Source organism: Motiliproteus sediminis, from assembly GCF_017912535.1.
GTDB classification, from domain to species: domain Bacteria; phylum Pseudomonadota; class Gammaproteobacteria; order Pseudomonadales; family Balneatricaceae; genus Motiliproteus; species Motiliproteus sediminis.
Genome location: NZ_JAERQK010000006.1, coordinates 1 through 57,671 on the forward strand (window position 1 = coordinate 1; position 57,671 = coordinate 57,671).

Below are 57,671 nucleotides of genomic sequence, written 5' to 3' on the forward strand. Positions count from 1 at the left end.
ACTCACCCGTCCGCCGCTCGTCAGCAACTAGCAAGCTAGTCCTGTTACCGCTCGACTTGCATGTGTTAGGCCTGCCGCCAGCGTTCAATCTGAGCCATGATCAAACTCTTCAGTTCAAATTTTGTGACCGTCCGAAAACAGCCAAATCTGACTCAAAGTAACTACTGTAAAAAACCTAACTAAACGTAAACGTTGTAGTTAAATGAATTCACGAGTCGTTTACCTTGATAATGCATTACTGCTTCATCTCAGCAAACGCCCACACGAATTGCATGGTCGATTTGTTAAAGAGCGTGCCTGAGCGAGATGTCTTTCGTCTCAAGCGAGGTGCGCATTATAGAGACCTGCTTTTCGCTGTCAACGACTGTTTTTCACTTTTTCAAATTTCTTCTGCCGCACTGATCACTCCTCATAAAAGCAACACCATGGGCTGAGAGTTAAAGCATGCATGAGCGGCAAATTGCGACCTTTGTCGCACGTATAGCTATAGCCCCGCATAGCACAGAAAGATAAAATTCCAACTGTTGTTGTGCGGGTTTTGCCGAACCGCTGTTGAACTCTCCAGTCACGCGCATTTCGCCCTCCCCTCATCAGCCGAACATTGGGCTCTGAACGGCTTGCCTTTTCGCAACCCGACCCGGGTCTTTATGGTAATTTTCGTGCCGCGCCAAAGGTGGCGGCAATCCAACAGTGATGATCTGATACAGCTAGGGTACTTAGCGTTGAAACCGACAGACACATCCGCCCCCGAGTACTACCACCGCGTCGTCAACTGCCAGTATGCCTGTCCCGCGCATACGCCGGTGCCGGAGTATATCCGCCTGATTGCAGAACGCCGTTACACCGACGCCTACATGGTTAACTGGGAGTCCAACGTCTTTCCCGGCATTCTTGGCCGGGTTTGCGATCGCCCGTGCGAACCCGCTTGCCGACGAGTTCGGGTTGAAGAAAACCCAGTTGCCATCTGCCGTCTCAAACGCGTCGCCGCCGACAACAAAACCTCTATCGATGACCGGCTGCCGGAAGTCCCAACCGCCAAGAACGGTAAACGGATCGCCCTTATCGGTGCGGGGCCTGCATCGCTGACCGTAGCGCGTGATCTGCTTCCACTCGGCTATCAGGTGACGCTGTTTGATCGTGAACAGAAAGCCGGCGGCATGGTTCGCAGTCAGATTCCGAGCTTCCGCCTGCCTGAGTCGGTACTTGACGAAGAGGTCGACCGAATTCTCAATATGGGCGTCGAAACCCGCTTCGGTACCGACATTACCAGCTTGAAAGCGGTCATTGACGAAGGTTTTGACGCACTGTTTATCGGCACCGGTGCCCCGTCGGGCCGAGACCTAAAGCTGCCGGGCCGAGATCAAGCCGGAGATAAAGCGCAAGTCGGTATCAACTGGCTGGCGGGCGTGGCCTTTGAACATATAAAGACTGTCGGCAAGAAGGTGATCGTTCTGGGCGGCGGTAACACCGCCATGGACTGTTGCCGGACCGCGCTGCGACTCGGCGCTGATGAAGTCAAGGTAGTCGTGCGTTCCAGCTATGAGGATATGAAAGCCTCTCCCTGGGAAAAGGAAGACGCCGCCGCCGAAGGCATCGACATTATCAACCATCATGTACCGCACTCTTACGTAGTAGAGAACGGCAAGCTGATCGGTATGCGCTTTGAAGTGGTGGAATCGGTCTACGACGAAAATGGCCGCCGCTCGCTGGTACCCACTGGCGGCGAGCCGGTGCTGATCGAATGTGACGAGGTCCTAGTCGCCATCGGCCAGGACGCTACTTTCCCCTGGATAGAGCGTGATCTCGGGATCGAATTCGACAAGTGGGGCATGCCGGTGCTGAACAAGAGCAGCCTGCAGTCCTCATTGCCGACCGTATTCTTTGGCGGCGACGCAGCCTTTGGCCCTGAAAACATCATCACCGCTGTTGCCCACGGTCATCAGGCGGCGATTTCGATCGACCTGTTCTGCGAAGGCAAGGACGTCTGCGACGAACGTCCGGCTGATCAGCACACCCTGATCAGCCAGAAGATGGGTGTGCATGAATGGAGCTACCAGAACGCCGTTTCCAACGACGTCCGTCAGGCCGTGCCCCATATGGATCTGCAAAAAGCGATCAAGGATCTGCAGGCAGAAGTTGAGCTGGGTTTTGATGAGAAACTGGCGCTGGCCGAAGCCCACCGCTGCCTGAGCTGCGACGTGCAAACGGTGTTTACCGCCGAGCGCTGCATTGAATGCGGTGCCTGTGAAGACATCTGCCCGATGGACTGCATCAACTTCACCCAGAACGGAGACGAAGCGGACCTGCGCAACCGGCTGCGAGTCCCCGCCACGAACACCGAGCATGCGGTGTACGTCTCCAAGGACCTGAAAACCGGCCAGGTGATGGCGAAGGACGAGGACGTCTGCCTGCACTGCGGTCTCTGCGCCGAGCGCTGCCCTACCGGCGCCTGGGATATGCAGAAGTTTATTCTAAACCCCGCTTAGGTAACCGAACGATGCATAGTATTAAATCTGTTAACGAGTTCGTGATTCGGTTCGCCAACGTCAATGGTACCGGGTCGGCCAGTGCCAACCTACTGTTCGCCAAATCACTGTTTCGCATGGGCATCCCCGTCAGCCCACGCAACGTATTCCCATCCAACATTCAAGGGATGCCGACCTGGTACGAAGTTCGCGTAAGCGAAAAAGGCTACCTGGGTCGTCGTGGCGGCGGCGCCGACATCGTCGTAGCGATGAACGCCCAGAGCCTCGCGCAAGACATGCGCAACGTGCTGCCCGGCGGTTACTTTCTTTATGACAGCACCAAGCCGCTGGATCCCGCGCTGGTGCGCAGCGACGTCAACATTCTTGGCATGCCGATTTCCGAAATCTGCCTGCGCGAATACACCGACCCGCGTCAACGCCAGCTGTTCAAGAACGTTATCTACGTGGGCGCCCTGGCCGCGCTGCTGGATATCGAGTTCGAAGTGATCAAGGGGCTGATCGCCGACCAGTTCAAGGGCAAGGAAAAGCTGATCATTCCCAACATCTACGCGCTGGAGCTGGGTCACCAGTATGCGTCCACCAACTTCAAGTGCCCGCTGGATGTGCGCGTCAAGCGCAGCGATCAGGTGGGCGACAAGATCATGCTGGATGGCAACACCGCCACCGGCCTCGGCGCCATTTATGGTGGCGCATCGGTCGTCGGCTGGTACCCGATTACCCCATCCACCTCGGTGGTCGAGAAATTCATGCAGTATGCCAAGCGGCTGCGGATCGATCCGGCTACCGGCCAGGCCAACTATGCCGCAGTGCAGATGGAAGACGAACTGGCCGCCATTGGCTGTGTCATCGGCGCGGCCTGGAACGGTGCCCGCGCCTTCACCGCCACCAGCGGCCCCGGCGTATCACTGATGACCGAGTTTCTGGGACTGGCTTACTTCGCCGAGGTCCCGGTGGTGCTGGTCAACGTCCAGCGTGCCGGTCCGTCCACCGGAATGCCGACCCGCACCCAGCAGCCGGACATCACCGCCTGCGCCTACGCATCCCACGGCGATACCAAGCATGTACTGCTGTTCCCCTCGTCGCCGAAAGAGTGCTTTGACATGACCGCCGACGCGTTCGATCTGGCCGAGCGCCTGCAGACTCCGGTGATCGTGATGAGTGACCTCGAACTGGGCATGAACGACCACCTTAGCGAGCCGATGCAGTGGGACGACGAGCGTCGTTATGACCGCGGCAAGGTGCTCAACGAAGAGCAGCTCGATGAAATCGAGCGTTTCGGCCGCTATCTGGACGTGGATGGTGACGGCATCTGCTACCGCACCCTGCCCGGCACCCACGCCGAGAAGGGCTCCTTCTTTACCCGCGGCACCTCGCGCGACCGCTACGCGGTCTACAGCGAGCAGGGCGATGTCTACGTCGACAACGTCGATCGCCTGACCCACAAGTTCAAGACTGCAGCGACACTGGTTCCGCCGGCCAAGATCACCCGGCAGGGCAAGGGCCAGAAGATCGGTCTGATTTACTACGGCACCACCGCAGCAGCGATCAGCGAAACTGTTGATACGCTTACCGAAAAAGGAATCAAGGTCGACAGCCTGCGCGTTCGCGCCTTCCCCTTCGGTCAGGAAGTGGCCGATTTCATCGATAGCCACGATCAGGTCTTCGTGATCGAGCAAAACCGCGACGGCCAACTGCGCAGCCTGTTGATCAACGAACTGGAGATCAACCCGCGTGACCTGAAAGCCGTATTGCACTACGACGGTCTGCCGATCACCGCACGCTTTATCAGCGGTCGTATCGAAGAGCTGTTGCTGGACGCCGGCAACAAGAAATCCACCCGTAACGTGGCAAGCAGGTAACCCATGAGCTATCAGAAATCATCTTTCCGCCACCCCAATCTGGCGGTAAACGACCTTGGCCTGACTCACCGCGACTACGAGGGCTCACTCTCGACCCTGTGCTCTGGCTGTGGCCACGACTCCATCGGCGCATCCATCGTGCAGGCCTGTCACGAACTGTCGCTACCGCCGCACAAGATCGCCAAGCTATCGGGCATCGGCTGCTCCTCCAAGGCGCCGACCTACTTCCTCGGCAAGGCGCATGGTTTCAACTCGGTCCATGGACGGATGCCGTCGATTGTTACCGGTGCCAACATGGCCAACCGCGATCTGACCTACATCGGCATGTCCGGTGACGGTGATACGGCAGCCATCGGCATGGGGCAGTTCGCCCACGTGGTGCGGCGTCGACTGAACATGCTCTACGTGGTCGCCAACAACGGCGTCTACGGTCTGACCAAAGGCCAGACCTCGGCAACGTCGGATCGAGGCTCCAAGAGCAAGGGGGGTGAAGAAAACCTGCTGGAAGGGATCGACCTGCCAACGCTGGCGATACAGCTGGGGGCCACCTTTGTGGCGCGCAGCTTCTCCGGTGACAAGAACCAACTGGTGCCGCTGCTGAAGGCGGCCCTGAGTCACCGCGGTTTCGCCTTTATCGACGTGCTGTCACCCTGTGTGACCTTCAACAATCACAACGGCTCGACCAAAAGTTACGACTATGTTCGTGACCATATCCAGACCGCGTCGGTGACCGATTACGTGCCGGTTAAGGAAGAGATCACCACCGCCTGCCCGCCGGGCGTATGCCGGGATATCTGTCTGCATGATGGTTCGATTTTGCGTCTGAATAGCGTTGCGGAGAATTACGACCCCCAGGACCGTGCTGAAGCGATCGCAGCGATCGAACGCCACAAGGCCAAGGGCGAGATCCTCACCGGTCTGCTCTACGTCGACCCGGCAGCCGAAGACCTGCATGAAGTGATGCAAACCTCCCACCGCCCGCTCAACACCCTGAGCGAAAGCTGCCTCTGCCCCGGCAACGACCGCCTGCAGATGATTAACGACAGTTTCCGCTAGGTGCCGCACCATTACAAAAGGGGGCCTCAGCCCCCTTTTTTGTTGCGCCGAAACCGACCTCAGGCGATCCAGGGTGTCATTACGGTTCCCCAGAGAACAGCCGTGACAGCCAGCATACCGACCAGCACCACCAAGCCCACAGTCAGGATCGAGGATGAGAAGAAGAACGCCCTATCCTCCGGGATCTTCATGATCACCGGTACTCCGGTGTAGAGCAGATGGACGGTATACGCCACCGCCGCCATACCAATCAGCACATCGAACCACAGCACCGGTATCAGCGCCGCCAGTCCCGCGAGAAACAGCGGCGTTGCAGTAAAGGTAGTCAGCACCATGCAATCATCGAAGCTTGACTGCGAGCCATAGGTTTTTTCCATCCAGTGGATGAACCATGCCATCACTCCCGCCCCCACCAGCAGGGCAAAATAGAAGGCGATGGCAATAGGCAGCGCGCTGGCTGCGGTAAGTTTAACGAAATCCCCCCCGGTGACGCTCCAGCCAATCTGGGTCGTACCGATAAAGGCCGCCAACGGCGGAATTGCTGCCAGATAAACCACATGCGAGGTGTAACAGCGCAGCGTACTGTAGTGTTCCTCACGTATCAGTTTCCACTCTTCCTTGGGGTGGTATAGAACTCCCATCATATGTTGAAAGAACATTGCTCTATCCTCCCGACCACTTACCGGGCAACCGCAGCCCGAGGATCGTTCTGGTTACAAAAGTTCACAGCAGGACTGCGCCTATCCGTGAATCTTACCGATAATCGCGCAGTGCCCGACTATCAGAATAGCTTAACCACCAGCAGTGGCATGTAATGATCGATAAGCAACACCACGAACAGCGCCATGATGTAATTGATACTGTGTAAGAACATGGACAGCGGCGCGGAGCGATCTACTCCCCGGTAAACGCGCCACGCCCACTGCATAAAACGTAGATTCAATAACGACACGCCGACCAGATAGGTCCAGCCACTCATTCCCGTCATGAACGGAAACAGCGTCGTCACCACCATCAACAAGGTATAGAGCAGGATCTGCAGGCGGGTGTAGGGCTCACCATGGGTTACCGGCAGCATCGGCACGCCTGCCTCGGCGTATTCCGCTTTTTTATGAATGCAGAGAGACCAAAAGTGAGGCGGCGTCCAGGCAAAAATAATCAGCACCAACAGCAGCGCATTCGGCTCCAGTGATCCGGTCACCGCTACCCAGCCCAGCATCGGCGGCGCCGCGCCGGCGATGCCACCGATGACGATATTCTGTGGCGTGGAGCGCTTTAGAAACACCGTGTAGATCAGCGCATAACCGATCAGCGATGCCAGCGTCAGCCAGCCGGTCAGTGGGTTGACCCAGACCACCAGCAAGGCAATCCCCGCACCACCCAAAACGGCCGCGAACACTAACGCCTGTGCCGGCGCTACCCGCCCTTGCGGGAGCGGGCGTCGGTGGGTACGCGCCATGCGCGCGTCGATATGCCGATCCAGAACCTGATTGACCGCCGCCGCCGATCCTGACGCCATCGCGATACCCAGAGTGCCGAGTAGAACAGCATCCAGAGGAGGCAGCCCCGGCACAGCCAGAAACATGCCGACGACAGCGGTCAGCAACATCACCGCCACCACCCGGGGTTTGCACAGCTCGTAATAATCACGCCAACTGGCGGCAACGGCAGATATCATTACCCGAGACTCAGCCATGGCGCACCTCCCGTCTGAAACCGATCTGGCCGTAGATCCACACCAGCAACACCAGCAACAGCACCGCACCGGCGTGGTGAGCCATTGCCAGCCCCAACGGCAACCCATGCATTACGTTAAGAACACCCAGTAGAACCTGACCGGCCAACGCGGCTAACAGCACCAGTGCTTTAAAGTGCTGCCGTCGCCAGAACAACAACAATGCCAGCCCCAGAAGATAAGCCCCCAACAATGCGCCAATACCACGATGACTCATCTGGATCGCAGCACGCGCCTCCCGCTGCAAGTGACCACCCAGGTAACTGCCACCATGGGCCTCGGGCAGCTCAAACGCCTGCTTAAAGTCCAGCTCAACCTGCTGATCCCGTTCGCATTGCCACCAGTGACTGCAAGACCAGCCCGCATAGTTGGCACTGGTCCACCCCCCCAGCGCAATCTGCACAAACAGTAACAGTAGCCCGCCGGCCAATGCCGAACGAATTCCCAGTGGCCGTACCTGAATGTTTGCAGTCCAGGCTCCCAACCGTTGCCGTAGCCGCAGCAACAGAGCGAGTGTCAGCAGCCCCCCCAACAGGTGCAGCGTGACCACCTGAGGCAACAGCTTCAGGGTCACCGTCCACATTCCAAACAAAGCCTGCAGCAGCACCAACCCCAACAATCCGATACCCAATCCAAAGGGGTAGCCCGGCTGCTGGCGGTGAGCCCAGCCACCCAGTGCCAGCGCCGCAATCATTAACCCCAAGCTGCCGGCCAGATAGCGATGGGTCATTTCGATCCAACCGCGTCCGGGGTGCAGCGGCTGATCCGGAAAGCGCAGCTGTGCCTGCGCACGGGCCTCTGTAGAGCCGGGTATAATCAGCTCGCCATAACAACCAGGCCAGTCCGGGCAGGACAGCCCGGCATCGTTGAGCCGCGTCCAGCCGCCCATCAGCACCACCAGCAAGGCCAGCAGGATGGCGAGTTCGCTGATCCGCAGTAACCATGCCGTCTTCATCAGCCGACCTTAGACACTTTCAGTAACCGTTTCAGATCCAGCAACACCCCCTTGGGCGACTGGTCAAAGCGGTAGTAGAGCACCAGATTTCCCAGGGGGTCCGCCAGCCAGATTCCCGGCTTCAGCAGTTCCGATGCCGGCTGAGTCAGAACCAGCGGCGCTTGGTCATCGGCAGCATCAGGAGGTGCCGCCACGCCGACCCATTGTGGCTCGACCCTGCCACGCTCACGCCCCAGCGCCTTGTGCAGCTGTAATAGATTATGACGCCAGCGATTGCATGCTTGATCACAGTGATCAGCCACTTGAAGTAGCTGCCATTTACCCCGTCCCTGCCATGGCTTGCCAGCAGCGGTCTGCAGCATGTCTGCGGACAGTAGCGTTGGATCCGGGACCAGCTGGCCGTGGTTGACCCGGCCTTCCGGCAACGCGATGCGGCCAAAATACATCACCATCGCCGCAACCAGGGGTAGCAGCGCCACCAAAAGCAACAACCACAGGGTACGATAGGAGTGCGCCCTAACCATTTGAGTCACCTCGCCATGTGGCTCGCGGTGCCTCTTTGCGCACCCACCACAGCAACCATACGGCCGTCATCAGCGCCAATCCAAACCATTGCAGGGCGTAGGCATAATGCTTGGCGGGGGGCATATTGATGGGCTGCCATTCGATCTCCGCGCCGGCCAAATAGGGCTGTTCCACGCGCAACATGCCCGGATAAAGCGCTACACCAAGACGCGCGGAAAGGTTTCGCCAGTCCGGCTGCTGTATTCGTTGTGGCCATGCAGATGTGCTCTCGACCACCGGCTCATCCAAACGGAAGCCGGGCTCTGCAGCGGTCAGCCAGCCACGAAAGGATGCGGTAGTCACGGGCAGCGTCAGCGGGGGTAGCTGGGTGCGATCAACGGGGGCCGGCACCCAGCCCAAATTCAGCAGCAACTGCAGCGGCTCACCGGCGAGCTGCAGCACCGCCAACACCTCGTACCCAACCCGCCCCTGACGCGTACGGTTATCGAGCAAAAAATAGCGCTCAGGCAACAAGCTTCCGGTAAGCTCAACCCGCAACGGCTGAACCGGGCTCTCCACGGGCAACTGGTAGCGCACCTCGGACGACTGCAGCGCAGCCAGCAACCTGGCCTTTTCACCACCTCTCATCACTTGCCAGCCACCCAAGGCACTCAGCAGCGGCACCAGCATCACGCCAGCAATCAACGCCACCCGCTTGATCCGGCGCGGTGCGCGGTCTTTACTGACGCCATCACTGGAGGAAACACCATCATGGGATTCAAGCTGTTGGTTCTGGTTCTGTTTGCAGCGGTGGTCATCAGCCTGTTCGCGGCGCTCTACTTTCTGATTACCGACAGTTCCCGACGCCAGCGCACGGTCAACGCGCTGGCACTGCGGGTGCTGTTCAGCCTGTTGCTGATCGCGACCCTGCTGATCGGGTTCTATACCGGCCACCTGCAGCCCCACGGTTGGTAACCTCCCTCAAAGAATGTAAACAAACAAAAACAGCCCGACCCACACCACATCGACGAAGTGCCAGTACCAGCTCACGGCCTCAAAACCAAAGTGCTGTTCGGCATCAAAGTGCCCCTTCAGCACCCGCAGCAGGATCACAATCAACATCACCGTGCCCAAAGTCACGTGAAGGCCATGAAAACCGGTGAGAATAAAAAAGGTGGCTCCGTAAATTCCGGACTTGAGGGTCAGGTCAAGTTCGGTGTACGCAACGATGTACTCTTCGGCCTGAAAGCCAAGAAACACGATGCCCAGCAAAATGGTGAGCGCCAGCCAGAGCTTGACCGTCGCTCGACTGCCGGTTTTCAGGCCTTTGTGGGCGATGGTCAGGGTGACACTGGAGGTCAGGAGCAGCAGCGTATTAATCAAGGGCACACCCCAGGGGCTGATGACCGCAGAAGGCCCCGGAAACAGCTCGCTGTCCGGATTCTGCAGCAGTGGCCATTCGGCGGTGAAGCCTTGCCACAACAGGTTGCTGGAGCCTCGGTCGCCTTCACCCCCCAACCAGGGAACGGCAAATACCCGGATATAAAACAGCGCCCCGAAGAACGCGGCAAAAAACATCACCTCGGAAAAAATAAACCAGCTCATCCCCCAGCGAAATGAGCGGTCCATCTGCGCACTGTAGAGGCCAGCGCGACTTTCTCGCACCACATTGCGGAACCAGGCAAACACAATGCAGGCCATCAGCGCCGCGCCGGTCAGCAGCAGCCACTTGCCGTGATTGCTGCCATCTTGCTGCAGACCGTTGATCAGGGTTCCGGCACCCAGCGCCATCAGAAACAGTCCGATCGATGCAAGGATCGGCCAGTAACTGCGCTCCGGCACGTAGTATTGGGTGGTCATAAGCTTACCCTCCGTGCCGACGGTTGCTGTGGCGCCGACTGGTGCCCGACCTGGTCCGCGGTGATGTCGAACAGGGTGTAGGACAGAGTGATGGTTTCGATATGTGCCGGCAGTTGCGGATCGATCATCAGCACCAGCGGCATCCGCTGCGATGCCGAGCCGGCCAGCGTCTGGGCCTCAAAGCAGAAACAGTTGACCTTCTGCACATAGCTGGCGGCCTCGGCCGGTGCAACACTGGGCACCGCTCTGGCCACCATCTCAACCGCCGTCGGGTTATGGGCCACATAGTGAATCAGAGTCTGCTCCCCCGGATGAACCGACAGCTGGTGCTGCTCCGGCCGGAACCCCCAGGGCATCCCCTCGTTGTTGACGGCGATCAGTTGCACCCGCACCTGACGGGCAGCGTCTACCTGCACCGCTTCGGTCACGGCTCCGGTACGGGTCACCTTGCCGTTGATCCCGGTGACCCGACAAAATACGTCGTACAACGGTGACAACAGAAACCCGAAGCCGAACATCAGCACCGCTGCCAGCGCGAGTCGCAGCGCCAGGCGCCGGTTGGCAGTCGTCGCTGACATCAGTGCTCCCCTCCCTGTTCTCTAAGATCGGGCGGGGTGGTGAAGCTGTGATAGGGCGCGGGCGATGGCAGGGTCCACTCCAGCCCCTCGGCGCCTTCCCAGACGCGGCTGTCAGCACCGTAACCACCGCGCACGCACTGAATGATGTTGTAGACGAACAGCAACTGCGACAGGCCGAACAGGAACGCGCCGATCGAGGCGACCATGTTGAAGTCGGCAAACTGCAGGGCGTAGTCGGGGATCCGCCGCGGCATTCCGGCAAGACCAATAAAGTGCATGGGGAAGAAGGTGATGTTGACGCCGACAAAGGACAGCCAGAAGTGCCATTTGCCGAGGTACTCATTGTAGTAGTTACCGGTCCATTTCGGCAGCCAGTAGTAGGTTGCCGCCATGATCGAAAAGATCGCTCCCGGCACCAGCACGTAATGAAAGTGCGCCACCACAAAATAGGTGTCGTGATACTGGAAATCCACCGGCGCTATTGCCAGCATCAACCCGGAAAAACCGCCGATGGTAAACAGCACCACGAACGCCAGTGCAAACAGCATCGGGGTTTCGAAGGTCATCGAGCCGCGATACATGGTCGCCACCCAGTTAAACACTTTCACCCCGGTAGGCACCGCGATCAGCATGGTGCTGAACATGAAAAACAGCTCGCCAGCCAGCGGCATCCCCACGGTGAACATGTGGTGAGCCCAGACAATAAACGACAGAAAGGCGATTGACGCGGTGGCGTAAACCATCGAGGGATACCCAAACAGGCGCTTACGGGCGAAGGTGGGAATAATGTGTGAGATGATCCCGAACGCCGGCAGGATCATGATGTATACCTCCGGATGACCAAAGAACCAGAAAATATGCTGGAACAGCACCGGATCGCCGCCTCCGGCCGCGTTAAAAAAGCTGGTGCCGAAGTGGATGTCCATCAGCATCATGGTCACCACCCCCGCCAGCACCGGCATCACCGCGATCAGCAAGAAGGCGGTGATCAGCCAGGTCCAGGCAAACAGCGGCAGCTTCATCATGGTCATGCCCGGAGCGCGCAAATTGAGAATGGTGGCAATGATATTGATCGCGCCCATGATCGAACTGATGCCCATCATGTGCACCGCGAAGATAAAAAAGGTGACACTAGGCGGCGCGTAGGTGGTCGATAGCGGCGCATAGAAGGTCCAGCCGAAGTTGGGCGCCCCACCCTCCATAAACAGGGTCGCAAGCATCATCGCGAAGGCGAACGGCAGAATCCAGAAACTCCAGTTGTTCATCCGTGGCAGCGCCATGTCCGGTGCGCCGACCATCATCGGAATCATCCAGTTGGCCAGCCCAACAAAGGCCGGCATCACCGCACCAAACACCATGATCAGACCGTGCATGGTGGTCATCTGGTTAAAGAACTCCGGTTGCACCAACTGCAACCCCGGCTGGAACAGCTCGGCCCGGATCACCAGCGCCATGCAGCCACCGGTGAGGAACATCACCAAGCTGAAGACCAGGTAGAGGGTACCGATATCCTTATGGTTGGTAGTCAGCACCCAGCGCATCAACCCCGGAGGGGGGCCATGATGGTGTTCGTGCGCTACAGCTTGTGTCAGCATCGTCGCCCTCCTAGGGTTGGAGCGCCTTTATTTCTCGGGGCTGCACGCTATCGCCGAGGTCATTGCCCCAGGCGTTGCGTTCATAGGTGATTACCGCCGCCAGATCGACAGCATTCAGTTGTTTTCCGAACGCCTGCATGGCGGTACCAGGCTTACCGTTAATAACAATGTCCAGATGCGCTGCTCGGTTATCCACGATCAACGGGCTACCGGCCAGCGCAGGGAACGCGCCCGGGATACCGCTACCGTTAGCCTGATGACAGGCTGCGCACTGGCTGTTATAGACCGCCTCACCCCGGCTCATCAGCTGCTCCAGACTCAGCTCCTGATCAGCCGCGGCGGCATCTGCAGCCTTCGCTGCTTTGGCATCCGCCAGCCACTGCTGGTACTGATCCGCGGGCAGCGCCTCGACCACGATCGGCATAAAGCCGTGGTCCTTGCCGCAGAGTTCGGCGCACTGGCCGCGGTAGGTGCCGGGGTCACTGACCTCAGCCCAGGCCTCATTGATAAATCCAGGGATGGCGTCTTTTTTCACCGCCAGCGCGGGCACCCACCAAGAATGGATCACGTCGTTAGCGGTCAGCAGAAACCGCACTTTGGTGCCTGTGGGGATGACTAACGGATTGTCGACTTCCAGCAGGTAATGCTCGCCCTTGTCCTCCTCGTTGTTAATCTGGGCTCTCGGCGTCGACAGTGAGCTGAAGAAATCGATATCCTCGTTGAGGTACTGATAACGCCATTTCCACTGGTAACCGGTAATCTGAATCGTGACTTCGCCATCGCGCTTGTCATACATCTCGATCAGGGTTTTGCTGGCAGGCAGGGCCATGGCGATCAAAATGGCGAAAGGGATCAGCGTCCAGATGATCTCGACCAGGGTGTTCTCGTGAAAATGAGCGGCTTGGGCGCCTTTGGATTTGCGGTGATGCACGATCGACCACAGCATAATCCCGAACACCACCACGCCGATGGCCACACAGATGTAAAAGATCAGCATGTGCAGGTCGTAAATCGACCGGCTGATCTCGGTTGCGCCTGGCGCTAGATTGAGCTGCCATTCGGCGGCGGCCCCCTGACTGATACAAACCCCGGCAACGAGGAATGCAGCGGTGCTCAGTCTCATGGATCAATCTCCTGCATCCAATGAGTTCGCAGTACTGCTTGTTATTATCCGACCAGAGAAGTCGGTTACATGGAGTATAGACAGTTGCAGGAAAAGTCCAGCGCAGTTGGTCAGCTGTACCGGTCCAGCACTTGCTGAACCAGCCACCACACGCCGAGCACAAACAACGCGGTGCCGATCAGTCCCCCGATGACAAAGGGCCAGGGGCTGCGCTGGTTGAAATCCTGTCGTAGCCTTTCACTCGACTGGACACCAAAAGCGGCTCCCAGCAGACTGACCAGCAGCGCCCACTTCGAGCGTGTAGCGCCAGGTTGAGTGCCAGATTTGTCGGGTGAAGAGCGGTTGGGGGGCACAATTCAGCTCCGGAAACGCCTCCGCAGCAGCCATCTGCTGCAGAAGGTAGAACTGAAGCATAGCAGGCGGGTGGGCAAAGCCCGCAGATCAGTGCTTGCGCTTGTTACGGCGAAGTAGCGCCTGAACAGGGCCTGAGGCCGCGTAAACCAGAAACGTCAGCCAGAGTAGCGTCGCCGGGTCGATAGAGACAACGGCAAACACCATCACTACCGCCAGCAACGAGACGAAAGGCACCTTCCCTTTCAGGTCTATCTCTTTGAAACTGTGGTAATAGACGTTGCTGACCATCAACAGGCCACTGCCGGCAACCAACACCGCCGCCAGAATGGCGTAATTGTGGGTCACCACTTCCATTTCGGTGCCAACCCACACCATCCCCGCCAGCGTTGCGGCCGCCGCAGGACTAGGCAAACCCACAAAGAAGCGCTTGTCGACGCTGCCGATCTGGGTATTAAACCGGGCGAGCCGCAAGGCGGCGCCGGCAACGTAAATAAACGCGGCGACCCAGCCCACTTTGCCCAGCGTTCCCAGCGCCCAGGAGAAGGTCACCAACGCCGGCGCCACGCCGAAGGAAACCATATCGGCCAAGCTGTCGTACTGGGCGCCGAATTCGCTCTGGGTATTGGTCATCCGGGCCACACGGCCATCGAGACCATCCAGCACCATGGACACAAAGATCGCCACCGCCGCCTTCTCAAAGCTGCCGTTCATCGCTGCGATGATGGCATAGAACCCGGAAAACAGCGCGGCGGTGGTAAACAGATTGGGCAGCAGGTAGATGCCCCGGCTACGGCGAGGCTTATCGGCCTGAGACTGAGGATGTTCCTCGGTTGGCTGCGTATCGTCGTGGGGTTGCTTATCCACCATAGGTCACAGAGTTCCTGCCAGAAAAAGTGCGGCTATGATAGAACGATTGCCGGGGTAGCGCCAATGGCCGGATCAGGAACGGCTTTCGAGCATCACCTGACGCGACATTCGCTGTGCAGCATTCACTCCTTCGGTCAGGTTGTCGCACTGCATGCCGCCGAGGGCAGCGGCATAGATACGCTGGCGCATTGCCGGGTCAACATTGCGGCTGACGTCGTCAAAAATACTCAGAAACATATAGATAGGCTGCTGACGCAGGGATTCTCGGCTGGGCACCGACTCACAGCGCGAGCTGAGTTCCCCGTGAATGTCATCAAGCACCTGCTGACACTGAGGGCAAACGGGTTGCGGGTCAGCGTGTACTGCAGAAGTACACGCCAAGAAAAAAAATGCCACAAAAGCGGGAAGCGTCGATTTCATAGTGCCTGCCGTCAGATCCTTGATGGAATAACACCCCCGAACCTTACCGCAATCCCCCTTCAGATCAAAAGGGCAAGTCGCCGTTTTAATGACCTACGCCAAATCAACGTGCTTCCTGGGGATGTTTGCGGCTCCAACAGGCCGGAAAGGGCAGCTGGCGGAGCAACCAACCTCAAGCGCGTCGATACCCATACCCTGTGACGCCTTTGAGCAGACGCCAGCGTTACACCAGCCCAAAGCCACAAAAAAGGCGACCCGAAGGTCGCCCTTTTGAACGAAGTTCGAATCAGAATTCCAGCTCGCTAGCGGGAACCGCCTCTGCCTTAGGCTTAACCACGGTTAGCAGCTGCTCGCGGATCTGCGCTTCAATCTCTTGCGCCATCTCCGGATTCTCTTCCAGGAACTGAGCCGCGTTGGCCTTACCTTGACCAATCTTGTTGCCCTGGTAGGCATACCAGGCACCGGACTTATCGACGATGCCCTGCTTCACTCCAAGGTCGATCACTTCACCCATGTGGTAAATACCTTTACCGTACATGATCTGGAACTCAGCCTGTCTGAACGGCGGCGACACCTTGTTTTTTACCACCTTCACCCGGGTCTCGTTACCGACCACTTCGTCACCTTGCTTCACTGCACCGGTACGACGAATATCCAAACGTACCGAGGCATAGAACTTCAGCGCATTACCACCGGTGGTGGTTTCTGGCGAGCCAAACATTACTCCGATCTTCATCCGGATCTGGTTAATAAAGATCACCAAACAATTGGCGTTCTTAACGTTACCGGTGATTTTACGCAGCGCCTGTGACATCAGACGCGCCTGCAACCCCACGTGGGAATCGCCCATCTCACCTTCGATCTCCGCCCGCGGGGTCAACGCCGCAACCGAGTCAACCACCAGCACATCCACTGCGTTAGAGCGCACCAGCATGTCGGTGATCTCCAGCGCCTGTTCGCCGGTATCCGGTTGCGAAACCAGCATATCGTCGATGTTGACCCCGAGTTTTTCGGCATAGATGGGATCGAGTGCGTGCTCAGCATCGACGAAAGCGCAGGTTTTACCCAAGCGTTGTGCTTCGGCGATCACCTGCAGGGTCAGAGTGGTTTTACCGGATGATTCCGGCCCGTAAATCTCAACAATCCGACCGAATGGCAAACCGCCGATACCGAGGGCGATATCCAGCCCCAACGAGCCGGTAGAAACAGAAGGGATCGCTTCGCGCGGTTGGTCACCCATCCGCATCACCGCACCCTTGCCAAACTGACGCTCAATCTGACTCAAGGCCGCCGAAAGCGCCTTCTTCTTGTTATCATCCATTACCCTTGCCCTCGATGCTTAGTTCTGACTCGTACAGGAAAACAACTGTATATATGTTCAGTATTATTTCACAGAATTTCTGAGATGCAAGCCGCTGGCCGCAGTTATTTTTCAGCCAGCCCCAACAGCGCACTAACTGCTTGAATAACCGCCTGTTGCCTTATCTGCTGACGATCACCCTGAAACTGGAAACAGCTCGAATGGGGGCGATGATCCCGCTCGCCCCAGCTCAGCCATACCGTTCCCACCGGCTTTTCAGGGGTGCCGCCCCCCGGCCCGGCAACACCGCTAACGGCGACACCGAACGCGGCGCCGCTGACCCTGAGCGCACCGTGCAGCATCGCCTCAACGCAAGCCTGGCTGACCGCACCGTGTTGCTCAAAAATAGCCTCCTCCACGCCCAGCAAAGCATGTTTGGCCGCGTTCGAATAGGTCACAAAACCGTATTCGAACCAGACAGAACTGCCCGAGCGTTCGGTCAAAGCACTAGCGATGGCACCACCGGTGCAGGACTCCGCGGTAGTCACCTGGACGCCCCGACGCTCAAGTTGCTCAGCCAGTTGAGCCACCAGCGAGGTGACAGTTGCGGTCGGCGAAATAGGCACGAAATACTCCTTCCAAATTGCGCTTATCCTATCGTGTCAGTCGGGATCACTCCAGCATCCGACCATTTCGTCTGCGGGTAGATTTTCCAGTACAATTGCCGACTCATTTTTGGCAAGGCGTAGGATCGATGGCAAAGGCTGACAAGGGCTCTCAGCATACTCCAATGATGCAGCAGTACCTGCGGATCAAAGCGGAACACCCCCATGAACTGGTGTTCTACCGCATGGGCGACTTTTACGAGCTGTTTTACGACGATGCCCGCCATGCCGCCGAGCTGCTGGATATCTCCCTGACCGCGCGCGGCCAGTCCGCCGGCGAGCCGATACCCATGGCCGGCGTGCCCTACCATGCCGCCGAAAACTATATCGCCAAGATTGTCCGCGCTGGACAATCGGTGGCCATCGCCGAACAGATTGGTGATCCGGCCACCAGTAAAGGCCCGGTGGAGCGAAAAGTGGTACGGGTGGTCACCCCCGGCACCCTGACCGACGAAGCGCTGCTCGAAGAGGGCCGTGACAACCTGCTGGTCGCCGTGACCGCTCAGACTGACTGCTACGGCCTTGCCAGCCTCGACCTCAGCAGCGGTCGCTTCGTGGTGTGTGAAACCGAAGGCGAAGAAGGTCTGCGTAGCGAGTTGGCCCGACTGCGCCCCGCCGAGCTGCTCTATAACGAAGAGTGTGGCCTGGACGAATTGCTGGAGGGCTATCGGGGCCTTCGCCGCCAGCCCCCCTGGCACTTCGAACCGGATACCTGCTTCAAACTGCTGACTCAACAGTTTGGCACCCGCGACCTCAACGGTTTCGGCTGCGCCGAACTGACTCTGGCACTCTGCGCTGCTGGCTGCCTGATCCAGTACGCCCGCGATACCCAGCGCAGCGCCCTGCCCCATATTCGTACCATCGCCACCGAGCAACGCGAAGGCAGCGTGGTGCTGGATGCGGCCACTCGCCGCAACCTAGAGCTGGATCTCAACCTCGCTGGCAGCAGCGACAACACCCTGATCTCGGTGATCGATCGCACAGCCACCCCTATGGGCGGTCGTTTGCTGCGCCGCTGGTTGCATCGACCGGTGCGTGACCCCGCGCTGATTCGCCAGCGCCAGTTCGCCATCCAGACCCTGATCGACGACTACCGCTTTGAGCAGCTGCAACCGGTGCTGAAAGAGATCGGTGATATCGAGCGAATTCTCGCCCGGGTGGCGCTGCGCTCGGCCCGTCCGCGTGACCTAGAACGACTCAAGCGGGCACTCAGCGCGCTACCTCAACTGCAGCAACTGCTGGCCCCGCTGGATGCACCGCTATTGAAGCAACTGGCCGACGACGCGGCCGAATTTCCCGACCTGCAACAACTGCTGGCCAATGCGGTGATCGATAATCCCCCAGTAGTAATCCGCGACGGGGGCGTTATTGCCGAGGGTTACGATCAGGAACTCGATGAACTGCGCGCGCTTAGCGAGAACGCCGGTGATTACCTGATCAAACTCGAGCTGCAGGAGCGCGAACGTACCGGTATAAGCACGCTCAAAGTGGGGTACAACCGCGTACACGGCTACTACATCGAGATCAGTCGGGCGCAGTCGACCCTGGCACCAGCTGATTATATCCGCCGCCAGACCCTGAAAAACGCCGAACGTTATATCACCCCGGAATTGAAAGAGTTCGAAGACAAGGCGCTGAGCAGCAAGAGTCGCGCCCTGGCCCGCGAGAAGCTGCTTTACGACGCGCTGCTGGAAACCCTGGCGGCGGCGCTCGCCGAACTACAACGCAGCGCTGCGGGACTGGCGGAGCTGGACGTACTCAACAACCTCGCAGAGCGCGCCGACCGCCTCAACTACAGCGCCCCGGAGATCTGCGAAGAACCGGGCCTTGCGATCAACGAGGGTCGCCATCCGGTGGTGGAGCAGGTTTCCGACGATCCTTTCGTTGCCAACGACCTTTGCATGGACGGCGAACGGCGAATGTTGATCATCACCGGCCCCAATATGGGCGGTAAATCCACCTATATGCGCCAGACCGCCCTGATCGTGCTGCTGGCTCATATCGGTAGTTACGTACCCGCACGAAGCGCCCGTATCGGCCTGGTAGATCGCATTTTCACCCGCATGGGCTCTTCGGATGACCTGGCCGGCGGTCGTTCCACCTTCATGGTCGAGATGACCGAAACCGCCAATATCCTCCACAACGCCAGCCGCCAGAGTCTGGTTTTGATGGATGAGGTCGGCCGCGGCACCAGCACCTTTGACGGCCTGTCACTGGCCTGGGCCTGCGCCAGTCACTTGGCCGGCGCCACCGGTGCCTTTACCCTGTTTGCGACCCACTATTTCGAACTGACCGCGCTGCCGGAACTCTATCCGACCATTGCCAACGTGCATCTGACCGCCACCGAGCACAACGACCACATCATCTTTATGCACAGCGTGCACGATGGTCCGGCCAGCCAGAGCTACGGCTTACAGGTGGCCCAGCTCGCCGGCGTGCCACCCGAGGTAATCCAGCAGGCACGACAGAAGCTGCACCAGTTGGAGCAACTGGCACCGAACGAGGTCCAGCCGGTCGCCGCCATCGAGCCAACGGCGTCACCTCGGCAGGCCGACCTGTTCAGCCAAGGGCCTCACCCGCTGGAGCGCGCGCTGGCAGCGATCGACCCCGACAACCTGACGCCGCGCCAGGCGCTGGAGCTGTTATATACACTCAAGCGGCAGACCCGCTGAGCAGTTGGCCGGCTAATCACCGTGACGCTGTCTATACTCAGCGGGTCTGCGCTGCGGCGCATCTGTAACGAGGAGTATTCGATGGCGTTCGTGGTGACCGAAAACTGTATCAAGTGTAAATACACCGATTGTGTCGATGTCTGTCCGGTGGATTGCTTCTACGAAGGTCCCAACTTTCTGGTAATCCACCCCGATGAGTGCATCGATTGCGCCCTGTGCGAACCGGAATGCCCGGCCAACGCCATCTTCGAAGAGGACGACGTTCCTGTCGATCAACGCGAATTTATCCAGCTGAACGCAGAGCTTGCCGAAATTTGGCCCAACATCAGCGAAATGAAAGCGGCACCGGCCGACGCCGATGACTGGAACGGCAAAGCGGACAAAAAAAAGCTGCTGGAGCGCTAAGCGCTGCAGCAGCCTGATCTAACCTGCGGCCCCTATTCCAGCAGATCGGGTCCGCTGAGGCCGTTGTTCTCCACGATCTCACGCAAACGCCGCAGCGCCTCGACCTGGATCTGCCGCACCCGCTCGCGAGTCAGGCCGATCTCTCGCCCAACCTCTTCAAGGGTGCTCATCTCATGGCCATGCAGACCGAAGCGCCGGGCCAGCACTTCGGCGTGCTTCTCCGGCAGCGTTTCCAGCCAGTCGTCAAGGCGGCCGATCAGGTTGGTATTCTGCAGCCAGGTTTCCGGATCCGCCGCCTCGGTATCGGGAATGGTTTCCAGCAGCGATTTGTCCGAGTCTGCCCCCACGGGCACATCGACGGAGCTGACGCGCTCGTTGAGGCCCATCATCCGCTTGACGTTCTCGACCGGCTTGTCGAGCATGTCGGCGATCTCTTCGCAGGTGGGCTCATGGTCGAGTTTCTGCGCCAGCTCACGAGCCGCACGCAGATAGACATTGAGCTCCTTCACCACATGGATCGGCAAGCGGATGGTACGGGTCTGGTTCATGATCGCACGTTCGATGGTCTGCCGGATCCACCAGGTCGCATAGGTCGAGAAACGGAACCCGCGCTCCGGATCGAACTTTTCAACCGCGCGAATCAGCCCCAGGTTACCCTCTTCGATCAGATCAAGCAGCGTCAGGCCACGATTGATGTAGCGACGTGAAATTTTAACGACCAGACGCAGGTTGCTTTCGATCATGCGCTTACGCGATGCATCACAGCCACGTAGTGCTTTGCGAGAGAAGTAGACCTCCTCTTCGGCGGTCAACAACGGAGAAAAGCCGATCTCATTGAGATACAGCTGGGTCGCATCTAAATGCTTTGCATTGATCAGATCATCATGCACCTCACTGCGAGCGCGGCTCATGATCTGATCATCTGCAGATTCCAACTCGTCCATGTTGTCCTCTGTGGTGTTTTGCTCCGGTTCCGTGTCGGCTCCAGACTTGCGCTTTTTACCTGTCATGGTCGCTCTCTGCTTGTTTCCTTTCGACTCAAGCACCTGCATGGCTCGTACCTCCGGCCTGGCCCTTTTATCCGCTCAAAGGGTTCTTATCATTATCTTTTCGGCAGGTAGTGCAGCGGATTTACCGGTTTTCCATCCTTGCGAATCTCGAAATGTAACATGGTGCGGGTGGCACCGCTATTACCGATCTCGGCAATCTTTTGCCCGGTTTTAACCCTTTGGTTTTCCTTAACCAACAGACGGTTATTATGCGCATAGGCGCTTAGAAACTGTTCGTTATGATTTATGATTATCAGATTTCCGTAGCCCAGTAAACCGCTACCGGCATAGACCACCCGGCCAGAAGCGGCCGCAAACACCGGATCTCCGCGGCTGCCGTCGATATCGATACCTTTGTTAATTTGTCCGCGGGACTGAAAATTTCGCAGAATGCGGCCACTCGCTGGCCAACGCCAGCTGATACTGGTATTGGCCACAGCGCGCTGGCGCTGGTCGGCGGCGCGCTCGGCCGGCGGCTTCTGCGGTTTGGCAGAGGCAGAGGCCGGGGCCGCCGCAGTGACCGACGACCGGGGCCGGCTGACATTGCGGGCGGTAGACGAGGCGGATACCTCACTCAGGCGGAGGCGCTGTCCCGGGTAGATACGGTAGTTGCGGTCGATGCCGTTGGCGCGGGCCATGTTGCGAAAGTTCAGCCCATAGCGAAAGGCGATCGAATAGAGCGTATCACCGGGCTGGACGGTGTAATAACCGCCCACGGGGCGCGAACTTTTGACCGCCACCGGTTTGCGGGCGCCGTCCAGGGAACGCTCGCTGACCGGCGCATAGCCAGGACCCGAGCATCCCCCGAGCAGCCACAGCACCGCCAGCAGTGCAATCAGATTCAGCGGTTGGAAAGGTGCCGCTGCTGTCGTCCTTGGATTGGAAATCCGTTCACCTCTTATCGCCGGCTGAAGGGGTTTTCGCTTCCAGAATATACACTAACACCGCGCCCAGCAGCATCAGCCCAACGGCGGCCCACAGCAGCGCGTCCTGCCCCGTCAGCGCCTCATAGTTCGACGGTAGCACGTTGTCCTGCTGCAGCGGCACCGGTTCACCATGGCGGTCGATGCGGTAGCTGCTGGTATATTTCCACGGCCATACCCGGTTCAGCGAACCGATCATAAAGCCGGTCAACAGCGCCAGTGTGACTTGGCGGTAATGGCGGAACATCCAGGACAGCAGATGCGAAAAACTGAGCAAACCGATCGCGCAGCCGCTGACAAACAATCCCAGCACCGCCAACTCCAGCCCCTTAATCGCGCCCATGATCGGTGCGTACATGCCCAGCAACAGCAGAATAAAACTGCCGGAAATGCCGGGCAGGATCATGGCGCAGATCGCGATGGCACCGGCAAGAAACACGGTCAAACTGGTGATCTCGGCCTGTGCCGGCGTTATCAGTGTCAGTTTGAACGCTACCATCACCCCCACCAGCATCGCCAGCAGCAAGCGCGGGTTCCAACCTTCAATCTGGCGGATCATCCACACTGACGACGCCAGGATAAGGCCAAAAAAGAACGCCCACAGCAGCGCCGGATGGTGCTCCAACAGATACACCGCCAGCCGGGCAAAACTGACCAGACTGAGCAGAATCCCGCTTAACAGCACCAGCAGGAAACTTCCGTTTATCTGCTGCCAGAAAGCGCCAGGTCCCTGCCGGACCAAGGTCAGCAACGCACCGGGAGTGATGGCTCGAATCGAGTTCAGCAGCTCTTCGTAGATGCCGGTGATAAACGCCACCGTGCCGCCGGAAACACCGGGGACCGCGTCAGCTGCCCCCATGGTCAGCCCCTTGAGAAACAATACTACCCAGTCACGGAGAGTGCGAGTCATCAACAGCGCTCCTTTTAGCGAATCGATCCAGCCAACATCGGCACGAACCGTACCCCTTGCAGCGTTTGTTGTTGACAGCTCTCTTCGGAGATCCGTTCCACCAGGCGCAACTGCTGCTCCTCACCACCGACGGGAATGACCATCCGCCCACCGATAGCAAGCTGAGCCAGCAACTCCGGCGGCACTTGCTCGGGCGCCGCGGCACAGATAATGGCATCAAAGGGGCCTTTTTCCGGCCAGCCGAAGCTACCATCTGAATGTTTGAAGTGGACATTGCGCAGTTTCAGCTCACGCATCCGCCCACGCGCTTTGTCCTGCAGCGGTTTAATCCGCTCCACACTGTAAACCGTGCCCACCAGACAGGCGAGCACGGCGGTCTGGTAACCGGAGCCGGTGCCAATTTCCAGCACCCGTTGCGGCACACCGCCGTTCAGCAGGGCTTCGGTCATCCGGGCAACAATGTAGGGCTGGGAAATGGTCTGGTTGTAGCCGATCGGGAGCGCGGTGTCTTCATACGCACGATGCGACAGCGCCTCATCGATAAACAGATGACGCGGCAGCATTCGCATCACTTCAAGTACGCGTTGATCGGCGATGCCGGCATCGGCCAGACGCTGGATCAGACGATCCCGGGTTCGTTGCGAGGTCATGCCGATACCGGCAAAAAGGTTGGTACTCACTCCAGCTCCTCTAGCCAGCTTTCGACGGCATCAAAGCCGGAGTATTGGGACATATCAGCGTGCAGCGGGGTAATCGACACATAGCCCTGGGCAACCGCATGGAAATCAGTACCGGGACCATCGTCGGCGGCGTTACCAGCTGCCGCAATCCAGTAGCGAGTCTTGCCACGGGGGTCGGTCGCCGCCACCGGTTGCCCGGCCAGATCCCGATGACCCAGGCGAGTAACCCGAATCCCTTTGATCTGCTCCATTGGCAGATCCGGGATATTGACGTTGAGCACCGTGCGCGGGGCGAGATCAACCCGGCTGATGCGCTCTACCAGATGACGCGCAATCGCTGCTCCGGTGGCAAAATGACGGGGAGTTCCGGCCGCCATCGACAACGCCAGCGCCGGCCGTTCCAGATAGCGTCCTTCCATGGCAGCGGCGACCGTGCCGGAGTACAGCACGTCGTCACCCAGATTGGCCCCCGCGTTGATGCCAGCGACCACCATCTCCGGGCGCTCACCAAACAGTTCGGACACCCCCAGATGAACCGCGTCAGTGGGCGTACCATTGACACCGACAAAGCCATTGGCGTGGCGCAGGGTTTCCAGAGGTCGATCGAGGGTTAACGAGTTGCTGGCGCCACTGCGATCACGGTCAGGTGCGACCACCTGGAGGGTTGCAATAGTGGCCAGCGCCTCAGCCAGGGCGGCGAGGCCCGGCGCGTGAACGCCGTCATCGTTGGATAGCAGTAGTTTCATCGTTGTTCCGTTCGGCTACGCGATAGGCGCAGCACTCCCTCAATACGCTGGTGGCGAAGGTACCCGGCGGCAGGCAGAAGCTGATCTCCAGCACCCCGGGCTCGGGCCAATGCCAGCGCATCGCCTCGGGAAGCAACCCCAAAGCCCGCCGTTCACGGCTGAGCCCTGCGCGCTCCAGCCCTTCACACCAGCGGCTAAATGGCGCCAGTATATCAGTTTCCAGCGCCAGAGCTGCGCCCTCTGCCAGCGCTCGTCCGCGTCCCCAGAGAGGCGCTGTCGGATGCAGCCCGGCGGCACCGACATCGGCCTCACGCGCACGCGAATCCTCCAGCGACAGCAGATTACTGCTGCCCGCTACCATCAGCCGGTCGCCATCCAGATAGGTATTCCAGTTGCCCCGCCGCACCCGTTCAGCCACAAGCTGATTAAACAGATAACTGCGCGCGGCGGACAGCAACAAGCCGCGCCGGTTGCGATCCTTGACCCGCCTCTCGCCACTAAGTAACTGCTCGGCGGCCGGCAGGTTGCCGCCGTCAATACCGAAGCGCTGCTCGCCGTAGTAGTTGGGTACCCCCCGATCACGCACCTGACGCAGGCGCACCTCGAGGGCATCGTCCGCCGCAACCTCACGCAGGCGTAACACAAAACGGTTACCTAAGTGGCCGCCACGTTTGAGTTTGCGGTCATGACGACTCTGCTGCAATACGCGTACACCGCTAATATCCAGCCCCTGCAGGTCCGGGCTCTCTTTACCGGGCAACCACAGACTGAACCACTGCCGGGTGATGGCATGACGATCTTTCAGCCCGGCATAGCCAACATCCATGGGGCGCACGCCTGCGGCACGCGCCAACTGGCCCGCCAGCCACTGGGTATTCTGGCCCTGCTTCTCAATCTGCAGATACAGGTGTTCCCCCTCACCCTTGAGTTCTACGCCGAGCAACTCATCTACCTGAAAGTCAGCATCACAGCTGCGCAACATACCGGTGCAGACAGGGTCGCCATGGGCCCGGGGGAAGTCCAGATCAAAGGGTGGGAGTGCGGTCATCGACGCTCGTCGTCCGGTAACAGAAAGAATGTTTCGCCGCGGCGGATCATCCCCAGCTCACTGCGGGCTCGCTCCTCCATGGCAGACAGCCCCTGCTTGAGGTCTTTCACCTCCGCCTTGAGGGCCTGATTGCGCGCTTCAAGCTCGGCATTGACCGCCTTCTGGGCGCGAATATCCTCCTGCAAGCTCCACACGGCCGGCAGGTTGCCTTCGCCCAACCACAGCCGATACTGCAGCCCGAGCAGCAATACCAGCAACAGCATCAACAACCAGCGCATCCGTCCTCCGCAGGGTGGCATAACCGCCCTTCGGGGCGGCATCGCCGACGATCACAACAGCCGCAACAGCGGATCATCGCCGCACCTGCACCCCCTTGCTCTCTTGGCATAGCGTACCCCACGAACATGAAAGGGGAGCCTCAGCTCCCCTTCTCAGCTTACCCCTGGCCTTTGATTTCGGACAGGCCATTGTAAGGAGCTTTGCCGTCCAGCTCGCCCTCGATCCGCAGCAGACGGTTGTACTTGGCGACGCGGTCGGAGCGACAGAGCGAGCCGGTCTTGATCTGCCCCGCGCAGGTGGCCACCGCCAGATCGGCGATGGTGGTGTCTTCGGTTTCACCGGAACGGTGCGAGATCACCGCGGTAAAACCGGCGTCCTGCGCCATCTTGATCGCATCCAGAGTTTCGGACAACGAACCGATCTGGTTGAACTTGATCAGAATGGAGTTGCCGATCCCCTGCTCGATACCGCGCGACAGGATCTTGGTGTTGGTGACGAACAGGTCGTCACCCACCAGCTGTACCTTGTCTCCGATCTTGTTGGTCAGCGCCGCCCAGCCGTCCCAGTCGCTTTCGTCCATGCCATCTTCGATGGAAACGATCGGGTACTTGCGGGTCAGCTCGGCCAGATACTCGGCGAAACCTTCAGCGTCGAACACCTTGCCCTCACCGGACAGGTCGTACTTGCCATTCTTGTAGAATTCAGACGAGGCACAATCCAGCGCCAGAGTGATGTCCTTGCCCAGCTCGTAGCCGGCATTGGCGATCGCTTCGTTGATCACCACCAGTGCCTCTTCGTTGGAGGCCAGGTTCGGTGCGAACCCGCCTTCATCGCCAACGGCGGTGTTGAGGCCACGGGCAGAGAGTACTTTCTTCAGGCTGTGGAAGATCTCGGCGCCCATGCGCAGCGCTTCGGCAAAGCTCGGTGCGGAGACTGGCTGCACCATGAACTCCTGAATATCAACGTTATTATCGGCGTGCTCGCCACCGTTAAGGATGTTCATCATCGGTACCGGCATGGAGAATCGGCCGGAGGTGCCGTTGATGTCAGCGATATGAGCGTACAAGGGTACGCCCTTCTCGACGGCTGCCGCTTTGGCAACCGCCAGAGATACCGCCAAAATGGCGTTGGCGCCAAACTTGGCCTTGTTCTCGGTACCATCGAGGTCGATCATCGCCTGGTCGATAGCGCGCTGTTCCAGCGCATCTTTGCCCAACAGCAGGTCACGAATCGGGCCGTTAACCGCGGCAACCGCTTTCAGCACACCTTTGCCCAGATAGCGACTCTTGTCGCCGTCGCGCAGCTCCAGCGCCTCGCGCGAGCCGGTAGACGCACCGGACGGGGCGCAGGCGCTACCAAAGGCGCCGGACTCCAGAATCACATCCGCTTCAACGGTAGGATTGCCACGTGAATCAAGCACTTCCCGCGCCTTGATATCGATAATTTTGGCCATGTCGACTTTCACTCCAAAGGGTCTTAAAAAAATCGGTTCCCGGGTCGGGCGCTGCTGCGCCCCGAAAAAAGAGCAGCCCTGAAGGCTGCTCTCGATAAGGTTCTACTTTGCTGCGTCCTTGCCGGCACGGTTCAGCGCGGCCTTAACGAAACCGCTGAACAGGCCGTGGCCGTCACGCGGCGTCGAAGTGAATTCCGGGTGGAACTGACAAGCGACGAACCAGGGATGATCGGGCACTTCCACCACTTCAACCAGCGCACCGTCCATGGAACGGCCGGCGATCCGCAGGCCAGCAGCTTCCAGCTGTTCGACGTAGTTGCTGTTCACTTCATAGCGGTGACGATGGCGTTCGACGATCACCTCTTTGCCATAGCAGGCGTGAGCCGTGGTATCGACCGCGAGGCGGCACTCCTGCCCGCCCAGTCGCATGGTACCGCCAAGATCGGTGTCTTCACTGCGGGTTTCCACATCACCGTCACTGGTGGTCCATTCAGTAATCAGGCCGACCACCGGATGCTCGAAATCAGGACCGAACTCACTGCTGTTAGCACCAGCCAAACCGGCGACGTTGCGGGCAAACTCGATCACCGCCACCTGCATACCGAGACAGATCCCCAGATAGGGGACTTTGTTCTCGCGGGCATAACGCACGGTTTCGATCTTGCCTTCGACACCGCGCTCACCGAAGCCGCCCGGCACCAGAATGGCATCCACATCAGCCAGACGGTCAGTACCGTGGCGCTCAATATCTTCGGAATCGATGTAGCGCAGGTTCACCTTGGTGCGGTTCTTGATGCCGGCGTGAGTCATCGCTTCGATCAGCGACTTGTAGGCGTCCAACAGCTCCATGTACTTGCCGACCATGGCGATGGTGACCTCTTTGTGCGGGTTCAGCTTGGCGTCCACCACACTGTCCCACTCGGTCAGGTCCGCCGGCTGGCAGTCCAGTCGGAACTTGTCGACAATAATTTCGTCCAGCCCCTCTTCGTGCAGCATGCGCGGAATCCGATAGATGGTACTCGCATCCTGCAGCGGAATAACCGCGCGCTCTTCAACGTTAGTAAACAACGACAGCTTGCGACGATGCGAGGCGTCGATCTCATGGTCGGAGCGGCACACCAGAATGTCCGGCTGAATACCGATGGAGCGCAGCTCTTTGACCGAGTGCTGCGCCGGTTTGGTCTTGGTTTCACCAGCGGTGGCGATATAGGGCACCAACACGAGGTGCATAAACAGCGCGCGCGACGAGCCCAGCTCAGCGCGCAGCTGGCGCACCGCTTCCATAAACGGCAGCGATTCGATGTCACCCACGGTACCGCCGATCTCCACCAGGGCGATATCAGCGTCACCGGCGCCTTCGATCACCCGGCGCTTGATCTCGTCAGTGATGTGTGGAATCACCTGCACGGTGCCACCGAGGTAATCACCACGGCGTTCTTTGCGCAGCACCTCTTCGTACACCCGACCGGTGGTGAAGTTGTTGCGCTTGGTCATGGTGGTACGAATGAAACGCTCGTAGTGACCAAGGTCGAGGTCGGTTTCGGCGCCATCTTCGGTCACGAACACTTCGCCGTGCTGGAAGGGGCTCATGGTGCCCGGATCCACGTTGATGTAAGGATCCAGTTTAAGCATGGTCACTTTGAGGCCGCGGGCCTCGAGAATAGCGGCCAGCGATGCGGAAGCGATGCCCTTACCCAAAGAGGACACAACGCCGCCCGTGACGAAGATAAAGTGCGTCATTCGAAACCTGTCAGCAGATGTTAAAAACGTGCAAATCGGAGAGAAGCGAGAACCGCCTCAAGATGGGGCTACAGAGTACCAGAGAAGCCCTCTGGCGACAATCGAAAAACAGGGCGGGCACGACTCAGTGCCAGCACCACTCAAGCTGCCAACCCCGCTCCCCGGAGCGCGCCTCAAACTGCTCGCAGACCCACAGATCGGCCACCGCCGCCAGCTCGCCATCGACGTAGATGAGCGGCAACAGAGAGCGTCGCCAAGGCGGCACCGCGGCCTCCTGCAGCAACTTCTTCAGTGAGCGACTGCCGTCGCGCCCGGCCAGCACCAGCCGCTCTCCACCGCGGCGCGGCATCAAGGTCACCACATCACCAGCCGCAACCCTCAAGCCACGCCCCGTAGCCGCCGTTGCCGTCAGGGTTCCCGCCGGCAAGACCAGCGATTCGCCCGGCACCCAGTAGCAAGACTGGAACGGCACAGCCTCCGGCGCGGAGGAGCGTAGGTACAGCTCGCCACGATAGCGCTCCATGATCCAGCCCCCCCAGCTCAACCGTGGCTGCCGATCGTCACCCGCCTGGAAAAGGGAAGCCAGAAACACCACCAACTGGCGCTCCGCCGGCACTTCCGCTCCTTGCCGCAGTAACCAGCGGCGCAGCAGGTTGCGCTGCCGCGGCGGTGACAACCGCCCCAGCGCCGGCACACTGAGCGCACCACGATGGCAAACCGAGGCCAGATCCTGATCCGCATACTCAGCCAGCAGCTCCGCCGATTCACGCTGCAAGCGCGCCGCCCGGGCCAGCACGCGGTTGAGCCCCGGCCAGCGACGATGCAGCAGCGGCATCACCTGATGACGCAGGTAATTACGGTCGAAACGGGCCTCCGTGTTACTGCCGTCTTCGAGCCAGCGCAAATCCTCGGCACCAGCATAGGCGGCCAACTGGCTGCGCGAGCAGGCAAGCAGCGGCCGCCGCAATTCGCCCTCGCCCAGGGGGCGCACGGCGGCCATCGCAGACAGCCCGCGTACGCCTGCACCGCGAAACAGACGCAACAACAGGGTTTCGGACTGATCATCGGCATGATGGCCCAATAGCAGCGTGTCGCCGGTGCGCAACAGGGATTCGAACACGGCGTAACGCGCTGCACGTGCTCCGGCCTCAACACCCTGCTCCGCCGCCACGGTCACCCGCTCGACCCGGCAAGGTACGGACCACTCGGCACACAGGCGAATACAGTGCGCCGCCCAGTCATCAGCGCTCGACTGCAACCCATGATGCACGTGAACCGCGTGCAGACGCCCCTGACGGCCAAGTCCGGCCGCAACAGCCAAGTGCAACAGTACGGTGGAATCAAGGCCGCCACTAAGGCCGACCCAAACCTGCCCGGACTCCGCGAGGGAGTCCAGCAGAGCAGGCGACAGAGGGTTAGACGAGGTCATGACAAGGGGCAGTCGAGCGACCGCCCTGAATGATTACTGAATTCCGTAGGACATCAGGCGCTGATAGCGCTGTTCCAGCAGTTCGTCGGTGGACAGGGCTTGCAGACGATCGAGCTCGGTTAACAGCTCCAGCTTCAACGACGCTCCCATCTGCGCCGGATCACGGTGAGCTCCTCCCAGCGGCTCAGCAACCACTTTATCCACCAGACCCAACTCATGCAGACGCTGGGAGGTGATTCCCATCGCTTTGGCGGCGTCAGACGCACGCTCAGCGCTCTTCCACAAAATAGACGCGCATCCCTCCGGCGAGATCACCGAATAGGTCGCGTATTGCAGCATCATCAGGCGGTCACACACACCGATAGCCAGCGCGCCACCGGAACCGCCCTCGCCCACCACGGTGGAGATAATCGGCGTTTTCAGGCGTGACATAACCGCCAGATTGAAAGCAATTGCCTCACTCTGGCCGCGCTCTTCGGCATCGATGCCGGGATAGGCGCCGGGAGTGTCGATAAAGGTCATGATCGGCATCTTGAAGCGCTCGGCCATCTCCATCAGACGCAGCGCCTTGCGATAACCTTCCGGACGCGGCATACCAAAGTTGCGTTTGACCTTCTCACGCACGTCACGCCCTTTCTGATGACCGATCACCATCACCGGCCGCTCGTCAATGCGGGCCACACCGCCGACAATGGCCGCGTCGTCGGCGAAATGACGGTCGCCGTGCAGCTCCTCGAACTCGTCAAAAATCAGCTCGGCGTAATCCAGGGTGTAAGGGCGACGCGGGTGACGCGCAATCTGGGCCACCTGCCAGGCGCTCAGATCAGCAAATACCTGCTCGGTCAGAGTAACGCTTTTCTCCTGCAGGCGTCCGATCTCGTCACCAATATTCACATCGCTGTTCTGGCCCACCAGACGCAGCTCTTCGATCTTGGCTTCCAGCTCGGCGATCGGTTGTTCAAAGTCCAGATAATTCGGGTTCATGGGGTGTCTCTCGAATCCGCAGCTTGCGCTGAAACCCTGCACCGATAATCGCTTTCACAAAAAGGCGCAAGGACAAAATAGGGCAAATTCTAACTGCCAGTGTCAGCGGATGCCAGCCCAACGCTATGCAAAGGGCAACAAATCCGCTATACATTAGATATGCCTAATAAGGAGCCAAGCATGAACAGCCCGCTCTGGTTTATCGACTTGTTGCGCGAACACCCTCTGGCAGGGTTTGCCATCGGCCTGCTATTCGCAGCGCTGATGTTTGGCAGCAAGAATCTGGTGATCTACCTTTATGACCGCCATCGCCAAGGGCGCCGGCAACCGCCCCCCACTCAGCGACCATAGTCGAGCAGCACCGCCTGCTTGCCGTAACGGCGGCGTAGCTCCAGCAACAGCTCGTCACTAACGACCACCTGCCACTGGTCACCCAAACGTAAACAGGCCTCCGCATCGCCCCGCTGATAGTGCAGCTGCACCGGCACTCCTTGCTCACCGCGGTGGGCAGAAAGCCAGTGCTCAAGCCCATCAACCAGCTGTTGCTCGTCAGCTCCCACGCCCACTCGCAGATGGCTGGCAAAGCTGACCCGCGCCGTGGCCATATCCAGCAGCCGACTGGCGCGCACCTTGAGCTGGCCGGAGTAGTCATCGAACGCGACCTCGCCTTCAACCACAATCACCCTGTCTTTGGCGACCAGATCCCGATGGCTTTCATAGGTGTCGCCAAATAGCGTAACCTCCATCCGCGCACTGCGGTCATCCAGCATCACAAAGGCCATGGTGTCCCCGCGCTTGGTCTTGCGTAGCCGGATATCCACCACCAGCCCCGCCATTTTTTGGGTCCGGCCGCGCTCACCCTTGAGGTCTACCAGCCGGTTGGGCACGAACTCTCGCAGCTCTGTTTCGTACTCATCGATGGGGTGGCCGGTCACGTAGAGCCCCAGGGTATCCTTCTCACCGGTCAGGCGCTCTTTGTCACTCCACTCCTCAAGACCCCGATAGGGTTCGTAGACATCACCCGCCGCTACGTCAGCCACCGCCACGTCGCCGAACAGGTCGACCATGCCGCTGTCCTGGTTACGCGCATTCTGATCAGCCGCTTTGAGTGCATCGGCAATGGCCGCCCACAACACCACCCGACTGGGGCCGATCTTGTCCAGCGCCCCGCAGCGCACCAGCGCCTCCATCACCCGCTTGTTGATATTTTTGCCACCCACCCGCTGGCAGAAATCAAAGATATCGGTGAACGCCCCACCCTCGGCGCGCGCCTTGACGATGGCATCGATAGGGCCTTCACCAACCCCCTTGACGGCACCCAGACCATAGACAATCTCGCCGGCGTCGTTGACGGTGAACATATACTCGCCGCTGTTGACGTCAGGCAGCACCAGCGGCAGTTTCATGGTGCGGCACTCTTCGATGAAGATCACCACCTTGTCGGTGTTCTGCATGTCCGAGGACATCACCGCCGCCATAAAGGGTGCGGGATAGTAGTGCTTAAGCCAGGCGGTCTGGTAGGAGACCAGCGCATAGGCGGCCGAGTGCGACTTGTTGAAACCGTAACCGGCAAACTTTTCCACCAGATCGAAGATATTACCCGCCAGATCCGGGTCGATCCCCTGCCCTTTGCACCCCTCCAGGAAGATCGCCCGCTGCTTAGCCATCTCTTCCGGCTTTTTCTTACCCATGGCCCGGCGCAGCATGTCAGCACCACCAAGGGTATAGCCCGCCATCACCTGGGCGATCTGCATCACCTGCTCCTGGTAAAGCACCACCCCGTAGGTGGGTTCCAGCACCGGCTGCAGCGGCATGTATTCGTAATCGGGGTGAGGATAGGAGAGCGGAGCACGACCGTGCTTACGGTTGATAAAGTCGTCCACCATGCCCGACTGCAGCGGGCCAGGCCGAAACAGCGCCACCAGAGCGACGATATCTTCAAAGCGGCTTGGCAGCAGTCGCTTCATCAGGTCTTTCATACCGCTGGATTCGAGCTGGAACACCGCGGTGGTGTCGCCGCGCTTGAGCATCTCGTAAACCGGCGCTTCTTCCAGATCAATCGCCGCAATATCGAGTGGCGCCTCGCCGCGCTTGGCCTGCTGGCGATGAATGGTTTTCAATGCCCAGTCGATAATGGTGAGGGTTCGCAGGCCGAGAAAGTCGAACTTCACCAGCCCGGCCGCCTCGACATCGTTTTTGTCATACTGGGTCACCAAACCACCGCCGAACTCGTCACAATAGAGCGGTGCAAAGTCGGTCAGCCGGGTCGGGGCAATCACCACCCCCCCTGCGTGTTTGCCCACGCCCCGGGTCACGCCCTCAAGCTGCAGCGCCATCTCCCAGATCTCCTGGGCTTCTTCACTGGTGGCCAGAAACTCCTTCAGCGCCGGCTCCTGTTCGATCGCCTTGCCGAGGGTCATCCCCACTTCAAAGGGGATCAGTTTGGACAACTTGTCCGCCAGGCCGAACGGCTTGCCCTGTACCCGCGCTACGTCACGGACCACGGCCTTGGCGGCCATGGTGCCGAAGGTGATGATCTGGGACACCGCGTCGCGGCCATAGGTTTCGGCCACGTAGTCGATTACGCGGTCACGGTTATCCATGCAGAAGTCGATATCGAAGTCAGGCATCGACACCCGTTCCGGATTCAGGAATCGCTCGAACAGCAGGTCATACTCCAGCGGATCGAGGTCGGTAATCTTCTGCGCGTAAGCCACCAGCGAGCCGGCACCGGAACCCCGCCCAGGCCCCACCGGTACGCCGTTGTCCTTGCCCCACTGGATAAAGTCCATCACGATCAGAAAGTAGCCGGGGAAGCCCATCTCGATGATAATCTTGAGCTCGAACTCAAGCCGTTCGTCGTAGGGTCGGCGTTTCTCGGCGTAGTCGGGATCGTTTTTGTCGAGAATTTTCTCCAGTCGCTCTTCGAGCCCTTTCTTCGAGATCTCGATAAAGTACTCATCCATGGTCATCCCCTCGGGGATGGGATAGTTGGGCAAATAGTACTTGCCGATCTCTACATCGATACTACAGCGGCGGGCAATCTCAACCGTGTTGGTCAGCGCCTGGGGAATATCGGCAAACAACTCGGCCATCTCCTCAGCCGAACGAAAATACTGCTGTTCACTATATTCTTTGGGCCGACGCGGGTCGTCCAGCACCCGCCCCTGGTTGATGCAGACCCGAGCTTCGTGGGCGTCGAATTCATCGGTTGCGATAAAGCGCACATCGTTGGTGGCGACCACCGGACAGCCACTCTCCGCAGCCAGAGCCAACGAACCGTGAACACACTCCTCATCGTTCACCCGGCCGGTACGCTGCAGCTCCAGATAAAAGCTGTCTCCAAAGCTGGCTCGCCACTCGGCCAGCAGTTCCCGTGCGTCGTCCCCTTTGTCTGCCAGCAGCGCCTGGCCAATTTCACCCTCCTTGGCACAGGACAGGGCGATCAGCCCCTCGGGCTTTTCATGGATCCACTCCGGCCGCACCAGAGCCTTCTCCGGCACAATGCCCTGCCCTTCCTGATGGGCGCGGGCGATGATCTCGGTAAGATTGCGGTAGCCAACACGATCTTTAACCAACAAGCAGATACGAGTCGGCGGTTCACGCTCATCGGCGCGGTTGGCCAACCACAGATCGGCGCCGCAGATCGGCTTAACACCCGCCCCTATCGCCGCCTGGTAAAACTTGATCAGGGCATAGAAATTGCTCTGATCGGTCAGTGCCACCGCCGGCATCTGTTTGGCAGCCGCCTCGGCCACCAGCGTCTTAACCCGCACCAGACCGTCAACAACGGAGTATTCGGAATGCACGCGCAGATGAACAAAGGGCGGTGTCGACATGACGATCAGCTCGATTTACACAAAAGGAAGAGGCGCATTATAGCCTCAGAAGACGGGCGGACTTAAGCGCTTAACCCATGGACTCGATCAGATTGCGCACCGGCGCAAACGAGCGTCGGTGGAGCGGTGTCGGCCCCAGCCGTTGCAGCGCCTCCAGATGCACTTTGGTGGGGTAACCTTTATGACCGGCCAGGCCATAGCCCGGATAGTGCGCATCCAGCGCGATGATTTCGCGATCCCGGCTAACTTTGGCGAGGATTGATGCGGCACTGATCGCCGCCACCGTGCTGTCGCCTTTGACCACCGACTCGCAGGGACAGGGCAGCGCCGGGCAACGGTTGCCATCGATCAGGGCATAATCAGGCGGGGTATGCAGCCCTGCCACAGCACGCTGCATCGCCAGCATGGTGGCATGAAGGATATTGAGGCGATCAATCTCCTCGACCTCGGCACGGGCAATACTCCAGGCCAACGCTTTCTCACGGATCTCGTCAAACAGGGCGTCGCGCCGCTTTTCGGTCAGCTTTTTAGAGTCTGCCAGGCCGGCGATGGGGCGCGCCGGGTCAAGAATCACCGCAGCGGTAACGACGGCACCAAACAGCGGGCCACGACCGACTTCATCGACACCCGCAATCAGTTGCCCCTTGGCGGGGCCAAAATCAAATCCCTGCAGTTCCATCAGCCCTCTCCCGACGCCTGGCCAGCAGCTGCAGTATGGCAGCAGCGGATTGCGCGCTGGCGTCCTGCTTCAGCTGCCGATGCAGCTCGGTGAAACGGGTGACCAACTGCTGACGCCGCTCGCCCTGATTGAGCTGTTCCAGCAGAGTCCGGGCAAGATTATCCGGCGTTGCGGCATCTTGCAGCAGCTCCGGCACCAGCTCTTCGTCCGCCAGCAGATTGGGCAGCGCGACATACTTTACCTTGACCATGCACGAGATGATCGCCCAGCTGAGCGCCGCAAAACGGTAGGCCACCACCATCGGCTTTTTCAACAGCATCCCTTCCAGAGCCGCAGTACCTGAGGCCAGTAGCACCGCGTCGCTGGCGGTCATGACTTCGCGAGAACGGCCATCCACCAGCGTCAGCGGCAACGCGCGCCCTTCCAGTTGCTGTTCGATCTGGGCGCGGCGGGCGGGGGTGGCGGCCGGCAGCAGAAACTGAAGATCAGGACGCCGCTGCAAACAGCGCTCGGCGGCATCGAGAAACAGCGGCCCCAGCCGCTCCACCTCGCCGCCACGACTGCCGGGCAGCAGCGCCAGATAGGTGGCGTCCGGTTCCAGACCCAGAGTCTGTCGGGCTGCGCTCACATCCGGCTCCAGCGGTAGATCATCGGCCAGGGTATGGCCGACAAAGCGCGCATCAACTTGATGCCGGGCGTAAAAGGGGACTTCGAAAGGCAACAGGCAGAGCATAAGGTCGACCGCTTTGGCGATCTTCTTCACCCGCCCCTGGCGCCAGGCCCAGACCGACGGGCTGACGTAGTGAATGGTCGGCACGCCAGCATCACGCAAGCGCTTCTCCAGCCCCAGGTTGAAATCGGGGGCGTCGATGCCGATAAAGGCATCAGGCGGATTGGCGAGCCAGTGATCGCCCAGCTCGCGGCGGATCCGCAGCAGCTCGCGCAGGCGACCCAACACCTCCACCAGCCCCATCACCGACAAGCGCTCCATCGGCACCCGGCTCTGCAGGCCTTCGGCTTCCATCAACGGGCCGCCGATACCTTCGAACTGGATAGCGGAATGCTGTTGTTTGAGCGCACGCATCAGGCCGGCACCGAGAATATCCCCCGATGCCTCACCTGCAACCAGGCCGATTCGCATCAGCCTTAGCGGATAATGCCGCGGCTGGCCTGCTGCAACGAGGTCACCAGCGGTGTCAGCGCGTCACAATCGGCCTGCATGGCGACGATCTGAGCCAGCGCCTCGTCGAGTTTCAGGCCTTTGCGGTAGATCAGCTTGTAAGCCTGGCGCAAGGCACGAATCTCATCGCTGCCGAAACCGCGACGCTTCAGACCTTCACTATTGATGCCGTGGGGGGTGGCAGTATTGCCGTTGGCCATCACGTAGGCCGGCACATCCTGCAGCACAACGGTGCCGGCACCACACATGACGTGAGCACCGATCTGGCAAAACTGATGGACCGCGGTAAAGCCGCCCAGAATAGCGAAGTCACCCACTTTGACATGGCCGGCCAGGGCGACATTATTGGCCAGAATACAGTTATCGCCAACGATGCAATCATGGGCGACATGCACATAGGCCATCAGCAGATTGCCGCTACCGATCTGGGTCAGGCTGTGGTCCTGAATGGTACCGCGATGCAGGGTGCAGCCTTCACGAATGACGTTATTGTCACCGATCACCAGTCGGGTCGGCTCACCCGCGTATTTCTTGTCCTGGCACTCTTCACCGACGGTGGCGAACTGGAAAATGCGGTTGTTGCGGCCGATCTGGGTCGGGCCTTTAACAACCACATGAGAAGCGATCTGCGTCCCCTCTCCGATCACCACATCAGGGCCGATCAGCGTCCAGGGGCCGATCTCGACGTTGTCGGCGATCTGGGCCGACGGATCAATAATGGCGCTTGGATGAATCAAACTCATACCTTGCGGTGGGCACAAAGGATGGTAGCAGAGCTGACCAGTTCACCGTCAACGCTGGCCTTGCAATCAAACTTCCACAGCCCGCGCCGCTCGGAGATCACTTTGGCTTCCAGTTGCAGTCGGTCACCCGGCACGACCGGGCGTTTGAAACGCAAATTATCAGCGCCAACCAGATAATAGATGGAGCCATCTTCGGCCTGCTTATTCATGGTGCGAAAGCCCAGCACGCCGGCCGCCTGGGCCATCGCCTCGACCACCAGCACTCCCGGCATGACCGGATGCCCCGGGAAGTGGCCATTGAAAAAGGGTTCGTTGATGGTGACGTTCTTGTACGCGACGATCGATTCGCCCAGCGTCAGCTCGACCACCCGGTCAACCAGCAGGAAAGGATAGCGGTGCGGCAGGTCCTGCGAAATTTCATTTACATCCATCATTCAGATTAACCTTTCTGCTTCTTTTCGGCGCTGGCTTCCAGCGCAGCAACGCGCCCCGCCAGCTTATCCAACTGGCGGAAGCGAACGACATTACGTTTCCACTGTTGATAGGGAAGGATCCCGGTACCGGAGGAGTATATCCCTTTTTCATTCAGGGAGTTGGTTACCATCGCCATACCACTGACGTGTACGTCGTCGGCGATTTCGAGATGTCCCGCGATACCCGCGGCACCGGCAATGGTACAGCGCTGGCCTATTTTAGTGCTTCCGGCGATTCCGGCACAACCAGCGATCGCACTGTTATCGCCGATCTCGCAGTTATGGGCGATCTGTACTTGATTATCGATCTTGACCCCGTTGCCGATTCGGGTCGGTTCCAGCGCACCGCGGTCGATGGTTGTGTTGGCACCGATCTCCACATCGTCACCGGTCACCACCCCGCCCAACTGGGCGATTTTCTGCCACCCCTCGGGGCTTGGCGCAAAACCGAAACCGTCGGCGCCAATCACCACACCGCTATGGATCAGGTTGCGCCGGCCCAGCGTGATGGCGTGATACAGGGTCACGCGCGCCGCCAGACGGGTCTGTTCACCGATCACCGAGTGGTCACCGATCACACAACCGGGTCCGATCTCGACCCCGGCTGCGATGGAGACCCCGGCGCCGATCACGACACCCGGCCCTATGCTGGCATCGGCTGCCACCTCGGCACTGGGATCAACCGTTGCTGTGGGATGAACACCCTTGGCGACGGCGGGACGTTGTTCAAAACGGTGGGTCAGACGCGCGTAGGCAAGATAAGGAGTATCCGTAACCAACGCCGCCACCGGGCATTCGTCGACAAATGCCGGCTCTATAAGCACCGCCGCCGCTGCCGTAGTTGCCAGTTCGGCGCGGTAACGCTTGTTGGCCAGGAAGGACACATCGCTGCCACCCGCCGCGGCCAGCGTCTGCAGGCCGGTAACCGGAGTTGCCGGATCGCCGATCAAACGGGCGTCAACTGCTGCTGCAATCTCGCCGAGGGTAAAGGTAATCGCCATAGGGTTACTGTTGATTGAGACGCTCAAGTACCGCTGCCGACAGATCCATCTCCGGATTGATATAGATCGCCGCACGGCGGTTGAGAATAATGTCGATTTTTTGCTCTGCAACCAGTTCCCGCAGCACCTCTTCCACCTGTGGCCGCAGCTGATCCAGAAACGCGCGCTCGCGATCTTGCGTTTGCTGCTTGATCTGGTTACCCAGCGCCTGGAACTCTTCGTACTTGTTCTTGATCTGGCCGAGCATGATCTCGCGATCGCCGGCGCTCATGAAGTCGCTTTCTTTCTCAAACTTGGCTTTCAGCGCATTGCCCTCCTCGGACAATTTGCGCAGTGCCAGCTCTTCGTCAGCGAACTCCTGCCGCAACTGCTCGCGCAGATCCTCGGCCAGCTTTGACGAGCGAATCACCCCATCCATGTCCAGCACCGCGATGCGCGCCTCGGCCCAGCCCAGTGCTGGCAATAACAGCAAACCCAACAGTGCGACCTTTAGCGATTTCATCTAACTCTCCCTATTTATCAGAATGTTCGTCCCAGCGAGAACTGGAAGGTTTCGGTTTCGTCGAACTCTTGCTCTTTCAGCGGTCTGGCCAGAGTGAATGACATCGGACCGATAAAGGTCAGCCATGATAGTCCCACGCCTGCCGCCGCACTCATATCTTTAACCCGCACCTGGTCGGTACAACCGGGATTACTGACACTGCACTTGGTATCAAACACGCTGCCCATATCGACAAACAGCAGGGTACGAAGACTGGTGGTGTCTTCCACCCAAGGCAATGGGAAGATCAACTCGGCCGAGCCGGTAATCAGCACATTACCCCCCAGCGGATCGCGCTCTCCAAAGCTGTCCGGGGTTGAGCGAGGTCCCAGCGAGTTGTTCTTGAAACCGCGCACCGTGCTGAAGCCCCCGGCGTAGAAATTCTTGAAGAACGGCATCTCACTGGTATCGCCAAAGCTGTCCCCGAAACCGAGTTGGGTCTTGAAACTCAGCGCCCAGCGATGACTATCAGTCAAGGGGAGATAACGCTGCCCGCGGTAACGCAATTTATAGTAGTTTAGATCGCTGCCGGGAGCGCCCATCTCCAGCGACAACGACTGCGAATAACCATCCGTCGCCAACATCCCGCGATTGAGGTGGTTGTCACTCCAACTGCCGGTCAGCAGGACCTGGTCATATTCGCTGCCTTCGATGGCAACGAAGTCGAGAATCTCCTGCGGCACCGAGGCTGGATCACCGATCTTGATCTGCAGGTTTTCAAAGCCGGCGGAGAAGTTGAGCCGCTGATACTCGTCGATCGGATAGCCAAAGCTGACCGAACCACCGTACGAATCGAGGTTGTAGTCACTCAGGTCATCTTCGTCGAAATCCTGCTTGCGGTAGTAAACATTGAAGCCACGGCTGACACCGTCGACGGTGTAGTACGGATCGGTGTAGCGGAAGCTGTACTCGGTATCGGTGTCACTGTTACTGATGCTGAACGAGACCGATTTGCCGGTACCCAGGAAGTTTTCCTGCGCGATGCTGGCCGCCAGAATCAGGCCGCTGCTCTGGGAAAAACCGATACTGGCGGCCAGGTTACCCGACAACTGCTCGGTGACGCTGTACTCCAGATCGATCTGGTCATCACTGCCGGGAACCGGCGAGGTCTCCAGATTCACCGCCGAAAAGTAACCCAGCCGCTCCAGCCGCTGCTTGGACTTCTCCATCTTGTCGGTGGAGGCCCAGCCGCCCTCCATCTGTCGCATTTCACGGCGCAAGACATCATCGGCTGTCGTGGTATTGCCACGAAAATCGATCCGGCGCACATAGATGCGACGCCCCGGATCAACAAAGAACTTGATATCAACGCGCTTGTTGGCTTCGTCGATCGCGGGTACGGGGTTGACATTGGCCTGCAGAAAACCGGCATCGCCCAGCATGCGGATGATCTGGTCGGAGGAGCGCACCATCAGCCGGCGAGAAAAGGTATCCCCCTGCTTCACCACCACGGCCGCTGCAAGCTCCTCCCGGGGAATCACCAGATCACCCACAAGGTCGAAACTGCCGAACTGAAACTGCTCGCCCTCGGAGATGCTGACGGTGATGTATACCTGATTGCGGTCCGGTGTAAGCGACACTTCGGTCGACTCCACCTTGAAATTGATGTATCCGCGATCAAGGTAGTAGGAGCGCAGCCGCTCCAGATCGCCACTGAGTTTTTCCCGGGAGTAGCGGTCCTCGTTACCAAAAAACGACCAGAAACCGGACACCTCCAGTTCAAACAGTGACTCCAGGATTTCATCGGAAAACACCTGATTACCGACCACGTTGATATGCTGGATGGTCGCAGGTTTGCCTTCGCGGATATTGATCTTCAGGCCCAGCCGGTTTTCCGGCAGCTCATTCAGCTCCGACTCTATCTGCGCCCCGTAACGCCCCTGCGCCGCATACAGTCGCAATAGCTCCAGCCGAATCCGTTCCAGCGCCGCGCGCTGGAACACCTCGCCCTCCGCCAGGCCCATATTCTTGAGCCCATCCATCAACGCGTCAGTCTCCAGCGCCTTATTGCCATCGATCTCGATTTTGCTCAGCGCAGGGCGCTCCAGCACCTTCACCACCAGCACACTGCCGTCGCGATACAGTTGAATATCGTTAAAGTAACCGGTCGCAAACAGCGACTTGGAGGCACGGGCCAGGCGGAACTCATCAACCTCTTCGCCGATATCGACCGCGAAAGCGCGCAACACTGCTCCCAGATCGATACGCTGCAGCCCATCCACACGGATGTCGGATACCTGGAAAGGTGCCGCTTGCACGAAACAGGAAAGGCCGGTCAACAGCAGGATTAAAGCCAGTTTGCGTTTCATGAAGCGAAAGAATCCCGTTACTTTTGGAGTTGTTGTTGGTTTGAGATAAGAATCACAGACGCGCCAGGTCGTTATACAGCGCCAGCATCATCAAAGTCAGCAGCAGCGCCATCCCCAGCTTGAGCCCCATCACCTGGGTTCGTTCGGATACCGGCCGCCCTCGCACCGCCTCGACCAGATAATAAAGCAGGTGACCACCGTCCAGCATCGGGATCGGCAACAGGTTCAACACCCCGAGACTGATACTGAGATAGGCGAGAAAGTTGAGGAAAGTCTCCAGACCGGACTCCGCCGAAGCCCCCGCCACTTTAGCAATGGTGATGGGGCCACTCAAGTTTTTTACCGAGATCAGCCCCTGGATCATTTTGCCAATGGATTCAAGGGTCAGGGTGATCATCTGGTAGCTCTTCGCGGTGGCAGCAACCAGCGCATCCAGCGGACCGTACTGGATCGACCGACGCATGGAGTCAGGCCAGCTAACCGGCTCCACGCCAGCCCCGATGTAGCCGTATTCCGCGCCGCTCTCATCCCGCTGCCGCGCCGGCGTAACCGCCAGCTCGATCACACCGGCACTGCCACGCTCAATCTCAAGCAACAGCGATTCTGCAGGGCTGGCCTGAACCCGCGCAACCAGATCCATCCAGGACGACAACGGTTCGCCATCCACGGCAAGCACCCGATCACCCACTTGAAGCCCGGCCTGAGCGGCGGCACCATCCTCGACCAGACGCCCGATCACGGCCGGAATCTCGGGACGGTAAGGGGTCACACCCAAGCTCAACAGCGGGCCTTTCTCCTCGTCGATCTGCCAGCGCTGCAGGGGCAGGCGGTGCTCCTCAGCCAACCCGCCGTCCAGTGGCCGGGTTCGCAGCAGCAGCTCACCAGTATCCCCAATCCGCGCTGCCAGGCGCAGGCTCACCTCCTCCCAGGTACGGGTCGCGTAGCCATCGACGGTAACAATCTCTTCGCCGGGATTGAGGCGCGCGTCCGCCGCAGGAGAAGGGGCCTGGACCGTACCGATAACCGGAGCAACGGTATGGATACCCGACATGAACATCAGCCAATAGGCGAACACCGCAAAGACCAGATTGACAATCGGTCCGGCAGCCACGATAGCTACGCGTTGCGGCAGCGGCTTGCGGTTGAAGGCTTGCTCGAGCTGGTCAGCGGGAACATCGCCCTCGCGCTCATCGAGCATTTTGACGTAACCGCCGAGCGGGATGCTGGCGATCACATATTCGGTACCCTGACGGTCATACCAGCGGAACAGGCCCTTGCCGAAGCCTATGGAAAAACGCAGCACCCGCACGCCACAGCGCCGGGCAACCCAGAAGTGGCCGTACTCGTGGATAGTCACCAGAATGCCGAGCGTGACGATAGCAGCAACAATTGTTTGCAACAGGTCCATCAGGGGTCCTCAAAGCGTCGCAAGTAATGACCCCAGACCGGACACCGTAGTTCCCAGCGCATACACCGGGGCTGCGGCGGTCAGACTATCGATCCGATCCAGTACGCCGCCGTGGCCCGGCAATAGCGCGCTGCTATCCTTGATACCCCGATGACGCTTGAACATGCTCTCCAACAGGTCTCCCAGCACCGACGCCAGCGCCGTCACCAGACCGACCAGCAGGAGTGCCAACAGCGATGTCACTGGCAACTGCCACCACAGTCCCGCAATCAGCGTGATCAACAAGCTGGTAACCAATCCGCCGTAAAGCCCCGCACGGGTTTTCCCCGGACTGACATGAGGCGCGAGCTTGGCACCACCCCAGCGTCGCCCGGCAAAGTAAGCACCGATATCGGCACCCCAGACCAGTAAAAACAGCAGCACCAGCAGCTGATTGCTGGCGCTCATGCCTTTGAGCACCACCAACGCAACGCCAGCCGGCAGCAACACCAGCAGACCGATAACCGCCCGCTGGGGCACTCCTTGCCACTGACCGCCACTGGCGGGGAAACGACACACCCAGAACAGCGCCCACATCCAGAACAGCGCGGCAACAGCCAGCACCGGGCCCGGTGGCAGGCTTAGTACGGCCCACAGCAGCGCCGCCACCACCAGCGCGTAGATCACCCGTTGCGGCGACTGGCGCAGATCACCGAGATTCGCCCACTCCCACCCGGCAATCGCGATCACGGCGACCACGAACCATTGAAATTGGCTGAAAGGTAGAAAAAAAACTCCGCCGATCGCCAGCGGCGCGAGCACCGCTGCGGTCAGCACACGCTGTTTAAGCATCCGACTCCTCGGCTTCGACCTGTTCACTGGTCTTGCCGAAACGGCGCTGCCGGCAGCAAAAATCATCGAAGGCCGCTTCGAGCGCCGCGCGGTCGAAGTCAGGCCAGAACAGGGGAGTAAAATAGAGTTCCGCATAGGCCAACTGCCACAGCAGAAAATTGCTGATGCGACGATCGCCGCCCGTACGAATACACAGATCCACCGCCGGTTGCCCTGCCAGCTCCAGCTGCGAGGCCAACTGATCACTATCGATCCGCGCTGGATCCAGCTCACCCGCGGCCACCTGCAGCGCCAGCTTTTGCGCTGCCTGCGCCAGATCCCACTGACCGCCGTAGTTGGCGGCGATATTCAGCGTCATGCCGCTATTGCCCGCAGTCAACGCCTCGGCATCAGCTATTTTGGCCTGCAAACTTTCGCTAAAGCGGCCACGATCACCTATCACCTTGAGACGGATATTGTGTTGGTGAAGCTTCTTGACCTCGCGCTTCAGCGCCAGCATGAACAGCTCCATCAAACCACGCACCTCACGCTCGGGGCGCAGCCAGTTCTCGCTACTGAAGGCGAACAGAGTCAGCGATTCCACCCCGTGGCGCGCGCAGCCGTCGACCACCGCACGCACCGCATCGACGCCGGCTTTGTGCCCGGCGAGACTGGGCAAGCGACGCTCCTTGGCCCAACGATTGTTGCCGTCCATGATGATGGCAACGTGGCGCGGCACCTTGGCGTAGGTTTTATCGTGCGACATACAGCGGCAGGGTTTGATCCGCGGCGCGGATCAAACCTCCATCAGGTCGGCTTCTTTACGCTGCAGATGCTCATCCACCTCACCGATGTATTTATCGGTGATTTTCTGGATCGCATCCTGACCACGACGTTCGTCATCCTCGGTGATCTCCTTCTCCTTCAGAAGGTCCTTGATATCACCGTTGGCATCGCGGCGAATATTGCGGATCGCCACACGGGCGTTTTCCGCTTCAGCGCGCGCCTGACGCACGTAACCTTTGCGGGTCTCTTCGGTCAGCGCTGGCATCGGCACACGAATGTTAGTACCCGCAGTACTCGGATTGAGACCAAGATCGGATTTCATGATCGCTTTTTCGATCTCCGGCACCATCTGCTTTTCCCAGGGAATGATCGACAGGGTACGCGCGTCTTCGACGTTAATATTCGCCACCTGACTGATCGGCACGTCCGAGCCGTAGTAGGACACCTTGACGGAATCCAGAATGCTGGGGTGGGCCCGACCGGTGCGGATCTTTTTGAAGTTATCCATCAACGCCTGGACACTCTTGCCCATACGCTCTTCAGCATCTTGCTTGATTTCGTCAATCACGACTTATTCCTCTCTGGGCGCACCGCTATCGATCAGCGTGCCTTCCTCGCCACCACGCACCACGGTAACCAGGGCGCCTGGCTTGTTCATATTAAAAACCCGCACCGGCATGGCGTGATCGCGGGTCAGACACATCGCGGTCAAGTCCATAACGCCCAACTGGCGCTCCAGCACTTCGTCATAGCTGAGACGATCATACTTGGTCGCACTGGGATCCTTGACCGGATCGGCGGAGTAAACACCATCCACCTTGGTCGCCTTCAACACCACGTCCGCCTCGACCTCGATGCCACGCAGGCAGGCCGCCGAATCGGTTGTAAAGAAGGGGTTGCCGGTACCGGCAGAAAAAATAACCACGTCCCCCTGACTGAGGTAACGCATGGCATGACGACGGTCGTAGTTGTCTACTACCCCCACCATGGAAATAGCTGACATTACACGGGTATTGATGTTGGAGCGCTCCAGCGCGTCGCGCATGGCCAGCGCATTCATCACGGTGGCCAGCATCCCCATATGGTCCCCGGTGACCCGGTCCATACCGGCCTTGCTCAGCGCCTCACCACGGAACAGGTTACCGCCACCGATAACCAGCCCCACCTGCACGCCGATGCCGACCAACTGGCCGATCTCCAGCGCCATGCGGTCCAGCACCTTGGGATCGATACCGAAGTTCTCGTCTCCCATCAGGGCTTCGCCACTGAGTTTCAACAAAATTCGCTTGTAACGGGCTTTGCTTTTATCGCTCACGGGCAGGATTCCAAAAAAATGCAGGGAGGCAGTTTAACACCCGTTGAAAGGGCATGCACGGACCGCGGAGCGGCCCGTGCGAGCAACCAAATCAGTTGCCTTTGGCGGCCTGGGCCACCTCAGTGGCGAAGTCAACCTTCTCCACTTCGATACCTTCACCCACTTCGAAGCGGATGAAAGCGGTTACGTCGGCACCGGCGTCTTTAGCCAGCTTGCCCACGGTTACTTCGGGGTTCTTGACGAACGCCTGCTCGACCAGAGAGTTCTCGGCCAGGAACTTCTTCAGACGGCCACCGACCATCTTCTCGGCGATCTCAGCCGGCTTGCCCGCCATATCAGGCTGAGCCAGGATGATCTCTTTCTCTTTAACCAGCACCTCTTCCGGCATATCTTCGCCCTTAACCACGCGCGGGTTAACGGCTGCTACGTGCATGGCGATATCCTTAGCCAGCTCGCCTTCGCCACCGGTCAGCGCCACCAGCACAGCAATCTTGTTATTGCTGTGAACGTAGGCACCAACAACCGGACCTTCCAGCAGCTCGATACGACGAACACCGATGTTTTCACCGATCTTCTGCACCAGCGCTTCACGCGTGCTTTCCAGCTCACCGGCCATCAACGCAGCAACGTCGGTCTGCTTACCGGCAAATGCCGCATCAGCGATGGTATCAACGAAGGCCAGGAAACCGGCGTCACGGGCAACAAAGTCGGTCTCGGAGTTTACTTCAACCAGCACACCGTAGCTGTTGTCATCGGCAACACGCACCGCGACGACGCCGTCAGCGGCAGTACGGCCCGCCTTCTTGGCGGCCTTCATGCCACTGGACTTGCGCAGGTTCTCAATCGCCAGCTCAATATCACCACCGGCTTCAGCCAGGGCTTTCTTGCACTCCAGCATACCCAGACTGGTACGCTCGCGAAGCTCTTTAACCATAGAAGCAGAGATAGCTGCCATGATGGTTCCTCTTGAATCTTGGGGGTTCACATTCAAATTTAAAAAAGGGGAGCCCAGCTCCCCCTTTTCGAAGCATCAAGCCCGCGCTTATTCAGCCGCTGCTTCCTGCTCCTCAACCTCAACAAACTCACCAGCAGTAGTACTGGAGCCTTCCAGGCACGCATCCGCAACAGCTTTAACGTAGATCTGGATAGCACGCAGCGCGTCATCGTTGCCGGGGATGATGTAGTCGATACCATCAGGGTTGCTGTTGGTGTCAACCACGCCGATAACCGGGATACCCAGCTTGTTCGCTTCGTTTATCGCAATACGCTCGTGATCAACGTCAACAACGAACAGCGCATCGGGCAGACCGCCCATCTCCTTGATACCACCGATAGAACGCTCCAGCTTCTCCATTTCACGGGTCAGCATCAGCACTTCTTTCTTGGTCAGGATGTCGAAGGTACCATCGCTGGACTGCTGCTCAAGCTCACGCAGACGCTTGATAGAGGCGCGAATGGTCTTGTAGTTGGTCAACATGCCGCCCAACCAACGATGGTTGACGTAAGGCATACCGGCGCGCTGCGCTTCCTGCTTGATCACCTTGCCGGCAGCACGCTTGGTGCCAACGAACAGGATCTTGTTCTTGTTGGACGCCAGACGCTGAACCACTTCCAGCGCATTGTTCAGCGCAGGAACGGTGTGCTCCAGGTTGATGATATGGATCTTGTTGCGAGCGCCGAAAATGTACTTGCCCATTTTCGGGTTCCAGTAACGGGTCTGGTGACCGAAGTGAGCACCGGCTTTCAGCAGCTCACGCATAGAAACTTTAGACATGCTAATTCCTGATTTTTAACGGGTTATGCCTCCATACACCCCATTCCACAACCCCGGAGGGCACCCAGCAGAATGTGACGGTGCATGTGCGACGTTAACAGCTCTGTTTAGCTGCCGATTTCCGGACACGGAATTCGGCAGCGCGACTTTATACCACAAAGCCGGTGCGATATAAAGTGACAGTAGCGCAGTTAAAACCGCTGCGGATGCGTGTACAATGGCCCCCTGCCCGCATTCGATGCTAACCACCCCGGTCGTTAGACCGCGCCAACATAACGCTGGACTGCTGAACCCGAATGACCATCACGTATAAAAACGCTGAAGCGATTGAAAAGATGCGCGTCGCCGGCCAACTGGCCGCTGAGGTGCTGGAAATGATCGAACCCCACGTCCAACCCGGGGTGACCACCAACGAACTGAATACGCTCTGCCACGACTATATCGTCGAGGTGCAGCAGGCGATTCCTGCGCCGCTTGATTATCACGGCTTTCCCAAATCGATCTGCACCTCAGTCAACCAGGTGGTCTGTCACGGCATCCCCAACGACAAACCGCTCAAGCAGGGCGATATCATCAATATCGATATCACCGTGATCAAAGACGGCTATCACGGCGATACCAGCAAGATGTTTTACGTCGGCAAGGTAGCCCCGCACGCCAAGCGCTTGGTCGAGGTCGCTCAGGAGTGCCTGTACCTCGGTATCAAGATGGTCAGGCCCGGCATTCGTCTGGGTGACATCGGTCACGCCATCCAGAAGCACGCCGAAGGCAACTATTACAGCGTGGTGCGCGAGTACTGCGGCCACGGTATTGGCGAGGCGTTCCATGAAGAGCCCCAGGTACTGCACTACGGCAAACCGGGCACCGGGGTCGAACTCAAGCCCGGCATGACCTTTACCATTGAGCCGATGATCAACGCGGGCAAGCGCCACACCAAGCTATCCAAAAAGGATGGCTGGACCGTCGAAACCGTTGACCGACGCAACTCGGCTCAGTGGGAACACACCCTGCTGGTTACCGAAACCGGCTACGAAGTCCTCACCCTGCGTCCTGAAGAGCAGGGCAAGCTTTAACGGAGATCCCCATGACCGACCTGCTCGCCGACTTTGCCGCCGACCCCAGCCTGTTCGACGCCGAAGCCTTCGATCAGACCACCGTCGATAGCCGCGGCTTTTTGAGCCTGTTTAAAAAGGCATTGGCAGAAGGTCAGGAAACCCTCAACCGGCGCTTCCGCGAAGGAGCCGACATCCGCACCCTGATCTACGGCCGCGCCTGGATGCTCGACCAGCTGATGAAGCGCGCCTGGGCCCAGTTCGACTGGCCCTCGGGCGATCAGGTCAGTCTGGTCGCGGTCGGCGGCTACGGCCGCGCCGAACTGCATCCGCACTCTGACATCGATCTGATGATCCTGCTGCGCGACGGCGATCCAGAGCAATACCGGGAAAGCATCGAGGGCTTTATCACCCTGCTGTGGGATATCAACCTCGACGTCGGCAGCAGCGTGCGCAATATCGAGCAGTGCTTTGAGGAGGCGCGTAAGGATATCACCGTCGCCACCAACCTGATCGAGTCACGGACGCTGGTGGGCAACGACGAGCTGCGCCAGCAGATGTTCGAGCGGGTCACCGATGAAAGCGCCTGGTCGAGCAAGGAGTTTTACAAAGCCAAGGTGGAGGAACAGCGGGGCCGCCACAAGCGCACCAACGATACCGAATACAACCTGGAGCCCAACATCAAGGACTCCCCCGGCGGCCTGCGTGACATTCAAACCGTTGGCTGGGTAGCCAAACGCCACTTTGGCGCCACCTACGTGCGCGACCTGGTCGACCACGGTTTTTTGACCGAAAGCGAGCTGGACGCGCTGGACAAGGGCGAGCGTTATCTCTGGAGCGTTCGCTACGCCCTGCACATGCTCACCGATCGCTGCGAGAACCGCCTGCTGTTTGACCACCAGCGCACGCTGGCCAAGTTCTTTGGCTATGAAGACACCGAAGGCAAGCGCGCGGTGGAGCAGTTCATGAGCAAGTACTACCGCATTGCCATGGCGCTGGCAGAGTTCAACGACATGCTGCTGCAGCATTTTGAAGAAGCGATTCTGGCCGACGAGCACAACAACGAAACCCGCCCGCTCAACAACCGCTTCCAGATCCGCGACGAGCATATCGAGGTGGTGGACGACGAGGTATTCGAGAAGTCGCCGTTCGCGATGATGGAGATGTTCGTGCTGCTGGCCCAGAACCCCGAGCTCAAAGGGGTGCGCGCCTCCACCATGAAGCTGCTGCGCGAACACCGTCACCTGATCGACGAGGAGTTCCGTCACGACATTCGCAACACCAGCCTGTTCATGGAGCTACTGCGCTCGCCGGAAGGGGTGACCACCGAACTGAGGCGCATGAACCGCTACGGCATTCTGGGACGTTATCTGCCGGAGTTCGGCAAGATCGTTGGCCAGATGCAGCACGACCTGTTCCATATCTACACCGTCGATGCGCACACCCTCAAAGTGATCACCAACATGCGCCGCTTCCGCCATAGCGACCAGCAGGACCAGTTCCCGATCGCTAACCGCATCGTGCGCCAGGTACCCAAGGTCGCCCTGCTCTACGTCGCCGGTCTGTACCACGACATCGCCAAGGGGCGCGGCGGTGATCACTCGGAGCTGGGCGCGGTGGACGCCATCGCCTTCTGCGAACGCCACCACCTCGGCAAGTGGGATACCCATCTGGTGGCCTGGCTGGTGGAAAACCACCTGCTGATGTCGATGACCGCCCAGCGCAAGGATATTTCCGACCCGGAAGTGATCCACGACTTTGCCATGCGGGTGCGCGATTCGATCCACCTCGACTACCTCTACGCCCTCACCGTGGCCGACATCTGCGCCACCAACAACACCCTGTGGAACAACTGGCGCGCCACCCTGATGCGTCAACTTTACAACGAGACCAAGCGGGTACTGCGGCGCGGACTGGAAAACCCGATCAACAAGGAAGACCGGATCGAGCAGGTACAAAAAGAGGCCCTCGACACCCTCAAGCACCAGGGCATCAGCGACTACAGCGCCGAATGTTTGTGGGCCACCCTGCACGAAGACTACTTTCTGCGTAACGAAGCCGCAGACGTTGCCTGGCACACCGAAGCGATCATCAGCCACCATGACCGCAGCCAGCCACTGGTATTGGTCAAGGGCACCAGCGCCCGCATCTACGAAGGCGCCACCCAGATCTTCATTTTCATGAAGGATCACGAGGGTCTGTTTGCCGCCACCGCCGCCACCCTGGATCAGTTGAACCTCAGCATCCAGGACGCGAGGATCATGACCAACGACGACGGTTACAGCTACAACACCTTCATCGTGCTGGACGAAAACAACCAGTCCATCGATCACGACCCGGATATGATCGCGTTGATCAAGGAGCGGCTGGTGGAGGAGCTCGACGATCCCGCCGACTACAAGGCGATCGTGCAACGCCGGGTCCCGCGCCAGCTGAAACTGTTCGCCATGCGCACCCAGGTGATTCTTTCCACCGATCCCGAGCGCCATGTCACCACCATGGAGGTGACCACCTCCGACCGGCCGGGCCTGCTGGCGCGGATCGGTCAGGTATTCCTCGAGTGCGGCGTACACCTGCTCAAAGCCAAAATCGTCAACGTTGGCGAGCGGGTGGAGGACGTATTCTTTATCACCGATCGAGCGGGCGAACCGATTACCGATCCGGATCTGGCCAAATACCTGCAAGACCGCATCATCGAAGAGCTGGACCGACAGCTTGAGACCGCCTGAGGCGCAACAGATGCGATTTGTCACCCGCTACCATGCTCTTTATAATCCGCCGCGTCCGGCCACAGCGGACGCCGCCAACTACACCCACGGAAGCGCATGAACCCAGATCTTGAACTGTTACAGCCCTATCCTTTTGAGCGTCTCAACCGCCTCAAGGCCGGTGCCACGCCACCCGCCCGGCTGGATCACATTGCGCTGTCGATCGGGGAGCCCCGCCACCCGGCACCCGCGTTCGTGAAACAGACTCTGGTCGATTCACTCGACGGTTTGTCCGGCTACCCCAGCACCAAGGGCCTGCCGGAGCTGCGCGCGGCCATGGCAGCCTGGGCCGAGCGCCGCTTCAAGCTGGGAGCCGGCGGGCTCGACCCGGAAACCCAGATCCTGCCCTGTAACGGCACCCGTGAAGCCCTGTTCGCTATCACCCAAACGCTGATCGAGCGCCAGCCGGACGGCACCCGACCGCTGGTGGTCAGCCCCAACCCCTTCTACCAGATCTACGAAGGAGCCGCGTATCTTGCCGGCGCTGAGCCCCATTTTCTCAGCTGCAGCGCCGCCAACGGGTTTCTACCGGACTTTGACGCGGTACCTGCGGCGGTATGGCAGCGCTGCCAGCTGCTGTTTATCTGCTCCCCCGGCAATCCCACCGGTGCGGTCATACCCAGCGCACGGCTACAGCAGCTGATCAGACTTGCCGACCAGTACGACTTTGTCATCGCCGCCGACGAATGCTATTCCGAGATCTATTTCGATGAAACCCGTCCGCCGGCAGGGCTGCTGCAGGCCTGTGCCGAAATGGGTCGCCATGACTTCCGCCGCTGCCTGGTGTTCCACAGCTTGTCGAAGCGCTCCAACCTGCCCGGACTGCGCTCCGGCTTCGTCGCTGGGGACGCCGGGATCATGCAGCGTTTTCTGCTCTACCGGACCTATCACGGCTGCGCCATGCCGCTGCAGACCCAGCACGCCAGCATCGCGGCCTGGAACGACGAAGTCCACGTGCGCGCCAACCGCGACCTCTACCGGACCAAGTTCGATGCAGTGCTGGAGATTCTCGACGGCGCTCTGGAGGTCGAACGACCCGATGCGGGGTTCTATCTCTGGGCCCAAACCCCTGGCGACGAACAACAGTTCGCCCGCGAGCTGTTCGCCCAACAACACATTACCGTGCTGCCCGGATCATACCTGTCCCGCGATACCGATGACGGCAACCCCGGAGCCGGGCGTGTCCGCATGGCGTTGGTAGCCGAACCGCAACAATGTGTTGAAGCGGCGCAGCGTATCCGTCAGTTTATCCACCAGCACAAAGGCTCTGTATGATCACTCTGTACGGCATCCCCAACTGCGACACCATCAAGAAAGCCCGTAAGTGGCTTGACGCTGAAGGTGTCAGCTATCGGTTTCATGACTATCGCAAAGAGGGTCTCAACGCCGATCAACTGAACGCCTGGTGCGACGAGCTGGGGTGGGAAAACCTGCTCAACCGCCGCGGCACCACATGGCGCCAACTGCCCGAGGCCGAGCGTGAGCAGATCAACCGCGAGCGGGCGGTGGCGCTGATGCTGGCCCATCCGGCAATGATCAAACGGCCGCTGCTCGACCTTGGCAGCGCACGCAAGCTGGGCTTCAAAGAAGCCGATTACCAATCCTATTTTGTTTAACACCAGAGCGGAGAGAACCATGAGCGGCAACCATTTCTGTCTCGGCCTCGGAGTCGGCACCAAATCCTCCAGCGGCGACTGGCTGGAAGTGTTCTACGCCAAGCCCCTGTTCGAGCCCTGCAACACCCTGATCGGTGCACTTAAAACCAACCTGGGCTACGAAGGCGGCAACTGCGCCATCGAACTCGACAGCACCGCGTTGCAGCAGGTTGCCACGGCCTTCACCCAGGTGAATGCCACCGAGCAACTGAAGATTGCCGAAACCCTCAAGGGCAGTCAGCAACCGCTGGTCTTGTGCATCCTGCAGGACGACGACCAGCCGGCATCAACTCCCGAGGTCTACCTCAAGCTGCAGATGCTGTCACAGCGGATGGTTAAACCGCACGGCATCAACCTGACCGGAATGTTCGGCCTGCTGCCCAACGTTGCCTGGACCAATCAGGGCGCAGTGGCGCTGGAAGACCTGCCCCAGCGCCAACTGGAAGCCCGCGCCCGCGGCGAACTGCTCGACGTGCAGTCGGTGGACAAGTTCCCCAAGATGACCAATTACACGGTCCCGGCCGGCATCCGTATCGGCGACGCCAGCCGCGTTCGTCTGGGCGCTTATCTGGGAGAGGGCACCACCATCATGCACGAAGGCTTCGTTAACTTTAACGCCGGCACCCTCGGCACCAGCATGGTCGAAGGGCGGATCTCCGCTGGTGTAGTGGTGGGTGAAGGTTCCGATCTCGGTGGTGGCTGCTCCACCATGGGCACCCTCTCCGGCGGCAACAACGTGGTGATCAACGTCGGCGAAGGCTGCCTGATTGGCGCCAACGCAGGCCTCGGTATCCCCCTGGGAGACCGCTGCACCATCGAAGCCGGCCTGTACGTGACCGGTGGCTCCAAAGTCGTGGTGCTCGACGACCAGGGCAACGAGGTGGAAGTGGTCAAAGCGGGAGAGCTGGCCGGTAAAACCGACCTGCTGTTCCGCCGCAATTCGCAGAATGGTCGAATTGAAGTCAAAACCAACAAGTCGGCGATTGAGCTGAACGCCGAGCTTCACGCCCACAACTGAGGCCACGCCAGAACCGGGCGGCGTTAGCCGCCCGGTTCTGCGGCAACGGCTAAAAACTGCCCCTTGTCACCAATTGCGATAAACTCAACCAATCTGGATCAATCCTTTTGACCACCAGCTGCGCTACACTGCGCAACAGCTTTTGTCATTTGCCCGGAACGCGCTGCCTGCATGAAGTTTCTTAAAACTCTCAACGCGGTTCATACCCGCCTCGACCGCCTCGGCGATCTACCGGTATTCAGCGCAACCATCAATCGCATCCAGCAGATCAGCAGCTCCAAAGAAGCGGACGCCATGGCACTGGCGATGGCAGTCATGAAAGATGCCAACCTGTCCGCCAAGCTTCTCAAGCTCGCCAATTCGGCCCACGTCAATCGCGGCAACGGGCGTATCAACGTGATCTCGCGCGCGGTGATCCTGATCGGTTTCGACGAGATCAAAAATCTGTCGGTAACTCTGAAACTGATCGAATGCTTCAGTAAAACCAACCCCTCGGTGGATATCGGCAATCTGGTAATGCGCTCATTCCTGACCGCCTCCATTGCGCGCGAACTCGCCTCCAAAGCCGGCATCGACGATATCGAGGAAACCTATACCTGCGGCCTGCTCCATGGACTGGGTGAAATTGTCATCGCCTTTACCCTGCCCGACACCTACAACCGCATGCTCGAGCAGCGCAAACTTGGCGAGCAGAGCTGGTCGCGGATTCAGATCGACGAACTCGGCGGACATTTCAGCGATATCGGCCAGGATCTGGCGCAGAGCTGGGGCTTCCCCAAATCGGTGGTCAGCAGCATGGATGAGATGACCGCAGAGGATCTCAAGGGCGACCAGCGCCTCAACCACCAGTTGGCGTCAATTTCGCAGCAACTGTTGCAACAGATATACAACCGCGAGCATTCCGGCAAACAGGATTTCTCGGCGCTGATCGACAAACTTGGCAGCGCCACGGGGATGAACCGCGACAAACTCACCGGTTCGCTTAATCGCGCCTTCCGTACCGTCTGCGACCTGACCGAAGAGTACGGCATATCCAGCCGGCGACTGATTCCGACGGTGCAGGACAGCGGCGATGAGATGCTCGACGACTTCAACCGCAAGCTATCGTTCTATGTGCACTCCCGCGCCGAAAGCCAAGATCACGACGACGATGTGCTACAACCTCAAAGCAGCGGAAACGATGCGCCTGCGGCCGCGGCACAGCAGATCGGCCTGCAGCGCCAACTCCAGCACCTGCAGGAGATCAGCGCACTGGTGACGCAACAGGCGCCATTACCGCAGGTATTTGCCAAAGCCGCAGACGCGATTCTGGAGAGCAGCGGCTGCACCCGGACCGGGTTCTGCCTGCTGAGCCGCGACCACCAGCAGCTCAGCATGAAGATTGTCCGTGGGTCGCAGACCGAACCGCTGGCCAGCTACTTCACCTTGCGCCGCAGCCGCGACAGTGAGTTTTTCTTTCGTCTGGTAGAGAAACAGAGCACGCTACTGGTGACAGACACCCGGGAGGCTGGCTGGAGCGAGCGACTGCCCGACAGTTTTATGCAGAAGGTGAACCCCTGCGGCTTCGTACTGGCACCGCTGGGCGTCAATAACAAGGTGGTGGGTTTTTTGTATGCTGATCGTTCACTCGAGGCCGGCCCCATCAACGACGAGGATTTTCGCTGTTTCAGCCAGTTTCACATGCAGACCCGCATGGCACTGGGTTATGCCCAACCGCGTGGCAAGCCGGCCTGACGCTCAGGCAACCTCGTTCGCTCCACGCGATCCGAGCAGCCCCTGAACCAACTGGCTGTAACGGCCATCAACATCCAGCAACCGCAACCCCACAGCGACACCGAGGTTATGCTGAAGCGACTCCACATACACCGCAACGCCCTGGAGGCGAAAGCAGCCCACGCCCGCGGCGCAACGAGTCACCACGTCCACCCGTACCGGCTCGCCCAAGACCAGATCGCGATTGAGAATTACATTGATACCGTCGACCGAAACGTTGTCGGTACTACCGAGCAACTGCTCACCATTAAGGCGGGTGATGGTGGCTTTCCACACCACCGGAATGCGCGCGTGCTGGCGCCGTTCGCTGATCATCGCCAAGCCCTCCTCGACTGAGTCACGGCTTACACTCTAGCGCCAATTACAACCGGCCGTCCTTGACGCAAGTCCGGTTGTGATCGTTTTTTCACCAGTTACGGCGACTTATTTCAGCAGTTCGGCCAGCATCCCCGGCGGCAACGACTCTACCGGCTCCTTGCCCAGCCGGAGCAGCCGATCGTACTTCGCCTTGGCGGGACCCGCCAGCGGCAACCGCCCTGCCAGACGCATGTAGCGCTGGTACATCTTGAGACGCTCCTCTTTACGCGCCGGGATATCACGCGCGCCCTCAAGGAATAGCTGCGCCAGGTTGAGCATGGCATTGCCGTTGAGCGGATTGTAATCGAACGCCAGGTTGAAATAGCGAATCGCCTGACCCTGCTTGTCCGCCAGGTAATTGCGCACCCCGATGCGATTGACCTTGTCGCTCATCGCCGGATCACGACTGGACTTGGCCGGTTTCTCTTCGACCACCCGGGGCTTGGGCATCTCCGGCGGTTGTTCGTCAAGCAGACGTCGTTTGACCTGCTCCAGGTCCACCGTACCCTCGAGCC

The 57,671-nt window shown here is 59.3% G+C and carries 55 protein-coding genes and 1 rRNA gene (1 of these 56 running past the window's edge); 13 read left to right on the top strand and 43 right to left on the bottom strand.

Features of this window, described 5'->3' with window-relative positions:
- Positions 1–116: ribosomal RNA gene (locus tag JJQ76_RS11485) — 16S ribosomal RNA — on the bottom strand; the annotation flags it as partial.
- 606 nt (positions 117–722) lie between these two features.
- On the opposite strand from JJQ76_RS11485, the gene JJQ76_RS11490 reads away from it, so the two are divergent.
- Genes JJQ76_RS11490 through JJQ76_RS11500 form a run of 3 tightly spaced genes read left to right on the top strand, consistent with a single transcriptional unit; the run spans position 723 to position 5,401 of the window.
- Complete coding sequence (locus JJQ76_RS11490; RefSeq protein ID WP_210396978.1) at positions 723–2,486, top strand: FAD-dependent oxidoreductase; 1,764 nt, start codon at positions 723–725, stop codon at positions 2,484–2,486.
- A gap of 11 nt (positions 2,487–2,497) precedes the next feature.
- The gene (locus JJQ76_RS11495) at positions 2,498–4,345 is read left to right on the top strand and encodes a 2-oxoacid:acceptor oxidoreductase subunit alpha (RefSeq protein ID WP_210396979.1); all 1,848 of its coding nucleotides are present in this window, start codon (positions 2,498–2,500) and stop codon (positions 4,343–4,345) included.
- A 3-nt stretch (positions 4,346–4,348) separates the two neighbouring features.
- Complete coding sequence (locus JJQ76_RS11500; protein ID WP_210396980.1) at positions 4,349–5,401, top strand: 2-oxoacid:ferredoxin oxidoreductase subunit beta; 1,053 nt, start codon at positions 4,349–4,351, stop codon at positions 5,399–5,401.
- Positions 5,402–5,460: 59 nt separating this feature from the next.
- Here the strand turns inward: JJQ76_RS11500 and JJQ76_RS11505 are convergent, their stop codons facing one another.
- From JJQ76_RS11505 to JJQ76_RS11525, 5 genes are all read right to left on the bottom strand, one after another.
- Positions 5,461–6,060, bottom strand: a complete 600-nt coding sequence (locus tag JJQ76_RS11505) for a Yip1 family protein (protein ID WP_210396981.1) — start codon at positions 6,058–6,060, stop codon at positions 5,461–5,463.
- Between the two features lie 122 nt (positions 6,061–6,182).
- Positions 6,183–7,097: a heme o synthase gene (cyoE, locus tag JJQ76_RS11510; protein WP_210396982.1), complete on the bottom strand. Its 915-nt coding sequence runs from the start codon at positions 7,095–7,097 to the stop codon at positions 6,183–6,185.
- Positions 7,090–8,091: a COX15/CtaA family protein gene (locus JJQ76_RS11515; protein WP_210396983.1), complete on the bottom strand. Its 1,002-nt coding sequence runs from the start codon at positions 8,089–8,091 to the stop codon at positions 7,090–7,092. The genes cyoE and JJQ76_RS11515 overlap by 8 nt, the downstream gene beginning before the upstream one ends.
- Positions 8,091–8,615: a hypothetical protein gene (locus tag JJQ76_RS11520; protein WP_210396984.1), complete on the bottom strand. Its 525-nt coding sequence runs from the start codon at positions 8,613–8,615 to the stop codon at positions 8,091–8,093. Before JJQ76_RS11520 ends, JJQ76_RS11515 begins: the two co-directional genes overlap by 1 nt.
- On the bottom strand, positions 8,608–9,306 hold the full coding sequence (locus tag JJQ76_RS11525; RefSeq protein WP_210396985.1) for an SURF1 family protein: 699 nt from the start codon (positions 9,304–9,306) through the stop codon (positions 8,608–8,610). Before JJQ76_RS11525 ends, JJQ76_RS11520 begins: the two co-directional genes overlap by 8 nt.
- A gap of 60 nt (positions 9,307–9,366) precedes the next feature.
- Here JJQ76_RS11525 and JJQ76_RS11530 point away from each other — a divergent pair, with 60 nt between their 5' ends.
- Complete coding sequence (locus tag JJQ76_RS11530) at positions 9,367–9,570, top strand: twin transmembrane helix small protein (protein ID WP_210396986.1); 204 nt, start codon at positions 9,367–9,369, stop codon at positions 9,568–9,570.
- 6 nt (positions 9,571–9,576) lie between these two features.
- Here JJQ76_RS11530 and JJQ76_RS11535 read toward each other — a convergent pair whose 3' ends face one another.
- The 9 genes from JJQ76_RS11535 to JJQ76_RS11575 form a co-directional block, all read right to left on the bottom strand.
- The gene (locus JJQ76_RS11535) at positions 9,577–10,455 is read right to left on the bottom strand and encodes a cytochrome c oxidase subunit 3 (protein ID WP_210396987.1); all 879 of its coding nucleotides are present in this window, start codon (positions 10,453–10,455) and stop codon (positions 9,577–9,579) included.
- Positions 10,452–11,033 (bottom strand): cytochrome c oxidase assembly protein, encoded by a 582-nt coding sequence (locus tag JJQ76_RS11540; RefSeq protein ID WP_210396988.1) that lies wholly within the window; start codon positions 11,031–11,033, stop codon positions 10,452–10,454. Before JJQ76_RS11540 ends, JJQ76_RS11535 begins: the two co-directional genes overlap by 4 nt.
- Positions 11,033–12,628, bottom strand: a complete 1,596-nt coding sequence (gene ctaD / locus JJQ76_RS11545) for a cytochrome c oxidase subunit I (protein ID WP_210396989.1) — start codon at positions 12,626–12,628, stop codon at positions 11,033–11,035. Before ctaD ends, JJQ76_RS11540 begins: the two co-directional genes overlap by 1 nt.
- Positions 12,629–12,638: 10 nt before the next feature.
- Entirely contained in the window at positions 12,639–13,751 is a 1,113-nt protein-coding gene (gene coxB, locus JJQ76_RS11550; RefSeq protein WP_210396990.1) for a cytochrome c oxidase subunit II, read from the bottom strand.
- A 110-nt stretch (positions 13,752–13,861) separates the two neighbouring features.
- On the bottom strand, positions 13,862–14,104 hold the full coding sequence (locus tag JJQ76_RS18335; RefSeq protein WP_210396991.1) for a DUF2970 domain-containing protein: 243 nt from the start codon (positions 14,102–14,104) through the stop codon (positions 13,862–13,864).
- An 88-nt stretch (positions 14,105–14,192) separates the two neighbouring features.
- Positions 14,193–14,972: a CDP-diacylglycerol--serine O-phosphatidyltransferase gene (gene pssA, locus JJQ76_RS11560; protein ID WP_210396992.1), complete on the bottom strand. Its 780-nt coding sequence runs from the start codon at positions 14,970–14,972 to the stop codon at positions 14,193–14,195.
- Between the two features lie 72 nt (positions 14,973–15,044).
- Positions 15,045–15,209, bottom strand: coding sequence for a hypothetical protein (locus JJQ76_RS11565; protein WP_210396993.1), 165 nt, complete (start codon positions 15,207–15,209; stop codon positions 15,045–15,047).
- Between the two features lie 469 nt (positions 15,210–15,678).
- Positions 15,679–16,713, bottom strand: a complete 1,035-nt coding sequence (gene recA / locus JJQ76_RS11570; RefSeq protein ID WP_210396994.1) for a recombinase RecA — start codon at positions 16,711–16,713, stop codon at positions 15,679–15,681.
- Positions 16,714–16,817: 104 nt separating this feature from the next.
- Entirely contained in the window at positions 16,818–17,318 is a 501-nt protein-coding gene (locus tag JJQ76_RS11575; protein ID WP_210396995.1) for a CinA family protein, read from the bottom strand.
- A 128-nt stretch (positions 17,319–17,446) separates the two neighbouring features.
- Between JJQ76_RS11575 and mutS the strand changes: the two genes are divergently transcribed.
- Together mutS and fdxA are read left to right on the top strand one after the other, a co-directional pair.
- Positions 17,447–20,029, top strand: a complete 2,583-nt coding sequence (mutS, locus tag JJQ76_RS11580) for a DNA mismatch repair protein MutS (protein ID WP_210396996.1) — start codon at positions 17,447–17,449, stop codon at positions 20,027–20,029.
- Between the two features lie 81 nt (positions 20,030–20,110).
- Positions 20,111–20,434, top strand: a complete 324-nt coding sequence (gene fdxA, locus JJQ76_RS11585) for a ferredoxin FdxA (RefSeq protein ID WP_210396997.1) — start codon at positions 20,111–20,113, stop codon at positions 20,432–20,434.
- A gap of 32 nt (positions 20,435–20,466) precedes the next feature.
- Here the strand turns inward: fdxA and rpoS are convergent, their stop codons facing one another.
- The 11 genes from rpoS to accA all read right to left on the bottom strand — a co-directional run bounded on the left by rpoS (position 20,467) and on the right by accA (position 31,675).
- Entirely contained in the window at positions 20,467–21,444 is a 978-nt protein-coding gene (rpoS, locus tag JJQ76_RS11590) for an RNA polymerase sigma factor RpoS (RefSeq protein WP_210396998.1), read from the bottom strand.
- Between the two features lie 92 nt (positions 21,445–21,536).
- Entirely contained in the window at positions 21,537–22,199 is a 663-nt protein-coding gene (locus tag JJQ76_RS11595) for a peptidoglycan DD-metalloendopeptidase family protein (protein ID WP_343232530.1), read from the bottom strand.
- A gap of 175 nt (positions 22,200–22,374) precedes the next feature.
- Entirely contained in the window at positions 22,375–23,316 is a 942-nt protein-coding gene (locus JJQ76_RS11600) for a polyprenyl-phosphate transporter (RefSeq protein ID WP_210396999.1), read from the bottom strand.
- Positions 23,317–23,330: 14 nt separating this feature from the next.
- Positions 23,331–23,966, bottom strand: a complete 636-nt coding sequence (locus JJQ76_RS11605) for a protein-L-isoaspartate(D-aspartate) O-methyltransferase (protein WP_210397189.1) — start codon at positions 23,964–23,966, stop codon at positions 23,331–23,333.
- Positions 23,967–23,992: 26 nt separating this feature from the next.
- Entirely contained in the window at positions 23,993–24,742 is a 750-nt protein-coding gene (surE, locus tag JJQ76_RS11610) for a 5'/3'-nucleotidase SurE (RefSeq protein ID WP_210397000.1), read from the bottom strand.
- Positions 24,717–25,790 carry a tRNA pseudouridine(13) synthase TruD gene (truD, locus tag JJQ76_RS11615; protein ID WP_210397001.1) on the bottom strand — a complete coding sequence of 358 codons (1,074 nt, stop codon included), beginning with the start codon at positions 25,788–25,790 and terminating at the stop codon, positions 24,717–24,719. The genes surE and truD overlap by 26 nt, the downstream gene beginning before the upstream one ends.
- A complete protein-coding gene (ftsB, locus tag JJQ76_RS11620) occupies positions 25,787–26,068 on the bottom strand; it encodes a cell division protein FtsB (RefSeq protein ID WP_210397002.1) in 282 nt (93 codons plus the stop codon). Before ftsB ends, truD begins: the two co-directional genes overlap by 4 nt.
- A gap of 158 nt (positions 26,069–26,226) precedes the next feature.
- A complete protein-coding gene (eno, locus tag JJQ76_RS11625) occupies positions 26,227–27,522 on the bottom strand; it encodes a phosphopyruvate hydratase (RefSeq protein ID WP_210397003.1) in 1,296 nt (431 codons plus the stop codon).
- 102 nt (positions 27,523–27,624) lie between these two features.
- Complete coding sequence (gene pyrG, locus JJQ76_RS11630) at positions 27,625–29,262, bottom strand: CTP synthase (RefSeq protein WP_210397004.1); 1,638 nt, start codon at positions 29,260–29,262, stop codon at positions 27,625–27,627.
- A 124-nt stretch (positions 29,263–29,386) separates the two neighbouring features.
- Positions 29,387–30,691: a tRNA lysidine(34) synthetase TilS gene (gene tilS / locus JJQ76_RS11635; protein WP_210397005.1), complete on the bottom strand. Its 1,305-nt coding sequence runs from the start codon at positions 30,689–30,691 to the stop codon at positions 29,387–29,389.
- 33 nt (positions 30,692–30,724) lie between these two features.
- On the bottom strand, positions 30,725–31,675 hold the full coding sequence (gene accA, locus JJQ76_RS11640; RefSeq protein ID WP_210397006.1) for an acetyl-CoA carboxylase carboxyl transferase subunit alpha: 951 nt from the start codon (positions 31,673–31,675) through the stop codon (positions 30,725–30,727).
- A gap of 180 nt (positions 31,676–31,855) precedes the next feature.
- Between accA and JJQ76_RS11645 the strand changes: the two genes are divergently transcribed.
- Complete coding sequence (locus tag JJQ76_RS11645) at positions 31,856–32,026, top strand: hypothetical protein (RefSeq protein ID WP_210397007.1); 171 nt, start codon at positions 31,856–31,858, stop codon at positions 32,024–32,026.
- Here JJQ76_RS11645 and dnaE read toward each other — a convergent pair.
- From dnaE to rpsB, 15 genes are all read right to left on the bottom strand, one after another.
- Positions 32,014–35,514 carry a DNA polymerase III subunit alpha gene (gene dnaE, locus JJQ76_RS11650; RefSeq protein WP_210397008.1) on the bottom strand — a complete coding sequence of 1,167 codons (3,501 nt, stop codon included), beginning with the start codon at positions 35,512–35,514 and terminating at the stop codon, positions 32,014–32,016. The two genes, JJQ76_RS11645 and dnaE, sit on opposite strands and share 13 nt — an antisense overlap.
- Before the next feature lie 70 nt (positions 35,515–35,584).
- A complete protein-coding gene (gene rnhB, locus JJQ76_RS11655) occupies positions 35,585–36,193 on the bottom strand; it encodes a ribonuclease HII (protein ID WP_210397009.1) in 609 nt (202 codons plus the stop codon).
- Entirely contained in the window at positions 36,174–37,334 is a 1,161-nt protein-coding gene (lpxB, locus tag JJQ76_RS11660) for a lipid-A-disaccharide synthase (protein ID WP_210397010.1), read from the bottom strand. Before lpxB ends, rnhB begins: the two co-directional genes overlap by 20 nt.
- Positions 37,335–37,339: 5 nt before the next feature.
- The gene (gene lpxA / locus JJQ76_RS11665; RefSeq protein ID WP_246480654.1) at positions 37,340–38,110 is read right to left on the bottom strand and encodes an acyl-ACP--UDP-N-acetylglucosamine O-acyltransferase; all 771 of its coding nucleotides are present in this window, start codon (positions 38,108–38,110) and stop codon (positions 37,340–37,342) included.
- 2 nt (positions 38,111–38,112) lie between these two features.
- Entirely contained in the window at positions 38,113–38,550 is a 438-nt protein-coding gene (fabZ, locus tag JJQ76_RS11670; RefSeq protein WP_210397012.1) for a 3-hydroxyacyl-ACP dehydratase FabZ, read from the bottom strand.
- 5 nt (positions 38,551–38,555) lie between these two features.
- Positions 38,556–39,617 carry a UDP-3-O-(3-hydroxymyristoyl)glucosamine N-acyltransferase gene (gene lpxD, locus JJQ76_RS11675; protein WP_343232531.1) on the bottom strand — a complete coding sequence of 354 codons (1,062 nt, stop codon included), beginning with the start codon at positions 39,615–39,617 and terminating at the stop codon, positions 38,556–38,558.
- The gene (locus tag JJQ76_RS11680; protein ID WP_210397013.1) at positions 39,595–40,092 is read right to left on the bottom strand and encodes an OmpH/Skp family outer membrane protein; all 498 of its coding nucleotides are present in this window, start codon (positions 40,090–40,092) and stop codon (positions 39,595–39,597) included. Before JJQ76_RS11680 ends, lpxD begins: the two co-directional genes overlap by 23 nt.
- A 17-nt stretch (positions 40,093–40,109) precedes the next feature.
- Entirely contained in the window at positions 40,110–42,440 is a 2,331-nt protein-coding gene (gene bamA / locus JJQ76_RS11685) for an outer membrane protein assembly factor BamA (RefSeq protein WP_210397014.1), read from the bottom strand.
- A 52-nt stretch (positions 42,441–42,492) separates the two neighbouring features.
- A complete protein-coding gene (gene rseP, locus JJQ76_RS11690; RefSeq protein WP_210397015.1) occupies positions 42,493–43,848 on the bottom strand; it encodes a sigma E protease regulator RseP in 1,356 nt (451 codons plus the stop codon).
- Positions 43,849–43,857: 9 nt separating this feature from the next.
- On the bottom strand, positions 43,858–44,679 hold the full coding sequence (locus tag JJQ76_RS11695; RefSeq protein WP_210397016.1) for a phosphatidate cytidylyltransferase: 822 nt from the start codon (positions 44,677–44,679) through the stop codon (positions 43,858–43,860).
- Positions 44,672–45,424: a polyprenyl diphosphate synthase gene (gene uppS, locus JJQ76_RS11700; protein WP_210397017.1), complete on the bottom strand. Its 753-nt coding sequence runs from the start codon at positions 45,422–45,424 to the stop codon at positions 44,672–44,674. The genes JJQ76_RS11695 and uppS overlap by 8 nt, the downstream gene beginning before the upstream one ends.
- 30 nt (positions 45,425–45,454) lie before the next feature.
- On the bottom strand, positions 45,455–46,012 hold the full coding sequence (gene frr, locus JJQ76_RS11705) for a ribosome recycling factor (protein WP_210397018.1): 558 nt from the start codon (positions 46,010–46,012) through the stop codon (positions 45,455–45,457).
- Positions 46,013–46,015: 3 nt separating this feature from the next.
- Positions 46,016–46,759, bottom strand: coding sequence for a UMP kinase (gene pyrH / locus JJQ76_RS11710; RefSeq protein WP_425515233.1), 744 nt, complete (start codon positions 46,757–46,759; stop codon positions 46,016–46,018).
- A gap of 91 nt (positions 46,760–46,850) precedes the next feature.
- Positions 46,851–47,714, bottom strand: a complete 864-nt coding sequence (gene tsf / locus JJQ76_RS11715; RefSeq protein WP_210397019.1) for a translation elongation factor Ts — start codon at positions 47,712–47,714, stop codon at positions 46,851–46,853.
- Positions 47,715–47,801: 87 nt separating this feature from the next.
- The gene (gene rpsB / locus JJQ76_RS11720) at positions 47,802–48,533 is read right to left on the bottom strand and encodes a 30S ribosomal protein S2 (protein ID WP_210397020.1); all 732 of its coding nucleotides are present in this window, start codon (positions 48,531–48,533) and stop codon (positions 47,802–47,804) included.
- Between the two features lie 296 nt (positions 48,534–48,829).
- On the opposite strand from rpsB, the gene map reads away from it, so the two are divergent.
- From map to JJQ76_RS11750, 6 genes are all read left to right on the top strand, one after another.
- Positions 48,830–49,606: a type I methionyl aminopeptidase gene (gene map, locus JJQ76_RS11725; RefSeq protein WP_210397021.1), complete on the top strand. Its 777-nt coding sequence runs from the start codon at positions 48,830–48,832 to the stop codon at positions 49,604–49,606.
- A gap of 11 nt (positions 49,607–49,617) precedes the next feature.
- Complete coding sequence (locus tag JJQ76_RS11730) at positions 49,618–52,314, top strand: [protein-PII] uridylyltransferase (RefSeq protein ID WP_210397022.1); 2,697 nt, start codon at positions 49,618–49,620, stop codon at positions 52,312–52,314.
- 96 nt (positions 52,315–52,410) lie between these two features.
- Complete coding sequence (dapC, locus tag JJQ76_RS11735) at positions 52,411–53,628, top strand: succinyldiaminopimelate transaminase (RefSeq protein WP_210397023.1); 1,218 nt, start codon at positions 52,411–52,413, stop codon at positions 53,626–53,628.
- Positions 53,625–53,969 (top strand): ArsC family reductase, encoded by a 345-nt coding sequence (locus JJQ76_RS11740; protein ID WP_210397024.1) that lies wholly within the window; start codon positions 53,625–53,627, stop codon positions 53,967–53,969. The genes dapC and JJQ76_RS11740 overlap by 4 nt, the downstream gene beginning before the upstream one ends.
- Positions 53,970–53,988: 19 nt before the next feature.
- The gene (gene dapD / locus JJQ76_RS11745; RefSeq protein WP_210397025.1) at positions 53,989–55,026 is read left to right on the top strand and encodes a 2,3,4,5-tetrahydropyridine-2,6-dicarboxylate N-succinyltransferase; all 1,038 of its coding nucleotides are present in this window, start codon (positions 53,989–53,991) and stop codon (positions 55,024–55,026) included.
- A 171-nt stretch (positions 55,027–55,197) separates the two neighbouring features.
- A complete protein-coding gene (locus JJQ76_RS11750; RefSeq protein WP_210397026.1) occupies positions 55,198–56,760 on the top strand; it encodes an HDOD domain-containing protein in 1,563 nt (520 codons plus the stop codon).
- A gap of 3 nt (positions 56,761–56,763) precedes the next feature.
- On the opposite strand, the gene JJQ76_RS11755 is transcribed toward JJQ76_RS11750, so the two are convergent.
- Together JJQ76_RS11755 and JJQ76_RS11760 are read right to left on the bottom strand one after the other, a co-directional pair.
- Complete coding sequence (locus JJQ76_RS11755; RefSeq protein WP_210397027.1) at positions 56,764–57,114, bottom strand: PilZ domain-containing protein; 351 nt, start codon at positions 57,112–57,114, stop codon at positions 56,764–56,766.
- A gap of 108 nt (positions 57,115–57,222) precedes the next feature.
- A protein-coding gene (locus JJQ76_RS11760; protein ID WP_210397028.1) for a response regulator crosses the window boundary here: on the bottom strand, positions 57,223–57,671 show its 3' portion. Its footprint extends 1,153 nt past the window's final position; 449 of the gene's 1,602 nt are visible here — the last part of the coding sequence; the start codon falls outside the window, past its right edge; its stop codon occupies positions 57,223–57,225.

Bases quoted from the DNA above. Each gene is read 5' to 3' on its own strand.
- JJQ76_RS11495 (WP_210396979.1), top strand. From the start codon at position 2,498: ATGCATAGTATTAAATCTGTTAACGAGTTCGTGATTCGGTTCGCCAAC.
- JJQ76_RS11500 (WP_210396980.1), top strand. From the start codon at position 4,349: ATGAGCTATCAGAAATCATCTTTCCGCCACCCCAATCTGGCGGTAAAC.
- JJQ76_RS11505 (WP_210396981.1), bottom strand. From the start codon at position 6,060: ATGTTCTTTCAACATATGATGGGAGTTCTATACCACCCCAAGGAAGAG.
- cyoE (WP_210396982.1), bottom strand. From the start codon at position 7,097: ATGGCTGAGTCTCGGGTAATGATATCTGCCGTTGCCGCCAGTTGGCGT.
- JJQ76_RS11515 (WP_210396983.1), bottom strand. From the start codon at position 8,091: ATGAAGACGGCATGGTTACTGCGGATCAGCGAACTCGCCATCCTGCTG.
- JJQ76_RS11520 (WP_210396984.1), bottom strand. From the start codon at position 8,615: ATGGTTAGGGCGCACTCCTATCGTACCCTGTGGTTGTTGCTTTTGGTG.
- JJQ76_RS11530 (WP_210396986.1), top strand. From the start codon at position 9,367: ATGGGATTCAAGCTGTTGGTTCTGGTTCTGTTTGCAGCGGTGGTCATC.
- JJQ76_RS11535 (WP_210396987.1), bottom strand. From the start codon at position 10,455: ATGACCACCCAATACTACGTGCCGGAGCGCAGTTACTGGCCGATCCTT.
- JJQ76_RS11540 (WP_210396988.1), bottom strand. From the start codon at position 11,033: ATGTCAGCGACGACTGCCAACCGGCGCCTGGCGCTGCGACTCGCGCTG.
- ctaD (WP_210396989.1), bottom strand. From the start codon at position 12,628: ATGCTGACACAAGCTGTAGCGCACGAACACCATCATGGCCCCCCTCCG.
- coxB (WP_210396990.1), bottom strand. From the start codon at position 13,751: ATGAGACTGAGCACCGCTGCATTCCTCGTTGCCGGGGTTTGTATCAGT.
- pssA (WP_210396992.1), bottom strand. From the start codon at position 14,972: ATGGTGGATAAGCAACCCCACGACGATACGCAGCCAACCGAGGAACAT.
- JJQ76_RS11565 (WP_210396993.1), bottom strand. From the start codon at position 15,209: ATGTTTCTGAGTATTTTTGACGACGTCAGCCGCAATGTTGACCCGGCA.
- recA (WP_210396994.1), bottom strand. From the start codon at position 16,713: ATGGATGATAACAAGAAGAAGGCGCTTTCGGCGGCCTTGAGTCAGATT.
- mutS (WP_210396996.1), top strand. From the start codon at position 17,447: ATGGCAAAGGCTGACAAGGGCTCTCAGCATACTCCAATGATGCAGCAG.
- fdxA (WP_210396997.1), top strand. From the start codon at position 20,111: ATGGCGTTCGTGGTGACCGAAAACTGTATCAAGTGTAAATACACCGAT.
- rpoS (WP_210396998.1), bottom strand. From the start codon at position 21,444: ATGACAGGTAAAAAGCGCAAGTCTGGAGCCGACACGGAACCGGAGCAA.
- JJQ76_RS11600 (WP_210396999.1), bottom strand. From the start codon at position 23,316: ATGACTCGCACTCTCCGTGACTGGGTAGTATTGTTTCTCAAGGGGCTG.
- JJQ76_RS11605 (WP_210397189.1), bottom strand. From the start codon at position 23,966: ATGACCTCGCAACGAACCCGGGATCGTCTGATCCAGCGTCTGGCCGAT.
- surE (WP_210397000.1), bottom strand. From the start codon at position 24,742: ATGAAACTACTGCTATCCAACGATGACGGCGTTCACGCGCCGGGCCTC.
- truD (WP_210397001.1), bottom strand. From the start codon at position 25,790: ATGACCGCACTCCCACCCTTTGATCTGGACTTCCCCCGGGCCCATGGC.
- ftsB (WP_210397002.1), bottom strand. From the start codon at position 26,068: ATGCGCTGGTTGTTGATGCTGTTGCTGGTATTGCTGCTCGGGCTGCAG.
- eno (WP_210397003.1), bottom strand. From the start codon at position 27,522: ATGGCCAAAATTATCGATATCAAGGCGCGGGAAGTGCTTGATTCACGT.
- pyrG (WP_210397004.1), bottom strand. From the start codon at position 29,262: ATGACGCACTTTATCTTCGTCACGGGCGGCGTTGTGTCCTCTTTGGGT.
- tilS (WP_210397005.1), bottom strand. From the start codon at position 30,691: ATGACCTCGTCTAACCCTCTGTCGCCTGCTCTGCTGGACTCCCTCGCG.
- accA (WP_210397006.1), bottom strand. From the start codon at position 31,675: ATGAACCCGAATTATCTGGACTTTGAACAACCGATCGCCGAGCTGGAA.
- JJQ76_RS11645 (WP_210397007.1), top strand. From the start codon at position 31,856: ATGAACAGCCCGCTCTGGTTTATCGACTTGTTGCGCGAACACCCTCTG.
- dnaE (WP_210397008.1), bottom strand. From the start codon at position 35,514: ATGTCGACACCGCCCTTTGTTCATCTGCGCGTGCATTCCGAATACTCC.
- rnhB (WP_210397009.1), bottom strand. From the start codon at position 36,193: ATGGAACTGCAGGGATTTGATTTTGGCCCCGCCAAGGGGCAACTGATT.
- lpxB (WP_210397010.1), bottom strand. From the start codon at position 37,334: ATGCGAATCGGCCTGGTTGCAGGTGAGGCATCGGGGGATATTCTCGGT.
- fabZ (WP_210397012.1), bottom strand. From the start codon at position 38,550: ATGATGGATGTAAATGAAATTTCGCAGGACCTGCCGCACCGCTATCCT.
- JJQ76_RS11680 (WP_210397013.1), bottom strand. From the start codon at position 40,092: ATGAAATCGCTAAAGGTCGCACTGTTGGGTTTGCTGTTATTGCCAGCA.
- bamA (WP_210397014.1), bottom strand. From the start codon at position 42,440: ATGAAACGCAAACTGGCTTTAATCCTGCTGTTGACCGGCCTTTCCTGT.
- rseP (WP_210397015.1), bottom strand. From the start codon at position 43,848: ATGGACCTGTTGCAAACAATTGTTGCTGCTATCGTCACGCTCGGCATT.
- JJQ76_RS11695 (WP_210397016.1), bottom strand. From the start codon at position 44,679: ATGCTTAAACAGCGTGTGCTGACCGCAGCGGTGCTCGCGCCGCTGGCG.
- uppS (WP_210397017.1), bottom strand. From the start codon at position 45,424: ATGTCGCACGATAAAACCTACGCCAAGGTGCCGCGCCACGTTGCCATC.
- tsf (WP_210397019.1), bottom strand. From the start codon at position 47,714: ATGGCAGCTATCTCTGCTTCTATGGTTAAAGAGCTTCGCGAGCGTACC.
- rpsB (WP_210397020.1), bottom strand. From the start codon at position 48,533: ATGTCTAAAGTTTCTATGCGTGAGCTGCTGAAAGCCGGTGCTCACTTC.
- map (WP_210397021.1), top strand. From the start codon at position 48,830: ATGACCATCACGTATAAAAACGCTGAAGCGATTGAAAAGATGCGCGTC.
- JJQ76_RS11730 (WP_210397022.1), top strand. From the start codon at position 49,618: ATGACCGACCTGCTCGCCGACTTTGCCGCCGACCCCAGCCTGTTCGAC.
- dapC (WP_210397023.1), top strand. From the start codon at position 52,411: ATGAACCCAGATCTTGAACTGTTACAGCCCTATCCTTTTGAGCGTCTC.
- JJQ76_RS11740 (WP_210397024.1), top strand. From the start codon at position 53,625: ATGATCACTCTGTACGGCATCCCCAACTGCGACACCATCAAGAAAGCC.
- dapD (WP_210397025.1), top strand. From the start codon at position 53,989: ATGAGCGGCAACCATTTCTGTCTCGGCCTCGGAGTCGGCACCAAATCC.
- JJQ76_RS11750 (WP_210397026.1), top strand. From the start codon at position 55,198: ATGAAGTTTCTTAAAACTCTCAACGCGGTTCATACCCGCCTCGACCGC.
- JJQ76_RS11755 (WP_210397027.1), bottom strand. From the start codon at position 57,114: ATGATCAGCGAACGGCGCCAGCACGCGCGCATTCCGGTGGTGTGGAAA.